Origin of the sequence: Microtetraspora malaysiensis, assembly GCF_001528665.1 — a bacterium.
Taxonomy (GTDB): domain Bacteria; phylum Actinomycetota; class Actinomycetes; order Streptosporangiales; family Streptosporangiaceae; genus Microtetraspora_A; species Microtetraspora_A malaysiensis.
In genome coordinates this window covers 114,355-168,978 of record NZ_BBYJ01000006.1, presented here as the reverse complement: position 1 = coordinate 168,978, position 54,624 = coordinate 114,355, and the positions used below count along the sequence as shown (strand labels likewise).

General features: G+C 70.8%; 58 protein-coding genes and 1 pseudogene (2 of these 59 cut by a window edge). 31 read left to right on the top strand and 28 right to left on the bottom strand.

Going from position 1 to position 54,624, the window contains the following annotated elements; genetic code table 11:
* The 5 genes in view from AWQ71_RS06205 to AWQ71_RS06185 are tightly spaced (at most 52 nt apart) and all read left to right on the top strand, a layout consistent with a single transcriptional unit that may run on beyond the window.
* A protein-coding gene (locus AWQ71_RS06205; RefSeq protein ID WP_067128068.1) for an ABC transporter ATP-binding protein crosses the window boundary here: on the top strand, nt 1–656 show its 3' end. The gene continues 988 nt to the left of window position 1, outside the view; the window shows 656 of its 1,644 coding nt (coding positions 989–1,644); the start codon falls outside the window, past its left edge; the stop codon is at nt 654–656.
* Nucleotides 653–1,831, top strand: a complete 1,179-nt coding sequence (locus tag AWQ71_RS06200) for an ABC transporter permease (protein ID WP_218001686.1) — start codon at nt 653–655, stop codon at nt 1,829–1,831. The genes AWQ71_RS06205 and AWQ71_RS06200 overlap by 4 nt, the downstream gene beginning before the upstream one ends.
* On the top strand, nt 1,828–2,742 hold the full coding sequence (locus AWQ71_RS06195) for an ABC transporter permease (protein WP_067128065.1): 915 nt from the start codon (nt 1,828–1,830) through the stop codon (nt 2,740–2,742). The genes AWQ71_RS06200 and AWQ71_RS06195 overlap by 4 nt, the downstream gene beginning before the upstream one ends.
* Before the next feature lie 52 nt (nt 2,743–2,794).
* Nucleotides 2,795–3,247 (top strand): VOC family protein, encoded by a 453-nt coding sequence (locus tag AWQ71_RS06190; RefSeq protein ID WP_067128062.1) that lies wholly within the window; start codon nt 2,795–2,797, stop codon nt 3,245–3,247.
* On the top strand, nt 3,229–3,648 hold the full coding sequence (locus AWQ71_RS06185) for an ester cyclase (protein WP_245658136.1): 420 nt from the start codon (nt 3,229–3,231) through the stop codon (nt 3,646–3,648). Before AWQ71_RS06190 ends, AWQ71_RS06185 begins: the two co-directional genes overlap by 19 nt.
* A gap of 106 nt (nt 3,649–3,754) precedes the next feature.
* On the opposite strand, the gene AWQ71_RS06180 is transcribed toward AWQ71_RS06185, so the two are convergent.
* From AWQ71_RS06180 to AWQ71_RS06175, 3 genes are all read right to left on the bottom strand, one after another.
* A complete protein-coding gene (locus AWQ71_RS06180) occupies nt 3,755–4,831 on the bottom strand; it encodes a TauD/TfdA family dioxygenase (protein ID WP_067128059.1) in 1,077 nt (358 codons plus the stop codon).
* 156 nt (nt 4,832–4,987) lie between these two features.
* Nucleotides 4,988–5,116, bottom strand: coding sequence for a hypothetical protein (locus AWQ71_RS44295; RefSeq protein ID WP_281195495.1), 129 nt, complete (start codon nt 5,114–5,116; stop codon nt 4,988–4,990).
* A 288-nt stretch (nt 5,117–5,404) separates the two neighbouring features.
* Nucleotides 5,405–5,611, bottom strand: coding sequence for a hypothetical protein (locus tag AWQ71_RS06175; protein WP_067128056.1), 207 nt, complete (start codon nt 5,609–5,611; stop codon nt 5,405–5,407).
* Nucleotides 5,612–5,864: 253 nt separating this feature from the next.
* Between AWQ71_RS06175 and AWQ71_RS06170 the strand changes: the two genes are divergently transcribed.
* Together AWQ71_RS06170 and AWQ71_RS39905 are read left to right on the top strand one after the other, a co-directional pair.
* A complete protein-coding gene (locus AWQ71_RS06170; protein ID WP_157570212.1) occupies nt 5,865–7,040 on the top strand; it encodes a bifunctional adenosylcobinamide kinase/adenosylcobinamide-phosphate guanylyltransferase in 1,176 nt (391 codons plus the stop codon).
* Between the two features lie 118 nt (nt 7,041–7,158).
* Nucleotides 7,159–8,118, top strand: a complete 960-nt coding sequence (locus tag AWQ71_RS39905; protein ID WP_245658135.1) for an adenosylcobinamide-GDP ribazoletransferase — start codon at nt 7,159–7,161, stop codon at nt 8,116–8,118.
* Between the two features lie 48 nt (nt 8,119–8,166).
* Here the strand turns inward: AWQ71_RS39905 and AWQ71_RS06160 are convergent, their stop codons facing one another.
* The 3 genes from AWQ71_RS06160 to AWQ71_RS06150 are packed head-to-tail and all read right to left on the bottom strand — an operon-like array spanning nt 8,167 to nt 10,469.
* Entirely contained in the window at nt 8,167–9,117 is a 951-nt protein-coding gene (locus AWQ71_RS06160; RefSeq protein WP_067128053.1) for a CPBP family intramembrane glutamic endopeptidase, read from the bottom strand.
* 12 nt (nt 9,118–9,129) lie between these two features.
* Entirely contained in the window at nt 9,130–10,125 is a 996-nt protein-coding gene (locus tag AWQ71_RS06155) for a DUF1648 domain-containing protein (RefSeq protein ID WP_084258623.1), read from the bottom strand.
* On the bottom strand, nt 10,122–10,469 hold the full coding sequence (locus tag AWQ71_RS06150) for a GntR family transcriptional regulator (RefSeq protein WP_067128050.1): 348 nt from the start codon (nt 10,467–10,469) through the stop codon (nt 10,122–10,124). Before AWQ71_RS06150 ends, AWQ71_RS06155 begins: the two co-directional genes overlap by 4 nt.
* A gap of 92 nt (nt 10,470–10,561) precedes the next feature.
* On the opposite strand from AWQ71_RS06150, the gene AWQ71_RS06145 reads away from it, so the two are divergent.
* The 9 genes from AWQ71_RS06145 to AWQ71_RS06105 all read left to right on the top strand — a co-directional run bounded on the left by AWQ71_RS06145 (nt 10,562) and on the right by AWQ71_RS06105 (nt 20,014).
* Nucleotides 10,562–12,091, top strand: a complete 1,530-nt coding sequence (locus AWQ71_RS06145) for a leucyl aminopeptidase (protein WP_067128047.1) — start codon at nt 10,562–10,564, stop codon at nt 12,089–12,091.
* 90 nt (nt 12,092–12,181) lie between these two features.
* Complete coding sequence (gene lpdA / locus AWQ71_RS06140) at nt 12,182–13,561, top strand: dihydrolipoyl dehydrogenase (RefSeq protein WP_067128045.1); 1,380 nt, start codon at nt 12,182–12,184, stop codon at nt 13,559–13,561.
* Between the two features lie 33 nt (nt 13,562–13,594).
* Nucleotides 13,595–15,010 carry a 2-oxoglutarate dehydrogenase, E2 component, dihydrolipoamide succinyltransferase gene (sucB, locus tag AWQ71_RS06135; protein ID WP_067128042.1) on the top strand — a complete coding sequence of 472 codons (1,416 nt, stop codon included), beginning with the start codon at nt 13,595–13,597 and terminating at the stop codon, nt 15,008–15,010.
* A gap of 81 nt (nt 15,011–15,091) precedes the next feature.
* Nucleotides 15,092–15,985, top strand: coding sequence for a TIGR01777 family oxidoreductase (locus tag AWQ71_RS06130; protein ID WP_067128039.1), 894 nt, complete (start codon nt 15,092–15,094; stop codon nt 15,983–15,985).
* A gap of 32 nt (nt 15,986–16,017) precedes the next feature.
* Entirely contained in the window at nt 16,018–16,767 is a 750-nt protein-coding gene (locus AWQ71_RS06125; RefSeq protein WP_067128036.1) for a Type 1 glutamine amidotransferase-like domain-containing protein, read from the top strand.
* Nucleotides 16,768–16,819: 52 nt separating this feature from the next.
* Nucleotides 16,820–17,473 carry a lipoyl(octanoyl) transferase LipB gene (gene lipB, locus AWQ71_RS06120; protein WP_067128033.1) on the top strand — a complete coding sequence of 218 codons (654 nt, stop codon included), beginning with the start codon at nt 16,820–16,822 and terminating at the stop codon, nt 17,471–17,473.
* 35 nt (nt 17,474–17,508) lie between these two features.
* Complete coding sequence (gene lipA, locus AWQ71_RS06115) at nt 17,509–18,438, top strand: lipoyl synthase (RefSeq protein WP_067128030.1); 930 nt, start codon at nt 17,509–17,511, stop codon at nt 18,436–18,438.
* A gap of 95 nt (nt 18,439–18,533) precedes the next feature.
* Complete coding sequence (locus tag AWQ71_RS06110; RefSeq protein ID WP_067128027.1) at nt 18,534–19,208, top strand: DUF4191 domain-containing protein; 675 nt, start codon at nt 18,534–18,536, stop codon at nt 19,206–19,208.
* Nucleotides 19,209–19,225: 17 nt separating this feature from the next.
* Nucleotides 19,226–20,014 (top strand): class I SAM-dependent methyltransferase, encoded by a 789-nt coding sequence (locus AWQ71_RS06105; RefSeq protein WP_067128023.1) that lies wholly within the window; start codon nt 19,226–19,228, stop codon nt 20,012–20,014.
* Here the strand turns inward: AWQ71_RS06105 and AWQ71_RS06100 are convergent.
* The 3 genes from AWQ71_RS06100 to AWQ71_RS06090 form a co-directional block, all read right to left on the bottom strand.
* Entirely contained in the window at nt 19,995–20,939 is a 945-nt protein-coding gene (locus tag AWQ71_RS06100) for a glycoside hydrolase family 113 protein (RefSeq protein ID WP_067128020.1), read from the bottom strand. The two genes, AWQ71_RS06105 and AWQ71_RS06100, sit on opposite strands and share 20 nt — an antisense overlap.
* Entirely contained in the window at nt 20,936–21,718 is a 783-nt protein-coding gene (locus tag AWQ71_RS43190; protein WP_067128017.1) for a TetR family transcriptional regulator, read from the bottom strand. The genes AWQ71_RS06100 and AWQ71_RS43190 overlap by 4 nt, the downstream gene beginning before the upstream one ends.
* A gap of 73 nt (nt 21,719–21,791) precedes the next feature.
* Complete coding sequence (locus tag AWQ71_RS06090; protein WP_067128014.1) at nt 21,792–22,253, bottom strand: RDD family protein; 462 nt, start codon at nt 22,251–22,253, stop codon at nt 21,792–21,794.
* A gap of 104 nt (nt 22,254–22,357) precedes the next feature.
* Here AWQ71_RS06090 and AWQ71_RS06085 point away from each other — a divergent pair, with 104 nt between their 5' ends.
* Together AWQ71_RS06085 and glnA are read left to right on the top strand one after the other, a co-directional pair.
* Nucleotides 22,358–22,723: a hypothetical protein gene (locus tag AWQ71_RS06085; RefSeq protein WP_067128011.1), complete on the top strand. Its 366-nt coding sequence runs from the start codon at nt 22,358–22,360 to the stop codon at nt 22,721–22,723.
* 438 nt (nt 22,724–23,161) lie between these two features.
* Entirely contained in the window at nt 23,162–24,586 is a 1,425-nt protein-coding gene (gene glnA, locus AWQ71_RS06080; RefSeq protein ID WP_067128008.1) for a type I glutamate--ammonia ligase, read from the top strand.
* 588 nt (nt 24,587–25,174) lie between these two features.
* Here the strand turns inward: glnA and AWQ71_RS06075 are convergent.
* From AWQ71_RS06075 to AWQ71_RS06060, 4 genes are all read right to left on the bottom strand, one after another.
* Nucleotides 25,175–25,570: an OsmC family protein gene (locus tag AWQ71_RS06075; RefSeq protein WP_067128005.1), complete on the bottom strand. Its 396-nt coding sequence runs from the start codon at nt 25,568–25,570 to the stop codon at nt 25,175–25,177.
* 73 nt (nt 25,571–25,643) lie between these two features.
* On the bottom strand, nt 25,644–25,886 hold the full coding sequence (locus tag AWQ71_RS06070; RefSeq protein ID WP_067128002.1) for a tyrosine-type recombinase/integrase: 243 nt from the start codon (nt 25,884–25,886) through the stop codon (nt 25,644–25,646).
* Nucleotides 25,887–26,237: 351 nt separating this feature from the next.
* Nucleotides 26,238–27,023: a hypothetical protein gene (locus AWQ71_RS42990; RefSeq protein WP_067128000.1), complete on the bottom strand. Its 786-nt coding sequence runs from the start codon at nt 27,021–27,023 to the stop codon at nt 26,238–26,240.
* 276 nt (nt 27,024–27,299) lie between these two features.
* Complete coding sequence (locus AWQ71_RS06060; protein ID WP_067127997.1) at nt 27,300–27,932, bottom strand: hypothetical protein; 633 nt, start codon at nt 27,930–27,932, stop codon at nt 27,300–27,302.
* A gap of 158 nt (nt 27,933–28,090) precedes the next feature.
* Between AWQ71_RS06060 and AWQ71_RS06055 the strand changes: the two genes are divergently transcribed.
* The 4 genes from AWQ71_RS06055 to AWQ71_RS44915 all read left to right on the top strand — a co-directional run bounded on the left by AWQ71_RS06055 (nt 28,091) and on the right by AWQ71_RS44915 (nt 31,324).
* Nucleotides 28,091–29,368, top strand: coding sequence for a hypothetical protein (locus tag AWQ71_RS06055; RefSeq protein WP_157570211.1), 1,278 nt, complete (start codon nt 28,091–28,093; stop codon nt 29,366–29,368).
* A complete protein-coding gene (locus tag AWQ71_RS42985) occupies nt 29,313–29,825 on the top strand; it encodes a sensor histidine kinase (RefSeq protein WP_067127991.1) in 513 nt (170 codons plus the stop codon). The genes AWQ71_RS06055 and AWQ71_RS42985 overlap by 56 nt, the downstream gene beginning before the upstream one ends.
* A gap of 169 nt (nt 29,826–29,994) precedes the next feature.
* A complete protein-coding gene (locus AWQ71_RS41405) occupies nt 29,995–30,558 on the top strand; it encodes a hypothetical protein (protein WP_157570210.1) in 564 nt (187 codons plus the stop codon).
* 367 nt (nt 30,559–30,925) lie between these two features.
* The gene (locus AWQ71_RS44915) at nt 30,926–31,324 is read left to right on the top strand and encodes an alpha-amylase inhibitor (protein WP_500778562.1); all 399 of its coding nucleotides are present in this window, start codon (nt 30,926–30,928) and stop codon (nt 31,322–31,324) included.
* 560 nt (nt 31,325–31,884) lie between these two features.
* On the opposite strand, the gene AWQ71_RS06045 is transcribed toward AWQ71_RS44915, so the two are convergent.
* On the bottom strand, nt 31,885–32,367 hold the full coding sequence (locus AWQ71_RS06045) for a GNAT family N-acetyltransferase (protein ID WP_084258622.1): 483 nt from the start codon (nt 32,365–32,367) through the stop codon (nt 31,885–31,887).
* 249 nt (nt 32,368–32,616) lie between these two features.
* On the opposite strand from AWQ71_RS06045, the gene AWQ71_RS06040 reads away from it, so the two are divergent.
* From AWQ71_RS06040 to AWQ71_RS06030, 3 genes are all read left to right on the top strand, one after another.
* Complete coding sequence (locus AWQ71_RS06040) at nt 32,617–33,102, top strand: DnaJ family domain-containing protein (protein ID WP_067127985.1); 486 nt, start codon at nt 32,617–32,619, stop codon at nt 33,100–33,102.
* Between the two features lie 159 nt (nt 33,103–33,261).
* Nucleotides 33,262–33,912: a pyridoxamine 5'-phosphate oxidase family protein gene (locus tag AWQ71_RS06035; protein WP_067128893.1), complete on the top strand. Its 651-nt coding sequence runs from the start codon at nt 33,262–33,264 to the stop codon at nt 33,910–33,912.
* Nucleotides 33,913–34,131: 219 nt separating this feature from the next.
* Entirely contained in the window at nt 34,132–34,635 is a 504-nt protein-coding gene (locus AWQ71_RS06030) for a DinB family protein (protein WP_067127982.1), read from the top strand.
* Between the two features lie 55 nt (nt 34,636–34,690).
* Here the strand turns inward: AWQ71_RS06030 and AWQ71_RS06025 are convergent, their stop codons facing one another.
* Nucleotides 34,691–36,100 (bottom strand): MFS transporter, encoded by a 1,410-nt coding sequence (locus AWQ71_RS06025; RefSeq protein ID WP_067127979.1) that lies wholly within the window; start codon nt 36,098–36,100, stop codon nt 34,691–34,693.
* Between the two features lie 81 nt (nt 36,101–36,181).
* Between AWQ71_RS06025 and AWQ71_RS06020 the strand changes: the two genes are divergently transcribed.
* Nucleotides 36,182–37,036 (top strand): helix-turn-helix domain-containing protein, encoded by an 855-nt coding sequence (locus AWQ71_RS06020; RefSeq protein WP_084258620.1) that lies wholly within the window; start codon nt 36,182–36,184, stop codon nt 37,034–37,036.
* A gap of 34 nt (nt 37,037–37,070) precedes the next feature.
* On the opposite strand, the gene phnE is transcribed toward AWQ71_RS06020, so the two are convergent.
* The 4 genes from phnE to AWQ71_RS06000 form a co-directional block, all read right to left on the bottom strand.
* Nucleotides 37,071–37,964 (bottom strand): phosphonate ABC transporter, permease protein PhnE, encoded by an 894-nt coding sequence (gene phnE, locus AWQ71_RS06015; RefSeq protein ID WP_084258619.1) that lies wholly within the window; start codon nt 37,962–37,964, stop codon nt 37,071–37,073.
* Entirely contained in the window at nt 37,961–38,782 is an 822-nt protein-coding gene (locus AWQ71_RS06010; protein WP_084258618.1) for a phosphonate ABC transporter ATP-binding protein, read from the bottom strand. The genes phnE and AWQ71_RS06010 overlap by 4 nt, the downstream gene beginning before the upstream one ends.
* Complete coding sequence (locus tag AWQ71_RS06005) at nt 38,779–39,708, bottom strand: phosphate/phosphite/phosphonate ABC transporter substrate-binding protein (RefSeq protein WP_067127976.1); 930 nt, start codon at nt 39,706–39,708, stop codon at nt 38,779–38,781. Before AWQ71_RS06005 ends, AWQ71_RS06010 begins: the two co-directional genes overlap by 4 nt.
* 132 nt (nt 39,709–39,840) lie before the next feature.
* Entirely contained in the window at nt 39,841–40,977 is a 1,137-nt protein-coding gene (locus tag AWQ71_RS06000; RefSeq protein WP_067127973.1) for a TIGR03364 family FAD-dependent oxidoreductase, read from the bottom strand.
* Between the two features lie 154 nt (nt 40,978–41,131).
* On the opposite strand from AWQ71_RS06000, the gene AWQ71_RS05995 reads away from it, so the two are divergent.
* Nucleotides 41,132–41,923 carry a GntR family transcriptional regulator gene (locus tag AWQ71_RS05995; protein ID WP_067127968.1) on the top strand — a complete coding sequence of 264 codons (792 nt, stop codon included), beginning with the start codon at nt 41,132–41,134 and terminating at the stop codon, nt 41,921–41,923.
* On the top strand, nt 41,920–42,654 hold the full coding sequence (locus AWQ71_RS05990) for a phosphonatase-like hydrolase (protein WP_218001685.1): 735 nt from the start codon (nt 41,920–41,922) through the stop codon (nt 42,652–42,654). Before AWQ71_RS05995 ends, AWQ71_RS05990 begins: the two co-directional genes overlap by 4 nt.
* Nucleotides 42,655–42,674: 20 nt before the next feature.
* On the opposite strand, the gene AWQ71_RS05985 is transcribed toward AWQ71_RS05990, so the two are convergent.
* The 4 genes and pseudogenes from AWQ71_RS05985 to AWQ71_RS05975 form a co-directional block, all read right to left on the bottom strand.
* Complete coding sequence (locus AWQ71_RS05985) at nt 42,675–43,835, bottom strand: hypothetical protein (RefSeq protein WP_067127965.1); 1,161 nt, start codon at nt 43,833–43,835, stop codon at nt 42,675–42,677.
* Nucleotides 43,836–43,977: 142 nt separating this feature from the next.
* Nucleotides 43,978–46,980, bottom strand: a complete 3,003-nt coding sequence (locus tag AWQ71_RS05980) for a bifunctional [glutamine synthetase] adenylyltransferase/[glutamine synthetase]-adenylyl-L-tyrosine phosphorylase (RefSeq protein ID WP_067128878.1) — start codon at nt 46,978–46,980, stop codon at nt 43,978–43,980.
* 249 nt (nt 46,981–47,229) lie between these two features.
* The gene (locus AWQ71_RS41400) at nt 47,230–47,385 is read right to left on the bottom strand and encodes a hypothetical protein (RefSeq protein WP_157570209.1); all 156 of its coding nucleotides are present in this window, start codon (nt 47,383–47,385) and stop codon (nt 47,230–47,232) included.
* Between the two features lie 30 nt (nt 47,386–47,415).
* Nucleotides 47,416–47,616, bottom strand: a pseudogene (locus tag AWQ71_RS05975) (DUF4287 domain-containing protein); the annotation flags it as partial.
* On the opposite strand from AWQ71_RS05975, the gene AWQ71_RS05970 reads away from it, so the two are divergent.
* Nucleotides 47,597–48,004: a TetR-like C-terminal domain-containing protein gene (locus AWQ71_RS05970; RefSeq protein WP_281195475.1), complete on the top strand. Its 408-nt coding sequence runs from the start codon at nt 47,597–47,599 to the stop codon at nt 48,002–48,004. The pseudogene AWQ71_RS05975 and the gene AWQ71_RS05970 overlap by 20 nt on opposite strands.
* Before the next feature lie 97 nt (nt 48,005–48,101).
* On the opposite strand, the gene AWQ71_RS05965 is transcribed toward AWQ71_RS05970, so the two are convergent.
* A complete protein-coding gene (locus tag AWQ71_RS05965; protein WP_067128875.1) occupies nt 48,102–48,812 on the bottom strand; it encodes a type 1 glutamine amidotransferase in 711 nt (236 codons plus the stop codon).
* A gap of 119 nt (nt 48,813–48,931) precedes the next feature.
* On the opposite strand from AWQ71_RS05965, the gene AWQ71_RS05960 reads away from it, so the two are divergent.
* Nucleotides 48,932–49,792 (top strand): alpha/beta hydrolase, encoded by an 861-nt coding sequence (locus AWQ71_RS05960; protein WP_067127957.1) that lies wholly within the window; start codon nt 48,932–48,934, stop codon nt 49,790–49,792.
* 258 nt (nt 49,793–50,050) lie between these two features.
* Here AWQ71_RS05960 and AWQ71_RS05955 read toward each other — a convergent pair whose 3' ends face one another.
* Complete coding sequence (locus tag AWQ71_RS05955) at nt 50,051–50,965, bottom strand: NUDIX hydrolase (protein WP_067127954.1); 915 nt, start codon at nt 50,963–50,965, stop codon at nt 50,051–50,053.
* A 182-nt stretch (nt 50,966–51,147) separates the two neighbouring features.
* Between AWQ71_RS05955 and AWQ71_RS05950 the strand changes: the two genes are divergently transcribed.
* Complete coding sequence (locus tag AWQ71_RS05950; RefSeq protein ID WP_067127951.1) at nt 51,148–52,440, top strand: UDP-glucose dehydrogenase family protein; 1,293 nt, start codon at nt 51,148–51,150, stop codon at nt 52,438–52,440.
* 48 nt (nt 52,441–52,488) lie between these two features.
* Here AWQ71_RS05950 and AWQ71_RS05945 read toward each other — a convergent pair whose 3' ends face one another.
* The 3 genes in view from AWQ71_RS05945 to AWQ71_RS05935 are tightly spaced (at most 17 nt apart) and all read right to left on the bottom strand, a layout consistent with a single transcriptional unit that may run on beyond the window.
* Nucleotides 52,489–52,836, bottom strand: a complete 348-nt coding sequence (locus AWQ71_RS05945; protein WP_067127948.1) for a MazG-like family protein — start codon at nt 52,834–52,836, stop codon at nt 52,489–52,491.
* Nucleotides 52,833–53,669 carry a class I SAM-dependent methyltransferase gene (locus AWQ71_RS05940; protein ID WP_067127945.1) on the bottom strand — a complete coding sequence of 279 codons (837 nt, stop codon included), beginning with the start codon at nt 53,667–53,669 and terminating at the stop codon, nt 52,833–52,835. The genes AWQ71_RS05945 and AWQ71_RS05940 overlap by 4 nt, the downstream gene beginning before the upstream one ends.
* Before the next feature lie 17 nt (nt 53,670–53,686).
* Nucleotides 53,687–54,624, bottom strand: the 3' portion of a protein-coding gene (locus AWQ71_RS05935; RefSeq protein WP_067128873.1) for a hypothetical protein. 340 nt of this gene lie beyond the right edge of the window; only the last 938 of its 1,278 coding nucleotides appear in the window; its start codon lies off the right edge, out of view; its stop codon occupies nt 53,687–53,689.

The window sequence follows — 54,624 nt, the reverse complement described above, 5'->3', positions numbered from 1 at the left end:
GCGAGATCGTCGGCCTGTACGGCGTCGAGGGCAACGGCCAGTCCACGCTCGGCGACCTGCTCTCCGGCCTGATCCTCCCCTCCTCCGGCGCGGTCGAGCTGGCCGGGCGGCCGGTGGAGCTGGAGCGCCCGGGGGCGCTGCACCGGGCCGGGCTCGGCATCATCCCCGAGGACCGGCACAGCTCCGGCGTCGTCCTGGACATGAGCGTCGCCGAGAACCTGGTGATGAAGTCCATCGGCGACGTCAGCGGGCGCGGCTTCGTCAGCCGCCGGAAGATGCACGCCGTCGCCCGCCGCCTGGCGGCCGAGTTCAACATCGTCGCCCCGTCCCTGGACGCCCCGGTACGGAGTCTCTCCGGCGGCAACCAGCAGCGCGTCGTCCTCGCCCGCGAGCTGTCGGCCGGGCCCGGCGTGCTCGTCGCCGCGCAGCCCACCCACGGGCTCGACGTCGGCGCGATCGAGGACATGTACCGGCGGCTCCGGGACGCGGCGTCAGGAGGCGTGGCGGTGTTGCTGATATCCACCGAACTGGAGGAGGTCATGGCTCTGGCGTCCCGCATCGCGGTCATCTGCTCGGGCCGGATCACCGGCGTCCTGCCCGCCGCCGAGGCCACCGCCGAACGGCTCGGCATGCTGGTGGGAGGGGTGGCCGCGTGACCGCCCCCTCTACCGGCGCCCCGCCGGGGACCGGCCGCCGCCTGCTCGGCCTGCTGACCCCGCGCCCGTACGGCTGGCCGACCCCGGTGGCCACCGCGGTCGGCGTGGTGGTGGCGCTGGCCCTCTCCTCGGCCCTCATCACGCTCACCGGCGGCTCGCCGTCGGCGTCCGTCCAGGCCCTCTTCCAGGGCAGCATGGCCGACTGGACGGCGTGGAGTTCGACGCTGCTCTACGCGGCGCCGCTGCTGCTCGTCGCGGTCGGCGCGTGTGTCAGCGCCCGCTCCGGGTCGTTCAACATCGGCCAGGAGGGCCAGGTGCTCATCGGCGCGCTCGCCGCCGCCTGGGTCGGCCTGCGCCTCGCGATCAACGGACCCGTGCTGATCGTGATCATGCTGCTGGCCGCCGCGCTGGCGGCGGGCGCGTGGGCCGGTCTCAGCTCGCTGATGCACCGGCTGCGCGGGGTCAACGTCGTCGTCAGCACCATGCTGATGACGTTCGTCGCCCAGCAGGTCGTCGCGTACGCGGTGAACATGCCGTGGCTGCTGCAGGAGTCCCGGGTCGGCAACGCGCCGGTCTCCCCGCAGTCGAACCCGCTGCCGCCGTCCGGCCTGCTGGGCTCGTTCGGCGAGTATCCCGGCCTGCAGATCAACGGCGGCCTGATCCTCGCGGTGGCCGCCGCCGTGGTCATCGCGGTGGCCATCACGCGCACTCCCTGGGGCTTCCGGCTGACGATGCTCGGCCGCAACCCCCTCGCCGCCAAGCACGCGGGCGTACGCGTCAACGCGTTGGGCGGCGCGGCCCTGGCGATCTCCGGCGCGCTGGCCGGCCTGGCCGGGGCGGTGCTGCTGGCCAGCCCGGTCGGCGTCAACCGGCTCCAGCCGGGCATGGCCATGAACATCGGCTGGGACGGCCTGCTGGTCGCCCTGGTCGCGCGCAACCGGCCGCTGGCCGCCATGCCGGTCGCGCTGCTGTTCGGCGTACTGCGCTCCGGAGGCGGCTTCCTGGCCGCGACCGGGGTGCCGTCGTTCCTGGTCGACGTGGTCAAGGCGCTGCTGGTGCTCGCCTTCGTCGCGCCGCCCGTGGTCGTCGCCCTGGCCAGGCGGCGCCGTTCCGGAGGCCGCACGGCGGGAGCCCGCCAGGAAGCCGCGCCCGTCGCAGAGGAGGCCATCGCGTGAGCGCAGCCGACAACATCTCGACGATCCTGTCCAGCGGGATCAGGCTCACCGTGCCGCTGGCGTTCGCCGCGTGCGGCGAGTACCTGGCCGAGCGGGCCGGGACGATGAACATCTCCCTTGAGGCGATGATGCTCGGCGCGGCCTTCGGCTCGGTGGCCACCGCCTCGGCGACCGGCAGCGCCACCGCCGGCCTGGTGGCGGGCGTGCTGATCGGCCTGCTGATCGGGCTCGTGCACGGCAACCTGGCCCACCGCCTGGAGGTCAACACGTTCGTGGTCGGCCTGGTGCTCAACGCCCTCGTGCTCGGCCTGACCAGCTACCTGATCACGATCAGCTCCTTCGACTCCCACCAGGTGTCGCAGGTGAGCGTCCCCTGGCTGCGGGACATCCCCCTGATCGGCCACCCGCTGTTCGTCGAACGCTGGCCGGTCTATCTGCTGCTCCTCGTCGTCCCGCTGACCTGGTGGCTGGTGGAGCGCAGCAGGTGGGGCCTCGAACTGCGGGCCGTCGGCGAGCAGCCGCAGGCGGCCGACGTCACCGGCATCCGCGTCAACCTGCGCCGCCGCCAGGCGCTGCTGTGGTGCGGGGCGCTGGCCGGGCTCGGCGGCGCCTACCTGGCGGTGGGCGAGGTCGGCTCGTTCAACCAGAACATGACGGCCGGGCGCGGGTACATCGTCATCGCGGCGGTGATCTTCGGCGCGTGGCGGCTGGGCCGCACCCTGCTCGGCTGCGTGCTGTTCGGGCTCGCCGACGCCATGCGCCTGGCGCTGCCGGCGCTGGGCCTGACCATGAACTCGCAGCTCCTGGTGGTCGCGCCGTACCTGCTGGCGCTGGTCGCGATGCTGGTCTTCACGACCAGGAACCGCGAACCGAAGTCTCTCGGGCAGCCCTTCGTACGGGGCTCGACCTGACCTGATCCACACGTCCATCCCTTGATTGATCACTCGAAATCGGAGGAGAACCATGAGCGGTCTGACCCAGGCACGCTGGACGCACGTCGCGCTGCCGACCGGCGACCTCGACAAGGCCATCGACTTCTACACCTCGCTGACGCCGCTGGTCGTCGTGGAGCGCTTCCGGGACGACGCCGGCGAGAGCGCCTGGCTGTCCAACGACAAGCAGGTCGAGACGCCGATGGTGCTGGTGCTGGTCTCGTTCAACAAGGACAAGGGCGGGCAGCTCGGCCTGCTCACGCCGTTCGCGCACATCGGCATCGAGGTGCCCGAGCGCGGTGACGTGGACGCCATCGCCGAGCGGGCGCGCGAGCTGGGCTGCCTGCACTGGGAGCCCCGGGACATGCCCGACCCGGTCGGCTACATCTGCGCCCTGAAGGACCCGGACGGCAACGTCATCGAGATCTCGCACAACCAGCAGGTGTTCGACACGGTGCGCAAGCTGTGGGCGAACCCCTCCTGAGCGCCGAGCTCACCCGGGCCGCGGTCGCGCGGTACGTCGACGCGCTCAACGCGCACGACGCCGACGCGATCGCGGCCTGCGTGAGTCCGGACTTCGTCAACGAGCACACCTCCCCGCTCGGCCGGAGCGTCACCGGGCGGGACGGCTACCGGGCCAACCTCACCGGCTTCCTGGCCGACTTCGCCGACCTTCACTACGCGATCGAGGACCTGATCGTGGAGGACGGCCGCGCCGCGCTCGCCTACCGCATGTCGTTCCGGCTGCTCTCCGCGGGGGGAAAGCCGGTCGAGGTGCGCGGCGTGTTCCGCTTCCGGGTCGGCGCGCACAGCCTGATCACGCACCGTACGGACTACTGGGACAGCGGCGAGGTGCGGCGCCAGCTCGCCGACCCGGCGCCGTAACAGACGAACGGGTACCGGCGAACGGGTACCCGCGAACGGACGATGCCCTGGGGACCGGATCCCCAGGGCATCGTCGTGTTCCGGCGTCAGGCCGTGCCGTTCGAGGTCAGTTGCCCCAGTCCTGGTTCGGGACGACCGCCGCGGCGATGCGGAAGGCGCCGCCCTCGACCGGCTTCTGCTCCTCGGCGCCGCGCTCCTTGACGACGTTCTTGCCGAAGCCGTCCACGAGCGGGCGGCCCACGTCGCGCTTGAGCCACAGGCGGAGCAGATGGCGGCGGCGCTCGGGCTCCGGCCAGTCCACGTACCCGGTGCGCGAGTGCAGGGCGGCGTAGTTCAGCAGCCACTGCACGTCGCCCGGCTGGAAGTTCATGTCCAGCGCGAGCCCCTGCTCCTGGCTGATCTCGTCGTAGAGGTGCAGCAGCTCGACCTGGGCCTCGGTCAGCGGGGGCACGCCGTCGTACTTCTGCGCCGAGAAGATCATCGAGCTGCCCGCGTACGTGCTGAAGATGCCGTCCACGTAGCTGCAGATCGGCGACACGTAGGTGTCGGCGGGCGCGTCCGGGTCCTGGCCGCGCCAGTCCCAGTGCCAGGGCTCGAACAGCAGCGGGGCGAGCTCGGGCCGCCGGCGCAGGATCTCGTTGTAGATCGCGGTGCCGCTCACCAGGCTGCTGGCGCCGCCCTCCTTCGACGCGCGCAGGCACATCAGCGCCACGACGTCGGAGCTGTCGGAGTGGAACGGCAGCCGGTCGCGCACCCGCGACGGCAGCGCGCCGGGGTCGTCCAGCGTCTTGTTCGACGTGGCGATGACGTGGTCGAGCACGTCGCCGAGCTGGTTCTGCTCCATCGGCGTGCCGAGGTGCAGGCCCATCACGAAGAAGATCGCGCCGGCGAGGGCGTCGCCGTACTCCTCCGTGCGCAGGCCGCGCACCAGTACGAAGCCGCGCCCGGCGTCCATCTGCCGGGCGCACTCGTCGATCAGGCCGCGGGCGGCGTCCAGCGGGTAGTCGTCGGCGACCACGGTGCGCAGGTCGGGGTCGTCGGCGACGAACCTGCGGCCGACCTCCTCCAGCTCCGCGCGCTCGGCGTCGCCGAGAACGTAGATCCATTCGGTGGAGCCGGCCAGCTCGTCGCCGCGCCATGCGGAGGGACCGGAGATCGGGGACAGGGAGACTTCTGTGGTCATGATGATGCACTCCGAGTACTTGGGGGTCGCGTCTCAGAAGGCGATGACAGCTCGGAAGGGCCGTCACGGCCGGGATGCGAAGGTCCGGACAGGCGAGGACGGCGGACGACGCCGCGGGACCGCCCGATGCGGCGCCGCTCACCTCCGATGGAGGGGTCAGAAAGGAGTCTGCGGAGCTCCCGCGGCGGTGCCGGGGCGCATGCCCTTCCGCGGCGGGCTCACTCTCATCGGGTCCTCCCAGCCGGACAGGGTCGCCGCGAAGCCGGGTACGGCTACGTGGATCATGGCGCTCTCCTGCGGTGGTCGACTTTCCGCCACGCTAAACCGGCACAGATAGTTCCGTCAATAGAGACATCATCTCGCTATCCGTTATGCCAGCCGGGTCGGCCCACCGGTGGGCCTCACCGAGGGCCGCCCTGACTGATCACCTCAGCGGCGAGCGGACGCGGCCGCCGACCGAGCACCCCCGCGACGGGCGGGCGGCGCGGTCGGCGTTCCACCCGGGCCCCGTCGATCCGCCCGGCCCGGCCGCCCGCACGTCGCTGTGGGCGGCACGCCGATGTGGACGGCGCGTCACTCCGCGCGCAGCGACATCCCGCTGTACTCGACCCGGTCCTCGTCGAGCAGGGACACCTGCTCGACACCGGACTCCAGCAGCTCGCGCCAGTTCTCCCCGAGCCAGGACTCGGCGTCGGCCTGGCTGGTGAAGATCTCCCTCGGCAGCTCCCGGCTGGTCACCTCTCCGCCGTTCGCGTCCTCGTACCGCCATCGCCACGTCATGACTCACGCTCCCCTTCCGGTGCGGCCGACGCCCGCCCGGCCGCGATCCGGCGGTCCGCGACTCCGAGCAGGTCCCGCCGACCATACAACCGCCCGGAGCGCCGGTCTTTCCAGTACGCCCCGAGCCTCCGATCGAATGCCGGGCCCGGAAGGCCCGGCATCGGACGGGAACACGCGCCACGGAAAGATGACGTCCCGAGAACCGGGCCGCGTGCGGAACCGGTGGACGGGATCGCGCGGCGGGAGGGGCGGAATGCGGATCGTTCTGGAGGGCACAGCCGGACCCGAGGGGTGGCCCTCCCCCGGCTGCGGATGCGCCTCCTGCGGGCGGGCGGCCACCCTGCGCCGCCCGCTGTCGATCGTCGTCGACGGCCGGACGCGGCTCGCGCCCGGCGGCGCCCCCGCCGCCGGAGACCCGCTTTCGTGGCCGGAGGGCCACCTGGTGGCGCGCACCCTGGACGGCCTCGCGGTGACCGGTCCCGATGGGGGGCGGCTGCTCCACGCCGGGTCCGGCCTGACCGCGACCGCCTCTCCGCCGCCGGAATCCCACGAGGAGGAGCCGCCGCCGAGGCCGTACGACGTCGTGCTCATCGACCCGCTCGACCGTCCCGAGCGTCTCGGCGGCCTGCGGCGGCGCGGTCTGGTGACGCCCCGGACCCGCGTCGTCGCCGTCGGTCTCGACCATCGGGTCCCCTCGGAGGGAGAGCTGGCCCGCAGGCTCGCGTTCTGGGGAGTGGAGGCCGTGCCCGACGGCACCGTGGTGGACACGCGGGACCGGCCGCTCCCCACGCGTATGGCGCCGCGGCGCACGCTGCTGCTCGGCGGCACCCGCTCCGGCAAGTCCGAGGAGGCCGAGCTGCGCCTCGCGGCGGAGCCTCATGTCACTTATGTCGCGACCGGCCCATCCGGCGGCGACGATCCCTCCTGGCTCGCCCGTGTGCAGGCGCATCGCGACCGCCGGGCGGCGCACTGGGGCACGGTGGAGACGACCGACCTCGCCGAGCTGCTCCGTACGTCCTCGGGGACCCTGCTCATCGACGGTCTCGGCACCTGGATCGCCGCCGTCTTCGACGAATGCGGCGCCTGGCCCGGGTACGGGCAGGACGACACGCACATGCGGAGCGCCGTACCGGAGGAGACCGAGCAGAAGACGGACCTCTCCGCGCCCGACACCGGCCGGGCCGTGGCGGGGCCGTCACCGCTCGACCGGGTGGCCCTGCGATGCGACGAGCTGGCCGAGGCGTGGCGAGCGACGACGGCGGCCCGGGTGGTGGCCGTGAGCGACGAAGTGGGGCTCGGCGTGATCCCGGCCACCGCGAGCGGCCGCCTCTTCCGGGACACGCTCGGCCGCCTGAACCAGCGCCTCGCCCGCGAGTCCGAGGACGTCGCCCTGGTCGTGGCCGGTCGCGTGCTCTCCCTCCCCGTCTGAGCCCCGCCCCGGCCCGCCCGCCTGCGGTCCCGCGGGCCAGGCGGCCGAACGGCCCGGGTTCCCGCGCGGGCCGGGGCGGGATGTACCGGGCTCCGGCCCGCGGCTACGATCACGGTCTGTGCCGGGAACGCCAGAGCGAGAGACCGCCGGGGCCGCGGAGGCGTGGCTGTTCACGCTGGGAACGCTGACCGTCTTCCCCGTCCGCGCCTTCGAGGTGAACCGCCGGATCGCCGGGCGCGGGATGGTCCTCGCGCCGTTCGCCGGGGTGCTCCTCGGGGCGACCGCCGCCGCGGTGTCGGGCGCGGCGATCTGGCTGAGCGGCTCCGCGCTGCTCGCCTCGGTGCTGGCGGTCGGAACGCTCGCCTGGCTCACCCGGTGCCTGCATCTCGACGGCCTCGCGGACCTGGCAGACGGCCTGGGCAGCGGAAAGCCCGCCGGTCAGGCACTGGACATCATGAAGCGTTCCGACATCGGGCCGTTCGGCGTGGTCACGCTCGTGTTCACGCTGCTCGCCCAGGTGGCCGCGCTGACCCGGCTGGAAGGCCTCGGACCGCCCGCGCTGATCGCGGCCTGCGCGGCGGGGCGGCTCGCGATCACCTGGTCGTGCCGGGACGGGGTCCCGGCGGCCCGTCCCGGAGGCTTGGGCGCCTTCGTCGCGGGCACCGTGCGGCGTGGTCCCGCCCTCGCCGTGACGGCCGCCGTGCTCATCTGCGCGGCCGTCCTGCTGCCCGCGCTCGGGTCGGCGCTCCAGCCTCACCTCACCGTCCCGCCGAGTCCAGGCGTCAGTGCGGTGCATCCACCGGATGACCAACCGGCCGAGGCCCCGTACTCGTACGAGAGTTACTCCTACGACATCGCCCCCTATGCCGTGTCACCGGTGGACGAGACACCGTTGCGGTCGTCGGTCTGGTGGGGTCCGATGACGTTCCCTCTGAGCGTGCTGGCCGGTCTCGGCGCCGCGGCGCTGCTGCGGCGGCGGGCGGTGCGCAGGCTCGGCGGGATCACCGGGGACGTGCTCGGCGCACTGGTCGAGTGCGCGACCACCACGACGCTGCTGGTCTGCGCTTTCCTCCTTTGAGGCCCACGGCAGCCGCCCCCGGGCCGCCCTGCCCCCGTACGCGCCGGGTCAGCCGGAGACCGGCGACCCGGCGTCCCCGGCGGCCTGCCCGCGCGACCGGTACGGCGAGCGCAGGACGGCCACGACGACGGCGAGAACGGCCCAGCCGACGACACCGGTGGCGCCCGCGAGCGCGAGGTTGGGCGGGTAGGCCGCGTCGCCGACGAGCAGGATCAGTCCGGCCGAGGCGTTGAAGGCGCCGTGTCCCACCACCGCGGGCCACACGCTGCCGGTGCGCAGACGCACCCAGCCGAAGATCGCGCCGAGCAGGACGCAGGCGCCCACGAACATCAGCGCGGCCCAGGGCCCGAGATCCGGGTAGTTGTACCCGAGCAGTGTCAGCGGCGCGTGCCAGAGCCCCCAGATCACGCCGGAGACGAGCATGGCGCGCCACACGATCCGGGTCGGCCGCGGCGCGGCGTCGAGGGCGGCTCCGCCGAGGAGCCGCGGCAGGAGGTACCCGCGCCACCCCCACTCCTCGCCGAGCGACGGGATCGCGTTCAGCAGCGGCGCGACGACGACCGCCGAGACGAGCTGGGCCACGGCCAGCGTCTCGGGCGGGAGCGGCGCCCCGCCGGCCGCCTCCAGCCCGGCCCGGAAGAGGCTGAGCCCGCCGAGGTCGAGGCGGACCGCGCCGACCAGGGCGCTCACGGCCAGCGCGGCCAGCACGACCAGCGGCGTCCCCACCCAGGTCGCGGCGAGGACCTTGAAGGTCCGGCCGCGGGCCGGTCCCAATCCCAGGCCGGTACGGCCGGCCCACTCGCGGAACGGCGTCCCGCGACGGCAGATCAGCCACACGGCGAGCACACCGAGGGAGGGGGTGAACATCATCGCGGTCGCGACGGGCATCAGGGCCGGCGTGGCGAGGCCGGATCCGCCCAGCCACAGCGGCAGCGCCACCAGCCACGCGCCTCCGAAGGCAACGGCGAGGAACACGGCGAGATCGTTGACACGGCGCATCGGACGGACTCCTCAGTGCTTCTCGGAGACGAGAGCGTTGATCAGTGCGGCGCCCCGGGTGGCGTCGTCGACGCTGATCCCGAGCTCCCCGCCGGAGGTGTAGCGGACGACGAGGCACTCCCCACCGCGGATCATGATCGTGTTCCGGCCGGGCAGCCCCCGGTATCCCCAGCCGCCCACGTCGGCCGGGTGGCGCTCCTCCGTCCAGGCCCGGTCGAGGCTGCCGATCGGCACCGACCTCGACGGCCACCGCAGCGGGCCGTACGACACGGTGAAGGCTTCGGGGCTCACCTTCACCCTGATCGAGGTGAGCCAGAGACCGGCCAGCCCGGCGATCGCGAACACCGCCGCCCCGATCCACAGCTCGGGCGGGAGGCCGAGGAACGCGCAGACGCCGAGCGACGCGGCGGCGGCGAGGGCCACGAGGGCCACGCCCGCGCCCACGGGAGAGGCCGCGGCGGAGACCCACACGGGCCGCTCCCCCTGGTTGAGCACGAGGGCCTCCGGAGCGGATCCGGCCGCGACCGGCCGCTCGTCGGGACCGGGACGGCCCGCCAGCCAGCCGAGCCCGCCGACCGCGAACGCCGCGACGATCACGACGACGGCCTGCCAGCCGAGCGACGCCGCGTCCTCCCAGCGCCGCCGGTCCAGGTTGGCGGCGACGGTGGTGGCCTGCAGGCCGATCAGGAGTGCGCCGGTCCAGCCGAGCGGGGCGGTGGTCCACCGGCGCGCCGCCCGCCTCATCGCGACGCGTCCGGCGGCCGCCGCACCCAGGACCACGCCCGCGACGAGAACCCACAGCAGTGCGGCGAGGGCGAACACGGCGAACGGCATCGAACCGTTGGGCTCTCCGGACGGCCCCCAGTGTGTGGCCAGCGGGTCGGGCAGGCGGCTCTCGAACATGAGCGGCACGGCGACCAGCACGGCGGCGACGAGAACGGCCCACGCGCCGGTCGCCAGGAGGAACCGCCGGCGGAAGGCCGCGTCGCGTGCGGACGAGTCGTTCATGACATTTCCTTGATCAGTTCGATGACGTCGTGGGGGCCGTAGCCGTACCGGCCGGCCTCGTCGAGCAGGTCGCGCGCCAGGGACCTGAGCGCCTCGCGGGGGTCGGGCCGGCGCAGGACCGAGACGCCCCGGCCGCGACGGAACTCCAGCAGCCCCTCGTCCCTCAGGTCGCGCAGCGACCGCAGGACCGTGTTGGCGTTGACGCCCAGGGCGTCGGCGAGATCGCGCGCCGGGGGCAACCGGTCACCCGGCGCGACGTCGCCCTGGACGACCGCGCGCCGGATGGCGTCGGCGACCTGCTCGTGGAGCGGCCGCGGATCGTTAAGATCAAGCTTCAACAACATGGTGCTAGCGACATTAGCACCAAATTCCACCGAATGGTGCCGTCGCCATCAGCACCATTCGCTCCCATCATTGGTAGGACGAACCCTCGTTTATGCGTACGCTCAAAGCAGAGCTAGCATCGGCTCACGTGACCACAGTGCGCGTTCTCGCATCTGACACGGTCTCCATCGAGACCGGTGCTCTCGTAGTCGGCTTCCATGCCTCGCCCGGCGGCCCACAGGTCGCCCCAGGCGCCGACGACCTCGACTCGACCCTGGGAGCGTCCCTCGCCACGGCGCTCGGCGCGGTCGGGTTCACCGGAAAATCCGAGGAGATCGCCAAGATCCCCAGTCTCGGCGCCGTTCCCGCGCCGCTCATCCTCGCCGTCGGCCTCGGCGACCGCCCCGAAGGCGGATATGACCTGGAGTCGCTCCGCCGCGCGGCCGGCGCCGCCGCCCGCGCCCTCGCCGGCACGGCCTCCGCCGCCTTCACCCTCCCCGCCTCGACCGCCGAGCAGGTGGAAGCCGTCACGCTCGGCGCGCTGCTCGGCGCCTACGATTTCACCCGCTATCGCACGGGCGAGCGCAAGGATCCGGTAGCCGAGATCTCCGTGCTGTCCGGCGCCGAGGGCGCGGACGCCGCCGCCGAGCGGGCGTCCACCGTCGCCGACGCGGTCGCCCTGGTGCGCGACCTCGTCAACATGCCGCCGTCGGACCTGTGGCCGGCCAAGTTCGCCGACATCGCCGAAGACGTCGCCACCAAGGCGGGCCTGACCGTCGAGGTGCTCGACGAGACCGCGCTCAAGGAGGGCGGATTCGGCGGCATCACCGGCGTCGGCCAGGGCTCGGTCAACCCGCCCCGGCTGGTCCGTCTCGCCCACACCCACCCGGATGCCGCGCGCACCATCGCCTTCGTGGGCAAGGGCATCACCTTCGACTCCGGCGGCCTGTCGCTCAAGCCCGCCAACTCGATGGACTGGATGAAGTCCGACATGGGCGGCGCGGGCGCCGTCCTGGGCGCGCTGATCACCATCGCCAGGCTCGGCGTCCCGATCAACGCCGTCGGCTACCTGTGCCTCGCCGAGAACATGCCGTCCGGCACCGCGATGCGCCCCTCCGACGTGCTGCACACCTTCAGCGGCAAGACCGTCGAGGTGCTCAACACCGACGCCGAGGGCCGGCTCGTACTGGTCGACGGCATCGCCCGCGCCGCGCAGGACAACCCCGACCTGATCGTCGACGTCGCCACCCTCACCGGCGCGCAGATCGTCTCGCTCGGATGGCGCACCAGCGGCGTGATGGCGAACGACGACGCGCTCCGCGACGAGGTCGTCGAGGTCTCCGTCGCCCAGGGCGAGGGCGCGTGGGGCATGCCGCTCCCCGCCGAGCTGCGCAAGGGTCTCGACTCACCTGTCGCCGACATCGCCAACCTCAACCCCGACCGGTGGGGCGGGATGCTCGCGGCGGGCATCTTCCTGCGCGAGTTCGTCCCGGACGGCGTCCGCTGGGCGCACATCGACATGGCCGGCCCCGCCTTCAACAAGATGGAGCCGTACGGTTACACGCCGAAGGGCGGAACCGGCGCGACCACCCGCACGCTGGTCGCCCTGGCCGAGCGCTACGCGCTGCGCGCCGCCGACTGACCCACGAACCACGCGGACAAGTGAAAAGATGCTGTCGGTCCGTCCGGCGGCGTGGCAATCAACTGTGGCAATCCAACGAGGAGCATTTCTGTGGCAGACGGCAGCGGCCCCTATGACATCGTCGTCCTAGGCGGCGGCAGCGGCGGATACGCCTGCGCCCTGCGGGCGGCCGAGCTCGGCATGAACGTCGTCCTGATCGAGAAGGACAAGGTCGGCGGCACCTGCCTGCACCGCGGCTGCATCCCCACCAAGGCCCTTCTGCACGCGGCCGAGCTGGCGGACCAGACTCGCGAGAGCGAGGCCTTCGGCGTCCGCGCACGGCTCGACGGCATCGACGTCCCGGCGGTGCACGCGTACAAGGACAAGGTGATCAGCGGGCTCTACAAGGGTCTCGCGGGCCTCATCAAGAGCAAGAAGATCACCATTGTCGAGGGCGAGGGACGGCTGGCCGGTCCGGGCCGCGTCGTCGTGGGCGACCAGGTCATCGAGGGCCGCAACGTCGTCCTGGCCACCGGATCGGTGCCCAAGTCGCTGCCCGGCCTGGAGATCGACGGCGACAAGGTCATCTCCAGCGACCACGCCCTGGTCCTCGACCGCGTCCCCAGCTCGGTGGTCATCCTGGGCGGCGGCGTGATCGGCGTGGAGTTCGCCAGCGTGTGGCGGTCGTTCGGCGCCGAGGTCACCATCGTCGAGGGGCTCCCCCACCTGCTGCCCCTCGAGGACGAGTCCAACTCCAAGCTCCTGGAGCGCGCCTTCCGCCGCCGCGGCATCAAGTACGAGCTGGGCGTCCGGTTCGAGAGCGTCAAGACCACCGACACCGGTGTCGTCGTCACCCTGGAGAACGGCAAGACCCTCGACGCCGAGCTGATGCTCGTCGCCGTGGGCCGCGGCCCGGTCTCCGCCGGGCTCGGCTTCGAGGACGCGGGCGTCACCGTCGACCGCGGCTACGTCAAGGTCGACGAGTACTACCGGACCGGCGTTCCCGGCGTGTACGCGGTGGGCGACCTGATCCCGACCCTCCAGCTCGCGCACGTCGGCTTCGCCGAGGGCATCCTCGTCGCGGAGCACATCGCCGGGCTGAACCCGGTCCCGATCGACTACGACGGTGTGCCGCGCATCACCTACTCCGAGCCCGAGGTGGCATCGGTGGGCATCAGCACCGCCGTGGCGCGCGAGCGCGGCCACGACGTGGTGGAGCTGAGCTACAACCTCGCCGGAAACGGCAAGAGCAAGATCCTGCAGACCCAGGGCGAGGTCAAGGTCGTCGCCGAGCGCGACGGCCGGGTCCTGGGCGTGCACATGGTGGGCAGCCGCGTCGGCGAGCTCGTCGCCGAGGCCCAGCTGATCTACAACTGGGAGGCCACGCCCGGTGACGTCGCTCAGCTGATCCACCCGCACCCGACCCAGTCCGAGGCCCTCGGCGAGGCGATGCTGGCCCTGGCCGGCAAGCCGCTTCACGTGCACAACTAAGGCCCTCACAGAAAAACGCGAGAGAAGAGAACCATGCCGGTCTCCGTATCCATGCCCCAGCTCGGAGAGAGCGTTACCGAGGGCACCGTCACCCGTTGGCTGAAGAAGGAAGGCGAGCGCGTCGAAGCCGACGAGCCGCTGCTCGAGGTGTCGACCGACAAGGTCGACACCGAGATCCCGTCGCCGTCCGCGGGTTACCTGACCAAGATCCTCGTCGCCGAGGACGAGACGGTCGAGGTCGGCGCCGAGCTCGCCGTCATCGACGAGAGCGCCGGCGCCGCGGCTCCGGCCGCGCCCGCCGTCGAGGCACCCGCCCCGGCCCCGGCTCCCGAGCCTGTTCCGGCCCCCGCGCCGGCCCCGCCGATCTCCTCGATCCCGCAGCCCGCCCCGGCCCCGGCTCCGGCGCCCGCTCCGGTGGCTCCGCCCGCTCCGGTGGCTCCGCCCGCTCCGGTGGTCCCCGCGGCCGAGGTCGCCCCGGCCGGCGAGACCCCGTACGTCACGCCGCTGGTCCGCAAGCTCGCCACCGAGCACGGTGTGGACCTCGACGCGCTGGCCGGCACCGGCGTCGGTGGCCGCATCCGCAAGCAGGACGTCATCGAGGCCGCCCGCGTCCAGCGCGAGCAGGCCGCGGCCCAGGTCGCCGCTCCGGCCGCTCCGGCGGCTCCCGCCGCGGTGGCTCCGGCCGCCCCGGCCGCCGCGCCGGAGCAGGTCCAGGTGGACACCACGCTGCGTGGCACCACCGAGAAGATGTCCCGCCTGCGGCAGACGATGTCCAAGCGCCTGGTCGAGTCGCTGCAGACCGCGGCCCAGCTCACCACGGTGGTCGAGGTCGACGTCACCAAGATCGCGCGGCTGCGCGCGCGGGCCAAGGACGAGTTCTTCCGCCGCGAGGGCGTCAAGCTGTCGTTCATGCCGTTCTTCGAGATGGCGGCGATCGAGGCCCTCAAGCAGCACCCCAAGCTCAACGCGACGATCAACAACGAGACCATGGAGGTCACGTACTTCGACGTCGAGCACCTGGGCATCGCGGTCGACACCGAGCGCGGCCTGATCGCGGCGACGATCAAGAACGCCGGTGACCTCAACCTGGCCGGCCTCGCCCGTAAGACGGCCGACCTCGCTGAGCGGACCCGCGCCAACAAGGTCACGCCGGACGAGATCACCGGGGCCACGTTCACGCTGACCAACACCGGCAGCCGCGGCGCCCTGTTCGACACGCCGATCCTCAACCAGCCGCAGGTCGGCATGCTGGGCACCGGCGCGGTCGTCAAGCGTCCGGTCGTGCTCGACACGCCCGAGGGCGAGGTCATCGCGGTCCGCTCGATGGTCTACCTCGCGCTGACCTACGACCACCGCCTGGTCGACGGCGCCGACGCCGCCCGCTTCCTCACGACGGTCAAGCGCCGTCTGGAGGAGGGCCGCTTCGAGAACCAGCTCGGGCTCGCCTGACGCGACCCACGCAGGAGGCCGTCCCGCGTACGCGCGGGGCGGCCTCCGCCGTTTCCGGGGCCGCCGCCTACCGTGGGGGTCATGACCATCGTTGTGACCGGCTCGTCGGGCTTCCTCGGCTCGGCCCTCGTCCAGGCCCTGCGCGCGGACGGCGCCCCGGTCCTGCGGCTCGTACGGCGCGAGCCCACGGCGGCGGACGAGGCGTTCTGGGACCCGGAGCGCCACCTGCTCGACCCCACCATCCTTGAGGGCGCGGAGGCGGTCATTCACCTCGCCGGAGCGGGCATCGCCGACCGCAGGTGGACGGATCCGTACAAGCAGGAGCTGGTCGACAGCCGCGTGATCGGCACGCACACGCTCGTCGAGGCGCTCGGCCTGCTCAAGAACAGGCCGCGGGTGCTGCTGTCCGGCTCGGCGGTCGGCTACTACGGCGACACCGGGTCACGCGAGGTGGACGAGTCCGCGCCTCCGGGAGGCGGGTTCCTCGCCGATCTGGTGCGGGAGTGGGAGGATGCGGCGGCCCCGGCCGAGCAGGAGGGCATCCGGCTCGTACGGCTCCGCACAGGCGTGGTGCTGAGCCGCCGCGGCGGGGCGCTGGCCAAGGTCCTGCCGCTCTTCAAGGTGGGCGCGGGCGCCGTCCTGGGCGGCGGCCGGCAGTACGTCCCGTGGATCTCGCTGCCCGACTGGCTGGACGCGGTGCGGTTCCTGCTGGCCAGTCCGGAGGTCTCCGGCCCGGTCAACCTCACCGCCCCCGAGCCCGTGACCAACGCCGAGTACACGAAGGCGATCGCGCGGGCGCTGCGCCGGCCGGTCATGCCCCTCGGCACGCCCGCGTTCGCGCTGCGCCTGGCGCTGGGCGAGTTCGCGGACGAGGGACTGCTGAAGGGGCAGCGTGCCGTCCCCCGCCGCCTGCAGGAGGCCGGCCACCGGTTCTCGCATCCCACACTCAAAGAAGCGCTGGCCGCCGTACTCTAGTGGCTTCCTGTTTCCGTTTTTGGGAGTGTCCGATGAGCCGCATGGGGCAGTCGCACATCGTCGCCATCGGTGGCGGATCTTTCCGGCAGACCGAGCGGTACGGCTTCATCGAGCCGACCGGGCTGCTGCGCTACGTCCTGGACCTGACCGGCCAGGACCGGCCCAGGCTGGGGCTTCTGGCCACCGCGACCGGGGACGACGCCGACTGGCTGCTGAAGATGTACGGGGCGTTCCGCGAGTGGGACGTCGAGGTCAGCCACCTGACAGTGTTCCCCATGCCGAACGTCGCCGAGCCGGGCGAGTGGATCCTGGAACAGGACGCGATCTACGTGAGCGGCGGCAGCGTGGCCAACCTGGCCGCGCTGTGGCGCCTGCACGGCCTGGACGAGGCGTTCGCCGAGGCATGGCGCTCCGGGATCGTGCTGTCCGGCCAGAGCGCGGGAGCGCTGTGCTGGCACGTGGGTGGCAACACCGATTCGTTCGGGCCGAAACTCCAGCCGTGGGCCGAGGGGCTGGGCTTCCTGCCGTACTCGTGCGGCGTCCACTACAACTCCGACTCGCAGCGCAGAGAGCTGCTGCACGCGTCGGTGGCGTCGGGCGAGCTGCCCGACGGGTACGCCGCCGACGAGGGCGTCGGGCTGCACTATGTGGGCACCGAGTTCATCCAGGCCGTGACGGTCGACCCCGGCGGCTACGCGTACCGGATCGAAAAGGACGGTGCAGGCGGTGTCAAGGAGTTCCGTATCGAGCCGCGGCTGCTCACCTCTACCCTGGACGGGTGAACGAGCCGAGCATGATCCCGAGGTTGACCGGGCGGGAAGCCGTGAGCGCCGCATGACCGGGCTCGCGGTCGTCCGGCTGGGCGTCGACGTTCCGTACGAGCAGGTGTGGGGCCTCCAGCGCCGGGCGCACCGGCGGCGGGCGGCGAACGAGATCTCCGACCTGTGCCTGATGTTGGAGCACGCCCCGGTCTACACGGCGGGCAGTCGCACCCAGCCGCACGAGCGGCTCTCCGACGGCACTCCCGTCATCGACGTGGACCGCGGGGGGAAACTCGCCTGGCACGGTCCCGGGCAGCTCGTGTGCTACCCCATCCTGCGGATCGCCGACGTCGCCGGGTACGTCCGGCTGCTTGAGGACGTGCTGATCCAGATCTGCGCGGACTTCGGGGTGGTCGCGCGGCGGATCGCGGGCCACGGCGGGGTGTGGGTCCCCGGAGACGCCGCGAGCGGCCTGCCCGACCGCCGGGTCGCCGCGATCGGCATCAGGGTGGCGGGCGGCGTCAGCATGCACGGATTCTCGCTCAACTGCGTCAACGACCTGAGTTGGTACAACCGCATCGTCGAGGGCGACACGGGGGTGACCTCCCTGTCCGCCGAGACCGGCCGCCGCATCACGGTGGACGAGGTCATGCCGCTCGCCGAGAAGCGCCTCGCCGAGGCGCTCGGCACCGAGCCGTACGACATGTACGAGGAGGACCTCGCCTGACGGCACATCCGACGTCTGGTAATAAGCTGGACGACGTGTCCGTTGCCCCTGATGGCCGTAAGCTCCTCCGCCTGGAGGTGCGCAACAGCCAGACCCCGATCGAGAAGAAGCCGCCGTGGATCAGGACCCGGTTGAAGACCGGGCCGGAGTACACCGAGCTTAAATCGCTGGTGCGGCGCGAGGGACTGCACACGGTCTGTGAGGAGGCCGGCTGTCCCAACATCTACGAGTGCTGGGAGGACCGGGAGGCCACCTTCCTCATTGGTGGCGACCAGTGCACCCGACGCTGCGATTTCTGCCAGATCGACACCGGCAAGCCCGCCGAGTACGACAAGGACGAGCCGCGCCGCGTGGCCGAGTCGGTCAAGCAGATGGGCCTGCGCTACGCCACCGTCACCGGTGTCGCCCGTGACGACCTGCCCGACGGCGGCGCCTGGCTGTACGCCGAGACCGCCCGCCAGATCCACGCGCAGCTCCCCGGCTGCGGTGTCGAGCTGCTGGTGCCCGACTTCAACGGGATCCAGGAGCAGCTCGAGGAGGTCTTCTCCGCCAAGCCCGAGGTGTTCGCGCACAACATCGAGACCGTCCCGCGGATCTTCAAGCGGATCCGCCCCGCGTTCCGCTACGAGCGCTCCCTCGGAGTGATCACCGCGGCCCGCGAGGCCGGGATGGTCACCAAGTCCAACCTCATCCTCGGCATGGGCGAGGAGCGCGAGGAGATCACCCAGGCGCTGCGCGACCTCCACGAGGCGGGCTGCGACCTGGTGACGATCACCCAGTACCTCCGCCCGAGCCCCCGCCACCACCCCGTGGAGCGCTGGGTGAAGCCCGAGGAGTTCATCGAGCTGCAGCAGGAAGCCGAAGAGATCGGCTTCGCCGGCGTCATGTCCGGGCCGCTCGTCCGCTCCTCCTACCGGGCCGGTCGCCTCTACCAGCAGGCGATCGCGGCACGGCAGGCGCTCTAGAAACACCGTCCCGACCCGCCCTACGGCTCCGCCGCGAGCCGTACGGGCGGGTCTCGTTTTCATTAATTCACCCTGGGATTTGTATCCTGCAGAGCATGGCGAAAGACCCTGCGACTCCGGGACGGCTCAAGCAGATCCGGATGGTCGCCCAGTTCGTTAAACAGGCCAACCCCAAGGGCATGCCGATCGTCTACGGATCGGCGCTGGGCACCCTCGCCGTCTTCGTCGTCCTCGGTGTCCTCTTCGGCTGGACCTGGTACGTCTTCGGTGTGCTGGCCGCCATCCTGGTGGGCCTGATCGTGTTCAGCCGGCTGGCGCAGCGCGCGCAGTTCAGCATGCTCCACGGCCAGCCCGGCGCGACGTACGCAATCCTCCAGGGCATGCGCGGCAACTGGTACGTCGAGGAGAAGCCGGTGGCGGTCAACCGCGAGCAGGACCTCGTGTTCCGCGTGGTCGGCCACCCCGGTGTGATTCTTGTCTCCGAGGGGCCGAGCAACCGCGTGCAGCGGATGCTGGTCGCGGAGAAGAAGCGGGTGCAGCGGGTCGCGATCGACGTCCCGGTGTACGACATCCAGTGCGGCGACGGCGAGGGCCAGGTGCCGCTGGCGAAGCTGCAGCGCCACCTGATGAAGCTCCCGCGCAACCTGAAGAAGCCGGTCGTCTCCGAGGTGAACAACCGGATGCGCGCGCTGACCCCGGCGATGCCGATGCCCAAGGGACCCATGCCGAAGAACGTCCGGATGCCGCGCGGCCCCAAGGGGCCCCGCTGAACCCCGGGGATCAGGACGTGAGCGTCGCGAAGCGCCCGGTCACCCGAGCGGAGACCTCCCGGGCCAACCGCGGCTGGTGGGACGGCGCGGCGGACGAGTACCAGGCCGAGCACGGCGGCTTCCTGCGCGACGACGGGTTCATCTGGTGCCCGGAGGGCCTGGACGAGGCGGACGCCCGGCTGCTCGGTGACGTGTCCGGCCGCCGCATCCTTGAGGTGGGCTGCGGCGCCGGGCAGTGCGGCCGGTGGCTGCTCAGGCAGGGCGCGACCGTCGCGGCCGTGGACCTGTCGCACCGGCAGCTCCAGCACTCCCGCCGCATCGACGACGCGACCGGCCTCTCACTGCCGGTCGCGCAGGCGGACGCGGAGGTCCTGCCGTTCCTGGCCGATTCCTTCGACCTGGTCTGCTCGGCGTTCGGGGCGCTGCCGTTCGTCGCGGACCCGGGCGCCGTGCTCGCCGAGGTGCGCCGGGTGCTGCGTCCCGGCGGCCGGTTCGTGTTCTCGGTCAGCCACCCGATCCGGTGGGCGTTCCCCGACGATCCCGGCCCGCGCGGGCTGACGGCGGACCGGTCCTACTTCGACCGCTCGCCGTACGTGGAGCTGGACGACGGCGGGGTGCCGTCCTATGTCGAGCACCACCGGACGCTGGGCGACTGGGTGGGCCTCATCGCCGGCGCCGGGTTCGTTCTGGCCGGGCTGGTCGAGCCGGAGTGGCCGGACGGCCACGAGGGCGTGTGGGGCGGCTGGAGCCCGCTGCGCGGCCGCCACTTCCCCGGCACCGCGATCTTCACCTGTCTGAATATCTAGCCGCCATGGCGTGGAAGACCTCCCGCGGCCGCCACCGCACCTCGTCGATCATGCTGACCACACCGTACGAACCGAGGTCGGCGTCCCCGCGCCGCTCGTAGCCGGCGAAGGTGAACCAGAACGCGCTGTCCACGCCTTCCGCCGCGAAGACGTCGAGCAGCTCGGTGAAGTACCGCACCTGCTCGGACTCGTCCGGCTCCAGGTCGTCCACCTGCTCGATCGCCCATGCCATGCCGCCTCGGTCACCGGCCCCCTTGTAGGGGCAGGTGCCGAACTCGGTGACCGCGACCGGCTTGCCGTGCCGGAGATGTCCGCGGATCTCCTCATGGAAGTTCGCCGCGTTGTAGGCGGCGCGGTAGGCGTCGACGCCGACGATGTCGAACGGCGTCCAGTCGATGAACTCCCAGGGCGCCGACGCGTAGGTCACCCGCCCGCCGAACCGGGCGCGGACGCCCTCCGCGGCCTCGGCCAGGAAGGCGTTCAGCCGGGCGAGGGTCGGCCCCATCGACATCCAGTCCTCCGCGGTGAAGGACCCGAGGGCGGTCAGCCGGTCGTAGAGCGTCTCCCCCGGCAGGAAACCGGGCGCGAAACCGCTGATCTCGCACCCCATGACGTAGACGACCTCGGCGCCCGCCGTACGCAGCCGCTCGGCGCGGGCGGCGCAGTCGGCGAAGAAGGGCCGCATCTCGTCGGTGGTCAGCTCGCAGGGGAACGGCGCGAACCAGACCTCCAGGCCCGCGTCGGCGGCGTGCTCGGCGGCCACGCTGAGCCGCTCCGGGTCCCCTCCGGACACGCGTACGGCGGTGCAGTGCAGCTCGTCCGCGATGACCCGCATCTCGCGCCGGACGACCTCGGGGTCGAAGTGCCGCCGGGAGGCGGCTCCGGGCAGGAAGCCGGTGTCGTAGTTGATGCCCACGGCTCTCATGTCGTTCCCTTCTCTCCGAGCCAGGCCAGCCCGTTCTCCAGCAGGTCGAAGGCGAGATCGACGTCGCCGCGCAGCAGCCGTCCGGCCTCGGCGGGCGGCATCCCGGCCGCGACGCGCTGGAAGAAGGTCTCCTGGAGTGTCAGGACGGCGGCGCTGATCTGCGCGGCCGCCAGTTCGGCCGCCAGTGCGGCGGGGTCGGCGCCGGGGGCTCTTGCCGGCTGCGGGTGATGTCCCGCGGCCCCCGGGGCCGCATCGCTCCGGGGGGAGGTCCCGTCACCGGCCGCGTCGCTCCGCGGAGGGGTCTCGTCGCCGGCCTCGCGCGGCGCGGACGATCCTTCGCCGGTCTCGCACGGCATGAGCGGTCGCCCGCCGGGCAGCAGGGCGCGGGCCAGGGCGCGCCGGCTGCCGTACTGGAGGCGGTTGACGGCGGCGGTGAGCGCGGGGCTGTCCACGATCACCTTCATCCGGGCGATCAGTTCGTCCGCCTCGCCGATCGGCGCGGCGGCGAAGGCCAGCAGGTACTCGCGCAGGGCGCGCAGCGGAGATCGGCCGGGCGGGCGGGCGATCACCACTCCGGCGAGGTCCTCCTCGACCGCGTGCAGGACGAGGGACTCCTTGGACGGGAAGTATTTGAACAGCGTCACCTTCGCGACGCCCGCCGCCTCGGCGATCTCGTTGACCGTGACCGCCTCGAACCCGCGCTCGGCGAACAACCGCATCGCCACGTCGCCGATCGCCTGCCGCGTGCGCCGCTTCTTGTCTTCTCTGAGACCGGCCATACCGGCACAATAAATGAACCGGGTTCAGAAGCAAACCCGGTTCATCTTTTTAATCTCGCGTCGGAAGACCCGCTCAGAGGCGGACGACGACCGTGTTGGAAGCCCGATCATGCAGGCCGCGGCGGTCCCGGTCCCAGATCAGCGCGGGTACGGCGAGGCAGAGCAGGAAGGTCCGGATCAGGACGGCCAGGAAGGGGGGCCGGCCGCCGTCGAGCGTGGCGACGCGCAGGCCGAACAGCCGCATGCCGAGCGTCATGCCGAGGGTGCCGACGAGGAGGACGTTCTCCACCGCGAACACGGCGAGGCCGACCCAGCCGACGTCCGGGTTCTGCACGCGGAAGATGCCCCCGGCGATGGCCCAGGTGCAGAGCAGCCAGTCGACGAAGACGGCGCCGACGCGGCGCCCCCACCCGGTGACGGAACCGCTGCCTTCGGCCGGAAAGCCGAGGCGCTCGCCCGGATAGCCGAGGTCGACGCCGGCCGACCGGACTCCCCCCATCCAGGTCTGGGTCCACCGGGGCTGCTGCTTGCTCATGACTCCACAGCGTATCCGCGCCTGTCACCGGTCTTCCGCTTGGAGGTCAAGACGACCATGATTAATCCCACCATCACCCGAAATTTCAGCTATTGGAGTGAACTTTGCGCTCGGCGGACCCTGACGACATCGACGCGCGCTTCGAGGCGCTGGTCGCGCAGTTCGGCGAGGACGAGATCAGGCGGATGGAGGCGGCGGCAGCGCGCCTCCCCCGCTCGGGGCGACGCCGTACACCGGTGATGATGCTGGCCATTCTGGGCGTGGTCGCTCTCGCGGGCGCGATCCTCAGCCTCCGGCCGGACCTGCTGGCCGGGGACACCGATCCGGCCCCGACGCCGCGCCCGCCCTCACCCGCGATCATGCGCCCGGCGAGGGAGGCGACCGATCCCCCGGTCACCGATCCGCCGGCCGACACGGGCACCCGGGACGCCTCGCCCGCGCCGGACACCGTGCCGTCGTCCCGCCCCTGAAACCACCGCGACACCTCCGCTCCCAGAAGTCTCGATGAGCCGAATTTCCGCAGGCGCATCATCACGCCGTGATATGCCGGGCCGATCGCAAAGATATTCGGTGAACGGGCAATTTCTGCACAGGAAATGCCGCCCCGGGCCCCGCCGCCCCCATGATGGAAAACGATCCGGCGCGTACGAGCGGTCGGGAACGGCACGCCCCATCGCATGGCGGCGCGCTCTGTCACGACCTGGTGGCGCCACGGGCGGATCCGGCCACGCATTGACGACCGAGACGCAAATACTGCCCTGACCTGCGCAAACGCATGATCGGCCGCCGGTTCGCGGTTACCGCCCGAGCACGTTCCCATTAACACGGGCGAAACAAGCGAGACATGGAGTGGAAACGGCCGGGACTTATTTTCGGGATGCTGGCCCATGCCCCTGGGAGGTTCAAGAGTGTTCAACTCTGCCGATGACGTCCTGAAGTTCATCCGGGACGAGGGCGTGCAGTTCGTCGACGTCAGGTTCACGGACCTGCCGGGGACGACGCACCACTTCACTTTCCCCGTCGAGAACTTCGGCCCCAATGTATTCACCGACGGCCTCATGTTCGACGGCTCGTCGATCCGCGGTTTCCAGGCCATTCACGAGTCGGACATGCTGCTGCTGCCCGACCCGTCCACCGCGGTGCTCGACCCGTTCCGCGTCCACAAGACGCTGAACATCAACTTCTTCGTGCACGACCCGCTGACGGGTGAGGCCTACAGCCGCGACCCGCGCAACGTCGCCCGCAAGGCCGAGGAGTACCTCAAGGGCACGGGCATCGCCGACACGGCCTACTTCGGCCCCGAGGCGGAGTTCTACATCTTCGACGACGTCCGCTTCGAGACCAAGGCGAACGCCGGTTACTACTTCATCGACTCGGTCGAGGGCGCCTGGAACACCGGCAAGGCCGCCGAGGGCGGGAACCTGGGCTACAAGCCCCGCTACAAGGGCGGCTACTTCCCCGTCCCGCCGATGGACCACTTCACCGACCTGCGCTCGCAGATGGTCCGCAACCTCATCGAGGCCGGCATCGAGACCGAGATGCAGCACCACGAGGTGGGCACCGCCGGCCAGGCCGAGATCGACTTCAAGTTCGGCACGCTGCTCAAGACCGCCGACAACCTGATGCTGTACAAGTACATCATCAAGAGCACGGCGCTCCAGCACGGGCACACCGTCACGTTCATGCCCAAACCGCTCTTTGGCGACAACGGCTCCGGCATGCACTGCCACCAGTCGCTGTGGAAGGACGGCGAGCCGCTCTTCTACGACGAGGTCGGCTACGCGGGCCTGTCCGACATCGCCCGCTACTACATCGGCGGCCTCCTCAAGCACGCCCCGTCGCTGCTCGCGTTCACCAACCCGACGGTGAACTCCTACCACCGCCTGGTCCCGGGCTACGAGGCCCCGGTCAACCTGGTGTACTCGCAGCGCAACCGGTCGGCGTGCGTGCGCATCCCGATCACCGGCTCGAACCCCAAGGCCAAGCGCCTGGAGTTCCGCGTGCCGGACCCGTCCTGCAACCCGTACTTCGCCTTCGCGGCGCAGTTGATGGCGGGGATCGACGGCATCCGCAACAAGATCGAGCCGCCGGAGCCGATCGACAAGGACCTCTACGAGCTTCCTCCGGAGGAGGCCCGCCAGGTCCCGCAGGTGCCGGGCTCGCTGCCGGAGGTGCTCGACGCCCTCGAGGCCGACCACGACTACCTGCTCGAAGGCGGCGTCTTCACGTCCGACCTGATCCAGACCTGGATCGCCTACAAGCGGGAGAGCGAGATCGACCCGATCCGCCTCCGTCCGCACCCGCACGAGTTCGAGCTCTACTACGACTGCTGACCGGTTGCCGCGCGGTGACCTGCATGTTCATCGCGCGGTTCCCGCATGGTTCTGCCTCAGTTCCGTTCACAGCTTCGACCCGTTCACGGGACCATGGCCGGATCTTCTTACGGCTGGGAGTTGGAGGTTTGACCGAGCCAGCACGGCAAGATCAGTAGCCTATTCCCAAGCTGACAGCGCGGGTTCGATTCCCGTCAGCCGCTCCAAGCCCGAAGGCCCAGGTCAGGACAGAGATCCAGACCCGGACCTTGATTGTTTCTGAGGTTGTTCGATCTTCACGAGCCCATTACGCGGAGCGGGTCGTGATCGTTCCGATCGGCCGGGGCGCACGCGATCGGCCGCTTCCTGACGAGGTTGGGCCCGCCGACCGGGAACGCACATGATCTGCCGCGGCATCTGTCGGCTTCAGGTCCCACGAGACGATCGAACAGGTCATCACTGTCGCCGCGAAAGCCGTGCACCACTTCGACGAACTCGCCGCGAACGAACCCGGGCACCGAGCCGCAGTCACGGATCTGCCGCCGATCGCGTCCTCATGCCGCCGAAGCGGTGCGGAAGTCCTCGTCGGTTGTGTTCCTGGATGGTCTGTTAGCTGATCCTCTGCACGGTGGCACCCCGTCGGATAGCGCGGGGGATCTCGGCGACGGAGTCCACGATGTCGATCAGGTGGGCGATGCTCTCGGCTGGAGCGGTGGAACTGACATCGACGGTGTAGGTGATCCCGGTTGACCGCCAGCTCTCGGTATCGAAGCCGCCGGCTGCGGAAACACGCACGCCCAGGAGTTCGATTCCCAGTGCGGCGGCCTCCCGGTAAAGGTCGTTGAGGACGCATCCCGCGGCCGCGAGGTGAAGGAGATGTCCTCCGGTGAAGTCCGCCCTGACGCTCACGCCCTCGGGCGTCCACCGATGAGGGAAATGTACCGCGTGCTCATCCGTCACCTTCAGCGATCCTGCGCTCACGATCACGTTGAAACGATCACCCATGATTCGGCTCCCGGCACCTCGGGCGTACGGACGTGAGGACAAGAGCCGTCCTACACGTCGCCGCCGCCAACCGTCAACACAGCTCCGTTCCAGCAACGAGCGCAGCATCGATGGCAGCCCGCGTCGACTCGTCGGAGTCGGGCCACAAATGGCTGTAGGTGTCGAGGGTCGTCTTGGCGCTCGCATGCCGTAGGCGGGCCTGGACGACCTTGACGTCCGCGCCCGAGGCGATCAGGAGCGACGCGAGGTAGTGCCGCAAGCCGTGGAATCGAAAGCCCGCGGGAAGGTCCTGCACCTTGCTGGGGGCTTTCCGCATTGCACGCTCAAGTTTCCATGGGCCGACCTGTGCGCGTTGTCATCGGTCAAGTGCGTCTCACCGCTGTAGTCGGCCTGGACATGGGCCGAGAGTTCCAGCGCCGGCGATGTAGAGGCGAAGCCCTGTTCCGTGTCTGTTCCGCCGGAACACGAAAGATCTCCGAAACTGCTGGCAACTGCTGGAACCTGAAATCCCAGCTCAAAGCCAGTTTTGGAGATCGGCCGTAGGTCAGAGAAGTACCGCTAGAAGAACCCGACCGACAGTCGCGATTCCTGGCAGCTATCGGGGGCGGGGGGAGAGTGGTGCGTACGAACCGGACACCTCCGTCATCGGCTGGCGTCGCGGGTTCTCTCAAGCGACGATCGCGATGACCGCGGAGGCGTAGCCGACGGCCTCCAGGGCCGCATCCACCGTTCCGGCGAGGTTGAGCGTGACGTTGTTCTTGCAGCTCGCGGTGTAGCTGGAGGACGCGCGCCAAGCCGTGGGGAGGGATGGGATGGTGCCCGACTTGCTCCAGTTGTGGTCGCGGGACCCGGACTCGAACGTCCCGTGGAGTCGCCCGGAGGTTTCGAATACGAAGGCCGAGCCCGACGACAGGCGGACGACGCAGACACCGGAGACGTTGTAGCTGGTGGCACCCGAGTCGTGCATGTGTCCGGACCACTGGTAGGTCCCGTTGTCATACAGGGTCAGCGATGTCCAGCCTCCCACCGGGACCCCTCCGCTGAAGGTGACGTTGCGGTTGACAGCTATCGGCGAAGGCAAGCTGGACGACGAGGCCAGACGGCTGGCCGCGGCGGCGTTGTCGGCTTGTGCCTGGCTACGGGCCGCGGGAGTGACGCAGACATCGTCCCCGGTGAAGGCCTCGCGCCACACGTATCCCTGGATGCAGGTGTGCGGTCCGTACGCGCCGTTGGTCCAGCGGGAGGCTTTGACGCTGTTGTCCTGGGCGGCCTGAGTACGGACGGCGGGGGTGACGCAGACGTGGTCGGAAGGGCGTGCCTCGCGCCAGACGTAGCCCTGAACGCAGGTGTCGGGACCGTAGACGGCGGCGGATGCAGGCGTGGCGACGACGGCGGGGAGGACGGCGAGGCCGGCGATCGCGGTGGTGGCCAGGCCGAGTGCGGTGCGCTTCATGGTGATCTCCTGAGTGCGATTACTTCCCGGCATCACCCTTGCCTTCCGGGGCTTGTGTGCCCAGTGAAAGGCCGCCCGCCTGTATGTTCCTTGATCGCGGCATGCGAACCGCTTTGCAATCAGCCCGTGAGGGCGGCAACTCCTCCAGACCAATCCCTCAACGGCGCCCCGAACAACGTCGGTGGCGCGAGTGGGTGAGTACGCCGATCAGTCGTTCCGGGCGGGTGGCCCCCGCCCGGAACGATCAAGGCGACAGCTTGGCCGTGTACGGCCGGGTCAGGCACCGGCGAGCTGAGCCTCGCGGGCCCGGGAACGGCGGGCGGTGACAAGCGACGCGGCGATCAGCCACAACGGCAGCAGCAGGTAGACGACCATCGCCGCCGGGCCGAGGGCACCGACCACGCCCAGCACGACAGTGGTGATCGCGAACCATTTCGGCAGGGTCGCGGTGCGCAGGCCGCCGAGGCCGAGGCCCCAGAACGCGGCCACCAGGCCGACCAGGGCGGGCAGCCAGCCGACCAGGGCGAGCTGGCCGATCGTGGCGGTAGCGGCGGCGTCATGGACCTCGGCCGCGTTGGTCAGTGCGATCTGCACGATCCCGAGCCCGCCGACGCCCGCGGCCGCCACGAGGAACCCGCCGTGCGCGACCGACGAGTAGGTCGGCTCGCCGGCCTCACCCGAGCGCAGGGATGTGCGCGCTGCGGCGGCGAAGAAAACCAGCATGAGCGCGCCGGCGAGCAGAGCGAAACCTGCGATGGAGTTCTGGACGGCCGCGTCGCCGATGACGGTGACGGCCTTGGTGTCGGCCGGGTCGTCGGGCGTCTTCGCAATGAACATTTGCCCGGCCCAAAGGATGCCGGCCAGGCCGCCGGTCCAAGGCAGGAACTTCTCGAACGCAGAGAGCCGCATGACCGGCTCCTTCCTGTGTGTGCTGCCGGTGGCCCTCACCGGCGTACCGAGCCTCGGCCGCCCGCCGGTCCCGCCGCACGATTCAGATGTCCTGAAGGGTTCGGGAACTGTTCCCGGGCATGCTGACACCGGGTCGATCACTCCCACAGAATGGCGGTGTGCAGCAGGCATTGGTCGCTCTCGCCGCCGCCGTACCCGTTTGCATCGGCGTGCTGGTGCTGCGCCGCCGCCCGCGCCACCCGGGGGGCTGGCTGCTGGTCGCGCACGGGGTGCTCTTCTTCGTCCTGCTGACCTTCGACGAGCTGAGCACCTCCCGGACGGGCCTCATCGTCGACCAGCTGACCATGGGTGCCTGGGTCGGGCTGTTCCTGTGCCTGGTCATCATCGCCTACCTGCTGCCTGACGGGCGCACGGCGAATCGGCTCTGGCGCTGGTGGGTACGCGTCGGGCTGTTCGGTGTCCTGGTATTCGTCGTCGGGGCGGCCGGTGATCGGCAGGGGTTCGCCGATGCCCACGCCGGGGCCGCGCTGCCTGTGCCCTGGCTGCCGGAGCCGGTCTCCGGGCTGCTCGGTGTGGTTGGGCTTCTGTTCGTGGCGCTGCTCATTACCGGCAGTTTCTTCGCCGTCTGGTGGCGGCTGCGCCGGGCGTACGGAGATGAGCGGCTGCAGCTGCTGTGGCTGGTGTGGGGAGCGCTCACCGTCCCGGTGACGCTGCTGGCGGGCTGGGTGAACTACTTCCTGCTGGATGAAGGGCCATTGTTCCCGGCAGCGTTGGGGCTCATCGCGGTCGGCCTGCCGGTCACCGTCGGCGTCGCGATCCTGCGGCACCGGTTGTTCGACATCCGGCTCGTGCTGTCGCGCACGCTGACTTACCTGCTGCTCGTCGTCGCCGTGGTGGCCGTGTATGCGTTGTTGCTGTTCGCTACCGACTGGCTCATCGGTAACGACACCGTGGGCGGGCTGCTGGCGGTGGGCGTGGTCGCTGTGGCCGTGCATCCGGCGTACTCGTTCTTGCGGCTGCGGATCGAACGCTGGGTCTACGGATTGCGCTCCGACCCGCGCGCGGCGATCCGCCTGCTGGCCGACCGCACGGAGGCGGCCGACCCGGACGGACTGGTCGAGGCGGTGACCGACGCGGTGGCCTCGGCCCTACAGGTCGGTCGGGTCTGGGTGGAGGCATCCGGAGCCGAGCAGGACACCGCCCTGCGAACGCCGATGATCCACCGGAATGAGCAACGCGCTGATCGCGGAGATCCGCGACGAGGTCAAGGCCTCCATTGCGGAGGTACGGCGGCTCGTCGACGACCTGCGGCCACCGGCGATCGACGAGGTGGGCCTGTTGCACGCGATCCGGCAGCGCGCTGTCTCCCTGTCCGGTGCAGTGACGTTCGAGGTGACCGGCCCCGAGGGGCTCCCGGCGCTGCCCGCCGCGGTTGAGGTCGCCGCCTTCCGGATCGCGTCCGAGGCGATGACGAACGTCGCCCGGCATTCCGGCGCCACCCGCTGTCGCGTCGCTGTCGAGGTGGGCGGATCATTCGAGCTGACCGTGGCCGACAACGGCTGCGGGACGGACCGGACCACCACCCGGGGCATCGGCTGGACCTCGATGCGCGAGCGGGCGGCCGAGCTCGGCGGAAGCTGCACGATCAGCAGCCGGCCCGAAGGCCGCTTGGTCGTCCGCGCGGTCTTGCCCTTGAGCGACAACGATGGCGGGCCCTTCGCGGAGTGGCTGTGGCCGCGGCTGGGCATGTCGTATCCCAGCGCCCTGGGCTGGGCTGTGGAAATCGAAAACGCGGCCGAGAAGTCCGGCACTTCGGGGATGGAGCTCTTCTTCACCCTCCTGGACGAATTCCGCGCCGAACGCGATCAGCCGCAGGATCCTGCAGCGAAGTAGCTCTCCTGCCCGTCAGGACTGTGGCCGAGCCGACCGTGGGACCCCAGCCATCAGATCAAGCCCGGCCGCGCAGGCGGGTAGCTCTGGAGAAGGGTTGCGCCGACTGGGCGGCGTAGGGCAAACCATTGTGGAAGGATCCCGACTTTTCACGAATAGAAGGGTTCGTGGGATGACGCATCCGCCGCGCTCCTATCTGCCGGTAATCCTGTTGGCGGCACTGGCGTTGCCTGTCATGACATCTGGCTGCTCGGCGGTCGGCCGGCTTACGGGCTTGGACTGCATAAACGATCCAACCGGTTCAATGGCTGAGCGCGCCCAAAATGAATCCATTTTGGATAAGATGCCGCCTGGCGCTCACGACGCTTCGGATGTGATTCCCACGCTGGCGTGCACTGACGCCAACGGAATCGGTGAGGTCGAGCGTCTCATCAAATTCGATGGAACGCCTTTCGACGTCGCCTCCTACTATGCCTCCGAAGCGAAGCTGTCAGGATGGCGCATGACGAAGGATGGCACTCGGGAACTGAAGAGAAAAGTGGGGACAACCGAGTATTGGCCGTCCGACACCTGCTACTCCAAAGATCTCGGCGGGTTCGTTGCCGATCTTTTAGTGGCCTTTGATTATTGGTCAAGCGATGCAGCGAGCAACCTCTCGCCACCACGATATTGGCTCCAGATATCATTTTCCCCGACTGGGGGAAATTGCAAGAACGGGGTCGATATTGATTATTGATTTTTGCTCACCGAGATCGACTCGGACATCAGGGATTCGCCTGATAGGAACAGGCACGCTCGTACAGATACACGGATGAATGTCAGGAGTCCCAAAAAAGAGCGCGGACTTCGAAGAATGGGTCTCACCACAAGTGATTCACACCGGGAAAGCTCCACGTCAACCTGACTGCCGCGAAACGAACAGGAGTTCTGCGAATGGGAAAGCGAACTCGCTCGCGGCGCGAAGTCCTTTGCAGCTGAGAGCCGATAACCACGGCGCGGGGCGGAGGGCGCTACCAGCAGATTGGCTTCGCACGTGACTCGCTCGCCGACGCGGCGGACGCGTTCGAAGCCGTCCAGACGACCCTGACGTGCAGATTGACGGAATGTTGCGCGATCTATGGCGGTACGCAGTGCTGTCATGTACTATTGCCAAAATCGCAAAGGATCTTCGAATCGGAGCGGATTCAATGGTGCGAGCGAGCTTCAAGGCGTGGGCCGCGGCCTCTGGTGCCGCACTCCTGCTGATTGCTGGAGCAGGCAGCGCAAATGCGGAGACCACTGGCGCTACGGCGTGGGCGACATGTGTGAAGAAGGTAGACGGGGGCAGGCAGATAACGGGCGAACCCTGGGTCAAGGTAAAGAGCGGGTGCGCTTGGACGTACAAGGTCAAGGTCGTGTGGAACTACGGGCCTGACGGCAAGTGTGTCAATCTCGCGCCGGGCGAGACGACGAGAAGCGTGTCCATCCCCACCGCTTCGTACCAGGGCGTTGCATACTGCTGAAGCCGCCGAGCCGGGTAACAATGTTAAGCCGCGGCTCACCGCGCATCGACCTTCGGCCTGATCAGGGCACGCCCAGATATGGGGACAGTGCAAGAATGGGCCGCAGAATCCCGTAGGGAAAAGAGCCCTCTAGGTGCCTGGCCTAGGGTGGCTCTTTTTCTTTTCCGACTCAGGGAAACCCATACCGCCGGTGTCCCGCCACGGGCCAATCTGCGTGCGCTCTACCGGACCGACGGCGCGCGATCGAGGACGGGGTCTTACAGGAGGCGCTGCACCGTCCACCGGGCGAGGCCGTCATGGGTGCTGGACATCACCGCGTGCGGAAGGCAGCGTCGACGACTACGTCGACCACCTGGTGTGGCTGGTCGGCCTGACGCTGTCCGATCCCACGCACTTCACCCGCTTGTACACGACTCAAAGGAGGCGCTCGGCGTACTGGCGATCGAGATCGAGCGCGTCTGAGAAAAACTAGAACGCCTCGGCCTCTGCGGTCTGGAAAGTTGGGGGCGTCGTACTGTGCCTGCCGCCGCCTATCTCCGGCTCTCAGGCGCCGTCCACGTTCACAGCAGTTGCTCCAGGGAACGCTTCGTCGGCAGGAAGCCGGAGGCTTCGTAAAACGAGCGCGCATCATCGTTGAAATCCCAGACCTCGGTGACGAGGCGGCGGCAGCCGGCCGCTCTTCCCGCCTCTCGAACGGCATCGAGCAGGGCGGTCGCGGCTCCGCGCCGTGTCGCCTCCGGCGCCACGGCGAGCTGGTTCAGGACGATGAACGATTCGGGCCGCAGGAACGCGCTGGGGGCACGCTGCTGGAGCGCCGCGGTCGCGTATCCGACGCATCCGCTCCCCGCGAGCTCGGCGACGAAGCCCCAGACGGACTCGCGACCGAGCTGCTCTCTGTAGATCGTCGCCAGCTCCTCCGGCGGCGGCTGCTCGTTGTAGATGTCCGGCCGATGCCGCGTGTGCAGATCGTGCACGTGGCGGTTCATCTCAGCGAGTAGGGCGGCGTCCTCGGGAAATGCTCGACGCACGGTCAGGGCTGACATCGGGTGGCTCCGCTCGCGATGGTGACAACGGGTGTGACTCTAGATCAAGACAGAACGAAGAACAGCGGATCGATCCCAGCGAACTACCGCCGCGGCCCGATCTCGCCACGTCCCCCGAGTGCCGGGCGGACGGTGGTGAAGTCGGCGATGGGCGGTGGGGGCGCCCGCGCGCCACAGGTATGACGAACGGAGCCCCGTTCCCTCTCGTGGTTATGCTCCGTATGACCGCCTGTGACGGGAGGCGTATCCATGACAGAGCGGAAACCGCCCGGCGTCAGCTTCGAGAGCTGGATCGACCGGCAGATACGCGAGGGCACCGAGCGCGGCCTGTTCGACAACCTGCCCGGCGCGGGCAAGCCCCTTCCCGACCAGGGCAAGCCGTACGACGAGATGTGGTGGGTGAAGCAGAAGCTCCGCGAGGAGAACCTGTCCATGCCGCTGCCCGGCACGCTCGCCCTGCGGAAGGAGGCCGAGGAGGCCCTCGCCGCGGCGCAGGGGGCGAGGTCGGAGGCCGAGGTCCGGAAGATCGTCGCGGACATCAACGAGAAGATCGCTGAGGGGATGAGGAAGGCGATGTCGGGGCCGCCGCTCAACCTGACGCCCTTCGACGTGGAGAAGGTCGTGCGTGAGTGGCGCGCGCATCAGCCCGCCGGGACGCCGCCGCCCGCTCCCCCGGCGCAACCCCGCCCCAAGCGGGATGGCTCCTGGTTCAGGCGGTGGCGCAGGTCGTCCTGACCCCGCCCCGAGATCAGGCTCTGCTCACCCGAAACCTGGGCGATCCGGCCTGGCCGTACGGCGGCGATCAGCGCGTCAGGCGATGCCCGCCCCCCAAGAAGGCGAATGCCGCGAAGTATGCTCAACGACGTTGATCAACGCCTGACGACGGGAGCGATCATGGAGAGCAGCGAATTCGTGGAGGTCACCTCGGAGGCCGAGCTCCGCGAGTTGCTGGGGGCACCGATGCCGAGGGCGATCACCAAGGAGCGCGTGCGGCTGCACGAGCGCGACCGGGAGTGGCTGGCGGTCTCTCCGTTCTGTCTGGTCGCCACAGCCGACGCGGACGGGGCCTGCGACGTCTCCCCGAAGGGCGACCCCGCCGGGTTCACGCTCGTCCTGGACGACACCACGATCGCGATCCCCGAACGGCCCGGCAACCGCAGGGCGGACGGCTTCCTCAACGTGCTGTCCAACCCGCACGTCGGCCTCATCTACCTCGTCCCGGGCCGGAACGAGACGCTCCGCATCAACGGCAGGGCCCGCCTGGTCCGCGAGGCGCCGTTCTTCGACCGGATGGTCGTCAAGGGGCACCGGCCGAGTTTCGCCCTCGTCGTCGAGATCGAGCAGATCTTCTTCCACTGCGCCAAGGCGTTCCTCCGCTCCGAGCTGTGGAAGCCGGAGACGTGGAACCCCGACGCCCTGCCGTCGCACGCGCGCATCGTGAAGAGCCTCCAGCCCACGGAGGAGACGCTGGAGGAGCTGGAGCGCTACTACGGACCCGAGTACGCCACCCGCCTCTACCAGTCCGCCCGCCCTGCCACCAAGTGATCGCCGGGCCCGGCCTCCGCGTTCCGCGAAGCGCCCCGCAACGGCGCCATTCGTAATCTCAGCCGGGGGATGCGGGGCGGGAGACCGCCCCGGCCGTCCCCGCCCAGGGCCGCTGCGCGCGCCCTCTGTACGGGCCACGCCGTTCCAGGCCGGGGGCGTGGCCGGGCGGCCGAATAAACGATTGGACACCCCGGTCGCGGCACCTGAAGGATGCGGGCCATGACACGCACCGACTTTCCCTCGTCCTTCGACGAACGCACCATGCTGACGACCTTCCTCGACTACGCGCGTGCCACTGTGCACGCGAAATGTGAGGGGCTCTCGGACGAGGACGCCGGCAAGGCCCCCCTCCCCGGGTCGCCGCTCATGACGATCTCCGGCCTGGTCAGCCATCTGCACTGGGTTGAGTACTCCTGGATGCAGGTCGTGTTCCTCGGCGAGGAGGACCACGGACCGTGGACGGAGGAGGACCCCGACCGCGAGATGCGGATCGGCCCCGACATCCCCCTGGCAACGCTGCTGGCCGACTACGAGGCCCAGTGCGACCGCTACCGGAAGCTGGTGGCGTCCCTCGATCTCGGCACCCTCGCGAAGCGCAAGGTCCGGAGCGGCAAGGATGTGGAGCTGCGCTGGATCATCATGCATCTGATCGAGGAGACCGCCCGCCACAACGGGCACATCGACATCCTCCGGGAGATGGCCGACGGCGTCACCGGCGACTGACGCCGCCGCACCACACCGATCACGCTGCCGGGATGGTCCGCCGCGGCGGAGAGCCCTACTCCTCCGCGGCCGTCAGGCCGGTCAATGCCGGTTTCCTGTGTTCACGGATGAACGCGAGCACGGCCACCGAGCCGGTCGCGGCGACCGCGGCGGCGACGAAGAGAGCCGAGCGCAGGCTGTCGACCGTGGCGGCGCGGAGCGCCTCACCGGTCAGGCCGGCAGTGTCGTGGCCGGCCACAGCCACCAGGACGGCCAGGCCCGCGCCGGCGCCCGCTTGCAGGACGGTGGAGGAGAGGCCCGAGACCGCACCCTGCTCGTGCGGGGCCACGCCGGTCGAGGCCACGATGAACATGGTGGCGAACGACAGGCCCGCGCCCAGGCCGAAGCCGACGACCCCGGCCAGCAGACCGAGATGGGACCCGCTGACGGACAGGCTCGCCGCCAGCACCGCCGTACCGGCCGCACCCACGACCAGGCTGAGCACCAGCGTGCGGTACGTCCCGAGGCGCGGGATCAGCCGCTCGGCGGCCAGGTTGCCCACCGTGATCGCCAGGGTCGGCCCGAGGAAGGCCAGGCCCGACCGCAGGGCGTCGTAGCCGAGCACGTCCTGGAAGTGCAGCGTGAGGAAGTACGGCACGCACTGCAAGGTCAGGCCGTACAGCAGGATGGCGCCGGCGCCGACGCTCGTGTGCCGGTTGGCCAGCAGCCGCAGCGGCAACAGCGGGTTGCGGCTGCGCGCCTCGATCGCGAAGAACCCGGCGAGCGACGCGGCGCCCGCCGCGAGGGCCCCGAGGACGCCCGGGGAGGCCCAGCCCCAGTCGGCACCGTGCGCGATGGCGAGCACGAGCACCGTGATCCCCACGGTGCCGGTGAGCGCGCCGGGCAGGTCGAGCCCGCCCGGCCTCCGCGCGCCGTCCGGCGTCAGCACGGTGAACGCGGCGGCGGCGCCGACCACGGTCAGCGGCACGTTCACGAAGAAGACCGCCTCCCAGCCGAAGGCACTGGTGAGCACGCCGCCGAGCAGCGCGCCCAGGCTGAGTCCGGCGGCGCCGCACACGGCCCACACGGTCATCGCCCGGTTGCGCGCGGGCCCCTCGTCGAACATGGTGACGACCAGCGAGAGGGTCGCGGGCATCAGCACCGCGCCGCCGATCCCCTGCAGCGCCCGTGCGCAGATCAGGAGCCCCGGGGAGGTGGCCAGCCCGCCGAGCAGCGAGGCCACGCCGTACAGCAGCATGCCGCAGACGAACATCCGCCGCCTGCCCACCAGATCGGACAACCGGCCGCCGAGCAGCAGGAAGCCGCCGAAGGGCACCGCGTACGCGCTGACCACCCATTGCAGCGCGTTCGGAGAGAAGCCCACGTCACGCGCGATCCACGGCAGCGCGACGTAGACGACGGTGAAGTCCAGGGCGGTGATCAGGCTGCCCAGGCCGAGAAGGACAAGAGGGAACGCGTATCGCATGCCGGACAGCCTGGTGGCGCCCCCGGAGGCCGGCCAGCCCCGCGTTTTGACTACTCAAAGATTGCCTATGCTGGGGCGGACATGGATCGCGCGGTTGAGTTGAACGAGTTCCTCAAGTCCCGCCGGGCGCGGCTGCGGCCGGACGACGTCGGCCTGCCGCATCGGGGCAACGGAACGCGGCGGGTACGCGGGCTGCGCCGTGAGGAGCTGGCGCTGCTCGCCGGGGTGAGCGTGACCCACTACACGCGGCTGGAGCAGGGCCGCGGTCAGAACGTCTCGGCCGAGGTGCTGGACGCCATCGCCGGGGCGCTGCGGCTCTCCGGAGACGAGCGGGCATACCTGCACGCGCTGGCCCGCCCGGCGCGCGGGAGTCATGATGTCGCGTCGGCCCCGCTCAGGCCGGGGCTGCGGCGGCTGCTGGACTCCCTGGTGCTGACGCCGGCCCTCGTCCTCGGGCGGCACGCCAACGTGGTCGGCTGGAACGCGCCGGCCGCCGCGGTCTTCGCCGACTTCGCCGCGCTACCCGAAGAGCGCAGGACCATCGGCCACCTGATCTTTCTGGACGAGGAGATCCGGCGCATGCACGGCGAGGGCTGGACGCGGCTGGCCCGGGAGCACGTCGCCCAGCTCCGGGTCCTGGCCGTACGTCACCCGAAGAGCCCGCAGATCATGGCGCAGGTGGACGCGATCTGCAGGGAGAGTCCGGAGTTCCGCCGCCTGTGGCATGAGCACCACGTGGCCGTCGCGACGTACCGGGACTATGTGCTCGACCACCCCGTCGTGGGCGAGCTGCGGCTGTCCGCCGAGCTGGTCGCCCTGCCCGGCGATCCGGAACTGCAGGGGATGGACCTGTTCGCCGCCGAACCCGGTTCGGAGTCGGAGGACAAGCTGCGGCGCCTGGTCGCCACGACCACGCGCCGGCCGTCCCCGCGCTAGCTCTCTCCACGCGAAGCCGGGGTCCGCGCGGCCCTCACATCGCGATGCGGCGGCGTACGGCGGCGGAGAGCAGGTCCACGCCGATGACGAGCACGAGCACGATCAGCAGGTGCGTGGCCATCTGGTCGAACCGGAAGAGCTTGATCGACTGGTTGACCAGGAAGCCGATCCCTCCGGCGCCGACGAGCCCGAGCACCAGCGACGAGCGCACGTTGACGTCGAACCGGTAGAGCAGCAGCCCGATGAACTGCGGCACGACCGCGGGCAGGATCGCGTGCGCCACGACCTGGACGCCGCCCGCGCCGTTGGTGCGCAGCGCGTCGCGGGGGCCGAGGTCGATCTCCTCCATCGCCTCCGACCACAGCTTGCCCATCACGCCGGTGTTGTGGAAGATCAGCGCGAGGACGCCGGCGAACGGTCCCAGCCCGACGGCGGTCACAAAGATCAGCGCGAACACGACGTCCGGCACCGCCCGCAGGAACGACAGCAGCGACCGGGCCGCCTGGTAGACCCACCGGTTCGGCGTGGTGGTCCGGGCGCCGAGCACGGCGAGGACGAGCGCGAACGGCACCGAGAACGTGGTGCCGAGCAAGCCGATGTAGAGCGTGACGAGCGCCGCCCGGATCCCGGACCCCAGCACCGGCCAGGACAGGTCCGGAGGGATCGCCTCGCCGACGAAGTCGGCCATCCCGTGCCAGCCCCGGACGAGCTCGGCCGGGGAGAAGCCGGTCCCCTGCCAGGCCAGGACGTGGAGCGCGACGAGCACGGTGACGACGGCCGCTCCGAGCGCCGAGGGCGAGCGGCGGCGGGACGGCGGGGCCGGCACCGCTCCTCTCCGCCCGTCCGGGTCGCCCGCCGTCTCCGCGACGGCGACCAGGCCGCTCCCCCTGCCCGGCGTGCGGTGGTCGCGGGGTGTGTCCCAGGTCATGACGCCCCCTCCCCGGCGGCGTAGAGGTCATCGAGATCGCGGTCCGAGAGGTGCGCGGGCGCGGTGTCGAACGCGAGCCGGCCGCGCGCGAGCCCCACCACCCGGTCCGCGTAGCGCCGCGCCAGCTCCGGCTGGTGCAGCACGGCCGCGACGGCGAGGCCCTGGCCGCGGGCCAGGTCGGACAGCAGCTCCAGGACCTGCGTGGCGGCGGCCGGGTCGAGGGCGGCTACGGGTTCGTCCGCGAGCACGACGTCGGCGCGCTGGCACAGCGCGCGGGCGATCGCGACGCGTTGCTGCTGCCCGCCGGAGAGCCGGCCCACCGTGTCACCCGCCCGGTCGGCGAGGCCGACGCGGTGCAGGCACTCCATCGCCTCGTCGCGCAGCTCGCGGGGGAACAGCGCGGAAACGAGCGAGTGCCGCAACGGCAGCCGCCCGAGCGCCCCGGCACAGACGTTGTCGAGCACGGTCCGGCGCTGGACCAGGTGGATCTTCTGGAAGATCATCGCGGCTCTGCTGCGCCGCCGGGCGAGTTCCCGCCCGGACAGCCCGACGATCTCCTCACCGTGGAGCCGGATCGACCCGCCGTCGGGCTGCTCCAGCCCGACCACGCAACGCAGCGCGGTGGACTTGCCCGAGCCGTTCGCCCCCAGCAGCACGACCAGCCCGCTCGCGGGGATCCGCAGGTCGAGCCCGGCCAGCACGGTACGGCCCGGGAAGGACTTGCGCAGCCCGGTGATGGACAGCGACGGCACGGCCTCGGGGGACGGCCTGTCGGCGACGGCGGTGCCGCCCGCTGAACGTCCCGGCGACACGCTCATACGTCCTTCTCGCTCAGGCCGAGCGCGGCGGCCAGCTCGAACAACGGCCGGTAGGTGTCCTGGGTGACCTCGGCGAGCGGGCCGGGCGGGTCCACGTCCAGGAAGGCGCCGACCTTGGCGACGTCGCCGGGGTCGAGGCCGAGCAGCGCGTCCTTCAGGACGGTGCGGAAGGCCGGGTCGAGCGTGCCCGCCACGGTGATCGGGTCGTTCGGGATCGGGTCGGACGTCCAGACCTTCCGGTAGCGGGAGGGGTCGAACGTGCCGGCGGCCTGCGCGACGGCGAGCTGCTGGCTGTTGATCTCGGCCGCGTCCACCTTGCCCTTGGTCAGCGCGAGCAGGGCCTCGGGGTGCCCTCCGGCATAGTCGATCTTCACGTCCGCCTCCGCGACGCCGGCGGTCTTCAGGGCGTAGCGCGGCAGCGCGTCGCCGGAGGTCGATCCGGTGCTGCTGAGGGCGAGCGTGCGGCCCTTCAGATCAGCGATGGACGTGATCGGCGAGTCCTTGGGCACCCAGATCCCGGCGGTGTACGTGGTCAGCCGGCCGGAGGCGTCGGCGAAGGAGACCAGGGCCTGCGCCCCGGCCTTCTGGCTGGCGAAGACGTAGCCGAGCGGGCCGAACTGCGCGATGTCGAGCTTCCCGTTGCGCATGGCGAGCACCTCGGCCGAGTAGTCGTCCACGACCTGCAGCTCGACCGGGCAGTTCAGCTTCTTCTCCAGCGCCGAGGCGAGGACCTCGTACGCGGGCTTGAGCTTGGCCGGGTCCTCGTACGGCTCGATGCCGAACCGGACCTTGCCCTCCGGGCAGGTGGCCGAGGCGGAGCCGGCGGCTCCGGTGGCCGTGCCCGTGTCTGTGCCGCCGCAGGCGGCGAGGGCGAGACAGAGGGATGAGACCGCCGTGACGAACGCGATGGACCGCTTGGCGCGCATCCGATTCTCCTTCAGCTTTCGACGAGTACGCGGTGGGGGTGACCGGCCCGGATCAGACGGGCCGGTCGGATGAGAGGGCCTCGGCCGGAGCCGGCCGAGCCGGGTGATCTGGAAGGGGGTCTGGAGGGAGATTTAGGCGAGCAGGTCGTCGAGGACGCGCGGGGCGAGTCCGAGCGCGGTCGTCATGCCGACGCCGGAGGTGACCGCGACCGCCCGAACGCCGGGAAGGGGGGCCTCGACGAGGAAGTCGCGGTCGGGCGAGGCGGCGTAGACGCCGCGCCACCGCTCGACCACCCGCAGCGGTCCGGTCCCGAGGAGCCGGGCCGCCTGGGCGAGCACCGCCTCGTCGAGGACCTCGGCGTTGAACGGGTCGAGCGTGCGGCCGTACACGTGCGTGTCACCGAGGGTGAGGTCGCCGTCCGGCCGCTGGGTGAGCATCAGGTTCAGCCCGGCGGCGACCAGGTCGGGGTGCTCGGCCTCCAGCCGCGCGCGTACGGCGGACAGGGACGGGCAGCCCCCGAAGCCCCGGTAGCGCAGCAGCGAGAAGCCGCTGAAGACGGCCGGATCGACGGCGCGGTCCCACGGCGCGCGCACCCGCAGCATCTGCAGGGTGCAGCGCTCCACCTTCGCCTCGTCGGCGAGATCGGGGAAGTGCCGGTCCAGGTCGTGGCCGGCGGCCAGCACGACCGCGGTGGCCGCCACATCGCCCCGGGCGGTGCGGACCAGCCCCGGCTCGATCGTCAGCGCCGCGGTCCCCCACAGGAAGCGCACGCCCTGAGCCGCCAGCCAGGACGCGAGGGCGTGGACGGCCTCGCGGGGATCGACCCGGATGTCCAGCGGCAGCCATGCCCCTCCGACGGCGTCCGGGCCGACCGGAACGCGGGCCTCGACGTCGGCGCGATCGAGCAGCCGCACCTGGTCGCCGCGCCGGTCGCGGAACTCCTCGAGCACGGCGCGCTCGTCGTCGGCGCGGGCGACCACCACGGTGCCGGACTCGCGCGCCCAGAAACCGGCCTCCTTCGCCAGCCGGATCCACGCGGCGCGGGCGTCCAGGGCGTATTCGAGCGCCGGGCCGTCCTGGGCCGTGACACATCCGTGGCCGAAGTTCCGCACCGAGGCTCCGACCGCGTGTTCGTCCCGTTCGACGACCACGACGGACAGGCCACGGCGTACGGCGTCCACGGCGTGGGCGAGGCCGACGATCCCCGCGCCGACGATGACGATGTCGGCGCGTTCCCGTGGCCTCGCAAGCAGCGGTGCACTTGTCATGACAAGTAAGGTGGCCGACTTCTCCGACGCTCGTCAACACGCCCAAGCGAGTTGTCGCACCTTGTTCGCCTTCTATTAACCTCGCAGGTCAGAGGGGTTAGCGAGAGATCGGATCCCCTTGCGTCGGCGGCGTCGAGATGTATAGTCAACTGCCGTGGAGCAGGCAATTCACGAGCGCATCGCCGACGACCTACGGCGCCGCATCGTCGGCGGCGAGCTCTCCGTCGGCGCGGCGCTGCCATCGGAGTCCCAACTGTGCGAGCAGTGGTCGGTCTCGCGCGGTCCCGTACGGCAGGCGTTGAGCGCGCTGCGCGCCGAGGGGCTCGTCGGCGGCGGCCGCGGACGCCCGCCGGTCGTGCGCACGGGCCAGGTGTCGCAGCCGTTCGAGACGTTCCTGTCGTTCTCGCTGTGGGCGCGCGGCCTCGGCCGTACGCCCGGCCAGCGCACGGTGGAGATCGCGCGGCGGCCCGCGCGGCCCGAGGTGGCCGACGCGTTGGCCATCGACGAGGGCGACCCGGTCGTCGAGCTGCTGCGGCTGCGGCTGCTGGACGGCCGGCCGACGATGGTGGAGCGCACCGCCTTCGTCGAGCCGGTGGGCCGTCTGCTCTTCGACTTCGACACCGACTCGGGGTCGGTCTACGCCTACCTCGCGGAGCGCGGGGTCGATCTTTCCGTCGCCCGGCACGTCTTCGACGCGGTCGCCGCCGACGAGACGGACGCCTCGCTCCTCGACGTCCCGCCGGGCGCGCCGCTGCTGCGCGAGCGCCGGAGGGCCGGCAGCGCGGCGGGCGAGCCGTACGAGTACTCCGACGACCGTTACCGGCCGGACGTCGTCACCTTCACCATCGAGAACGCCCAGCGGGCCCGCCCCTCGGTCGGCCGCACCTGGCGGCCGGGCCGTGACGACGACATGCGACCCGCACCTGCTGAGGAGGAACCGTCTTGACGATCGAACTCGTGGTCCTGGACATGGCCGGCACGACCGTGGAAGAACACGGCGCCGTGTACCAGGCGCTGGCCGAGGCCGTCACCGCCGCCGGGGGCCGCCCCACCGAGGCCGACATCCAGCGCTGGATGGGCGCGAGCAAGCGCGAGGCGATCACGCGCCTGCTCGCCGAGAGCACCGGGCACGACCCGGACGAGGCGACGGTGGACGCCGCCTTCGCCGACTTCCGCGCCCGGCTGGACAAGGCGTACCGCGACCGGCCGCCCACTCCCCTGCCCGGCGTCCCGGAGGCTTTGGCCCGCATCCGCGCGGCCGGTGTCAAGGTGGCGCTGACGACCGGATTCGACCGCGAGGTCACCACCGCGCTGCTCGCCACCCTCGGCTGGCGGGTCGCGCCCGGCGCGGCCCCACTGGATGGCGCAGTGGATGGCGCGGTGGACGTCGCGGACGGCGTGGTGATCGACGCGTCGGTCTGCGTGGACGACGTGCCCACCGGCCGTCCCGCCCCCTACATGATCTTCCGGGCGATGGAGGCGACGGGTGTCTGGGATGTCGCGCGGGTCGCCGTGGCGGGCGACACCGTACGCGACCTCCAGGCCGGGACGAACGCGGGGGCCCGCCTCGTCGTCGGCGTGCTGACGGGGAAGCTGGACGCCGTCGGCCTGGGCGCGGAGCGGCACACCCACCTGCTGCCCGGCGTGGCCGACCTGCCCGAGCTGCTCGCGCTGTAGGCCCTCCGCCGGCGGTGGGACTACTTGTCCGGCGTCGAGACGCGTGAGCGGATGCCGGTGATCCGGCGGAAGACGTCCCACCAGAACGGGGCGCCGAACAGCAGCGCGAACAGGGTGATCAGGAAGCCGGGCCAGTGGGACGGGGACGCCACCCGGCTCCACCAGTCGCCGCCCTGCCACGACCAGGACGGCCCGGCGGCCGCGGCGCCCATCTCGACCGTCACCGGCGCGTGCGTGAAGATCTGTGCGAACGCCGGGGTGCTGAGCACGTCGGTCACGCAGGAGTAGGTGTCCTCCGCGGACGCGCACCGTTCCTTCAGCGGAGCCAGCGCCTCCGCGCCCGACTGGGCGAACGCCGCGACCGAGCTGCGGTAGGCGCTGTCGTTCAGCAGCGACTTGCCGTACTCCAGGGAGTCCATGCCGAAGAGCGCCGTGACGAGCAGGCTGAGCACGGCGATCACCCAGCGGACGTACCTCCGGTACAGCATGGTGAGCCGCTGCATCTCGCCGTCGAACCAGTCCGCGACCCCGTTGCGGAACGCCTCGATGTCGTGGGACGCACGGTCCCAGACGGCCTTGAGCGGCCGGTAGAGCGGGCTCCTGAGCGTGTCCAGCTCGCGCATCAGCCGCTCGACGCCGCCCATGTCGGTGGCGATCTCCATCAGCGCGACGGCGAACCGGGCCGGGGGGATCTGCGCGATATTGGTCCGGCCGCGCGCCGAGTGGTCGATCTCCTGCAGCCGCTCGTGCAGGAGGTCGGCCAGCGACTTGCCCCCCTCCGGCCGGCCGGCGAGCGGCGGGCTCTGCACGGGCGCGGGCCGCGCGCTGAACGCCGGTCGCGGGTCCCGCCCGAACGGCAGCTTCGCGAACACGCCGAGCACGGTCGCGGGCAGCCGGGACCGGCCCTCTCCGGACGGCGGGAGCAGGTCGGCCAACCGGGCCCACAGCCAGCGCCCCACGCCCTTCAACCGGTCGAGCACCCCCGTCAGGACCCGCAGTGCCACCGGGACCCGCCGCGCGACCTCCGCGCCGTCGAGGGTGTCGCGCAGGTACGCCCACAGGAACTTGCTGCGGATGCCGAGCAGCCGGACGATGCCCTCGTTGACGCCGCTGACCAGCAACGACAGCAGCAGGAAGGCGAGCACCAGGCCGAGGGCGAAATCGGTGTAGTACGAGATCACAGGATCACCGCGAATCTACGCGCGGCCCCGTCCAGCGGATCGGGGCTCACCGGGGGACGTCGATCGCACTGTTGATACACCGGGACGCCGGGCCGCGGCAACGGAATCGGGGGAACGGCCGCGACCTCGACAGGGGGCGGTGTCAGTCCTCGTAGAAGAGGCGCTCCACGACCGTCCTGGCCCGGCGGGTGACCCGGCGGTAGTCCTCGATGAAGTCCTCGGAGCCGTCCGGCGGGTAGCCGAGCGCCCGCGCGATCAGCGACCGCTCCTTGACCGCCGTGGGGATCGTGTCCCCGGCCCGGCCCCTGACCAGCATCACGGCGTCCCTGATCCGCGAGGCGAACCGCCACGCCTGGTCGAGCACGGCCTCGTCCTCGGCCGCCAGCAGGCCCTCGTCGACCGCGGCGCGCAGCGCGCCGAGCGTCCGGGTCGTGCGCAGCGCCGGTACGGCTCCCGCGTGGCGGAGCTGGATGAGCTGCGCCACCCACTCCACGTCCGAGAGCCCGCCCCGGCCCAGCTTTGTGTGCAGGGCGGGATCGGCGCCGCGCGGCAGCCGTTCGGCCTCCATGCGTGCCTTGAGCTTGCGGATCTCCCGTACGGCGTCGCCCGGGATGCCGTCGGCGGGATGGCGCACCGGGTCGATCATGGCGATGAACTCGGCTCCGAGCTCGGCGTCCCCCGCGCAGAACCGGGCGCGCAGCAACGCCTGCGCCTCCCAGTGGGACGACCAGCGGGCGTAGTACGCCGCATAGGACGCGATCGTGCGGACCAGCGGCCCCTGCCTGCCCTCGGGCCGCAGCCCGGCGTCCACCGGCAGCGGCGGATCGGGGGCCTGGAGCGCGAGCAGCCGGCGCAGCTCCTCGGCGACGGCGTGCGCGGCGTCGGTGGCGTCCCGGTCGGCCGCGCCCGGCAGCGGGGCGTGCACGAACATCACGTCGGCGTCGCTCGCGTACGAGCTCTCCAGGCCGCCCAGCCGGCCCATCGCGATCACGGCGATCCGGGTCGGCATCGGCCCGCGCCGCTCGGCGCTCACCTTGTTGACCGCCGCGTCGAGCGCGGCCTGGATGGTCACGTCGTTGAGCGCGGAGAGCGCCTGCCCCACGCCCTCGATGTCGATCAGCCCGGCCAGGTCGGCGCACGCCGTACGCAGCAGTTCGCGGCGGCGCAGCGCGCGGACGGCGGCGACGGCGGTCTCGGCGTCCCCGCCGTGCCGGCCGACCGCCGCGGCGGCCTCGGCCGTGAGCGCGGCGGCCGGCCGTACGGCGAGGGCGGCGTCGGAGCCGAGGATCGCGACGGCCTCCGGCGCGTGCAGCAGCAACCCGGTGACGTAGCGGCTGGTCCCGAGCAGGTGGGCGAGCCGTTCGGCGACCGCGGTCTCGTCCCGGAGCAGCCGCAGATACCACGGCGTGGCCCCGAGCTTGTCGCTGATCTGCCGGAACCCGAGGAGCCCGGCGTCCGGGTCGGGCGCGTCGGCGAACCAGCCGAGCATGACGGGCAGCAGCGTGCGCTGGATCGCGGCGCGGCGGGACACCCCGCTGGTGAGGGCGGCGATGTGCCGCAGCGCACCCTCGGCGTCGGTGTATCCGAGCGCCTCCAGCCGAGCTCTCGCGGCGGCCGCGGACAGCCGGGTCTCGGTCTCGGGCAGCCGCGCGACGGCCTGCAGCAGCGGCCGGTAGAAGAGCTTCTCGTGCAGCCGCCGCGCCTCCAGCGCGTGCCGCCGCCACGTCCTGGTGAACTGGCCGACAGGGTCGCTCGTCATGCCGAGTGCCCGCCCGAGCCTGCGCAGGTCGGCGGTCTCCGACGGCACGACGTGCGTACGGCGCAGCCGGTGCAGCTGGATCAGGTGCTCGACCCGGCGCAGGAACGTGTACGCCTCGGCGAGCGACTTGGCGTCGTCCCGGCCGACGTACCCTCCCCTGGACAGGGCGGCGAGCGCGGACAGCGTCGCGCGGCGGCGCAGCAGCGGATCGCCGCGCCCGTGGACGAGCTGGAGGAGCTGGACGGCGAACTCGATGTCGCGCAGCCCGCCCGGCCCGAGCTTGATCTGGCGTTCGGCGTCGCCGGCCCTGACCTGGGCCTCCACGCGGCGGCGCATCGCCTGCACGTCCTCGACGAAGTTCTCCCTGGCCGCGGCCTGCCAGACCAGCTCGTTGACGGCGGCGACGTATTCCTGGCCGAGCTCCAGGTCGCCGGCCACCGGCCGGGCCTTGAGCAGCGCCTGGAACTCCCAGGTCTTGGCCCAGCGCCGGTAGTACGCGAGGTGGCTGTCGAGCGTGCGGACCAGCGGGCCCAGCCTGCCTTCGGGGCGCAGTCCCGCGTCGACCTCCCACAGCGCGCCCTCGGGGGTGCTCTCGGAGCAGGCCCGCATCATCGCCTGGGCCAGCCGGGTCCCGGCCTGCAGCGCCTTGGTCTCGTCGGCGCCGTCCCTCGGCTCGGCCACGAAGACCACGTCGACGTCGGAGATGTAGTTGAGCTCCCTCGCGCCGCATTTGCCCATGCCGATGACGGCGAGCCGTACGTCGCCCGCGTCCGGGACCTCGGTGCGGGCGATCTCCAGGGCGGCGTCGAGCGCGGCCGCGGCGAGGTCGGACAGCTCGGCGGTGGTGTCGGCGAAGGCCGATTCGCCCATCAGGTCGCGGGCCGCGAGGTGGAGCAGCCGTCCCCGGTAAGCCACCCGGAGGGCGTCCAGCGCGGCCCGGCGGTCCTGCGGGAACGCGGTGACGGCGGTGATCAGCTCTTCGCGCAGCTCACGCTCGGTCGGCCGACCGGCCCTTCCCGGCCCGGCGGCCCCGGCCTCGGAACCGGTCGCGGGTGGCCCGGCCCTGTCGTCCCCGGGCCGCTCCAGAAGCCGCAGGTGCTCCGGATGCCGGACGACGTGGTCGCCGAGCGCGGCGCTCAGGCCGAGAACGCGCAGCAGCCGCGCGCGCAGGGCGGGATTCGCGCGGAACGCCCCGAGCACACTCGGGTCGCGTTCGACCAGGCGGGCCAGCGAGGCGAGCGCGAGGTCGGGGTCGGCGGTCGCGAGGAGGTCGTCGAGCAGCTCGACGTCGCCGACCGCCTCCGGGCCGAGTTGGTCCAGCAGCCGCTCCGCCCTGGCTCCGTCGGTGAATCCGAGCCTGGCCAGGCGCCCCGCCGTGGTCTGCATCCGGGAGTCGGCGTTCACCGTGCCTTCTTCCAGCTCGACGTCGATCACATCGGCCATCGTGGACAGGCCTTCGCAGCAACGGTACACACGACGGGAGAGGCTCCCCCGCGGAGATCGACTCCGGCGCGCCGCGGGGTTCCCGCCGGCCGCCGGCGCCGGTGCCGTTGTTCGGATCGACGAGAGCCGGGCACGCTGTGCGCCCGGCTCCTATCGGTGTGACCGCGGCGGATCGCTGAGTCGTCCCGCGGTTCAGGCGGGTGTGTAGACGGCGTTGATGACGCCGGAGGGGAAGGTGGTCGTCGCGGTGACGGCGAGCGGCACCCGCGGCCAGGTCTCGGGCGCTTCGTCGACGACGCCGTCGAGCGAGATGAAGCCGGTGTAGACCGGGTCACGGGTGGTGGTCATGACGATGCGCTCCCTTTCCGGGGCATCGGGTCATCGGTTTGGGTTGGTGGCGGCGCCGTCGAGCCAGAGCATGTCGCTGGCGTCGGCGTGGGTGCCGGTGGTTCCGACGTGCTTGCCGCTGATCTGCGGACCCTTGGTGATCACGTGCACGAGCGCCATGCCGTGCCCGCGCCCGAGGTCGTAGTCCTGCTTCAGCCAGTCGAGGATCGGCGTGGCCTTGGCGGTCTCATCGGAGGCCGCAGACACGGCCGGCCATCCCGACACCGGCAACCTCGTCGAGGATGTGCTCGCGCAGCTCAAGGCCGTGATCGCGCTGCTCACGCCCCATCAGACTTCGGCGCTCACGGGCATCATCGCCGAAGCGCTCCGCGACGATGACCTTGCGGCCAACCTGCGTGAGCAACTGATCATGCCGAACATCGGGCTCTTCGACGAGCGGATGCGCTCCGCCCAGCGCCACGGCGAGATCCCCGAAGGCGCCGACCTGAACCTCCTCAACGACCTTCTGCACGGCACTCTCTACCACCGCCTCGTCTTCCATCTCGACATGCCCGACGATGACGAACTCCGCGAACGCATCCAAGTTGTCATCGTCGGCCTCAATGCCCGGGCTCACTGATCCGCCGCTTCGAGGGCGGCGATTCGGACCGGAGCCATCTGGATCTGCACCCTGACTGGCGGGAAGATCCCGGAGATTCGGGCTGCCAGCGACCGCGTCAGCGGTGGTCGCGGACGACCGCGGCGAACGCCTCCGCCAGGGGACGCCACGCGGCCCGGAGCCCGTCCTCCGCCTCCTTCACCTCGCGGTCCAGCTCCGCCACGTCGTGATCAGGCGGATTGCCCTCGGCGGTCCAGCTCGCGAAGATCTCCGGGGTCGCCTCCGGGTGGAACTGCACCGCCCACGCGGAGTCGCCGAGCCGGTACGCCTGGTTGGGATAGCGCGACCCGGTCGCCAGGCGCACCGCGCCCGGCGGCAACTCGGTCATCGCGTCGTAGTGGTACTGCACCGCACGCGGTTCCGGTACCGCCGCCGCGACGGGGCCGAACAGGCGGTCGCCGTCCGCCTCGGGCAGCAGTTCGATCGAGGTGAGGCCGATCTCCAGGCCGTCGGCGCCGCGCGCGACGGTGCCGCCGCAGGCGATGGTCATGAGCTGCGCGCCCAGGCAGATGCCGAGCGTCGGAACGCCGCTCTCCACCGCTTCGGCGATGAGCGCGCGGGCGTCCGGCAGCCAGGCGCAGCCGTCGTCGTCCCACGCCGAGGGCGATCCGCCGAGCACGAGGAGCCCGGCTCCGGGGTCGGAGGGCACCGCCTCTCCCCTGTGCGGCCGGACGATCTCGTACTCGATCCCCGCGTCCTCCAGCCAGCCCGCGAAGAACCCCAGGCCCGCGCCGACCTCATGCTCCACCACGACGACACGCTCGCTCATGCCGACGAGCATAAAGGGGGAGTAATTACACGTCTGTCACTGGACGTACCTTTTGCGGCGCCGCTGGCGTACAGTGCCGGGCAACAGCACGGAAAGATCGTTCATCCCGGGAGGAACCGATGCGGCTCGACGAGGTCACGGTACCGGGCGGCAGGCTGCGGATCGCGACGTTCGGCACCGGCCCGCGCCTGATCATCGCGGCCCACGGCATCACCGCCTCCCTCATGGCCTGGCGGGCGGTGGGCGAGGCGCTCCCCGAGGGGTGGTCGCTGGTCGCCGTCGACCTGCGCGGGCGCGGCCACAGCGCCGACGTACCCGGCCCGTACGGGCTGCCCCGGCACGCCGAGGACCTCGACCTCGTCGCCGACCACGTCGGCGCGGACGAGACGTCCGTCCTCACCGGCCACTCCATGGGCGCGTACATCGCGGCGCTGCACGGCGCGCGGCGCGCGTACGCCAAGATCGTCCTGCTGGACGGCGGGCTCCCGCTGCCGATGCCGCCGGGCGCCGACCCGGACGCGGTGCTGGAGGCCACGCTCGGCCCGGCGATCGCGCGGCTGAGCCAGACCTACGCCGGCGTGGACGACTACGTCAGCTTCTTCCAGGCGCACCCGGCGTTCGCCGGGCACTGGTCCCCCGTGGTGGACGAGTACGTGCGCTACGACGCGACCGGCCCGGCCGACGCCGTCCGCTCCCGGGCCCAGGAGGACGCGGTACGCCAGGACGGCCGCTGGCTGCTGACCGGGGCCGAGGAGATCGGCCGGGCGCTGGAGGGCGCCAAGTCCCCGCTCAGCCTGCTGCGGGCGCCGCGCGGCCTCCTCAACCAGGAGGTCGGCATGCAGCCCGACGACCTGGCCGCGCAGTGGAAGGCACGGCTCCCCAGACTGCGGGACGAGGTCGTCGAGGACTGCAACCACTACACGATCATCTTCGACGAGCGCTGCGTCCGCACGGTCGTCGATCGGCTGACCGCCGACTGACCGCGGCGGGACCGTCGCGCGCGGGATCGATCCCTACGAGAACGCCCGGGAGTCGCGCCTACGGCTACGGTGAGCCGCAAGGTAGGCGTTGATCCTGTGGTTTACCCGGGGTTTCCGGGCCGTGGATGGTGGAGCGTCCGACGCTGTACTCGGCGGCCAGGTATGCGAGGGACACCTCGCCCTCGGCGTAGCGGTAGAGGGGAACGCGAAAGTGCCCGCTTCTCCGGGGTTGGAGAAGCGGGCACTTTGTCATCTAGGTCAGACTTCCGGGTCGGTGATAGTGAAGAGAGTCGGGCGACCTCGGCGCAGGCCGAGGAACCCTGCTCGTAGACGCTCCGTCCGGGCAGGGCCGAGGAGCGCCTCAGCTTCGTCGGGATAAACCCAGCGGTGCTCATCGATCTCTGGATCATGCGCGATGATCCGAGTCGTGGTCGAATCGACGACCCCGAGGTCGAAAAGCATGATCTGAGTGGGATGGTCCCAACCAGGGCTCGGGTGCTCGAAAGAAATCGCGAGCAGAGGCCCCACGGGAAGACGCAGCCCCGTCTCCTCATGCAGTTCGCGGCCCGCGGCGTCCTGGGGAGTCTCATGAGCGTCGACTTGGCCACCGGGGAGCTGGAAGGTGCGGCTTCGGCCTGGGCGCACGATCAGGATCCGGCCGCTCTGATCCCGAACGAGAGCGTTGGCGCCGACGTGCCAGCGTGGCAGGCTGTGCTGCCACTCATCGGCGTCCAGTTGCGGCTTCGACGGAGCGATGCGGCGAATCAGGTCGAGGGCTTCCTTCCTGACCGCCGGCAAGGCATCATCGTGCCGCCAGGTGTAGTCGTCGTGTCCAGCCGACAGGACTACGTCGGGACCTGAGTCGGCGTACGCCGTGAACACGAACTGCCGGGCGACGCCTCGAGCGGTGCCATAGTCGCAGTGGCCCGCGTATCCGTCGAGGTCAACGTCCAGTCCGGTTTCCTCTTGGAGTCCGCGTTTGGCCGCGTGCTCGGGAGGTTCGCCGCCTTCGACCGTCGTGCTCGGTAGCTCCCATAAGCCGGGAACAGCCGTGCCCGGTGCTTGGCGTAACAAGAGGATCCGTCCCTTGATGTCGAAGGCGGCGACTCCGGCGACAAGGTGTGTGATGCCGTCTCGGGCCGCCTCCTTCGCGAGCAGGGCGACGTCCGTCATGAGTCCTCCAGGCAGCGTCCCGTCAGCAACGCAAGGGGCAGCTTAGGCCGCGCTGGTCCTGCAGATCGGCCTGTTGCCAATCTCAGGAACGACCGCATTCCTCCTGATGCGCGCGTTATGGTTGAGCACTCTTCGCAGGCTTTGGGCACGACCTCCCCGAGTCGGTTCGAGAATGGATGGCCATGGTTGGCAAGCCGCGTCAGGTTGCTGTGTTCGGTGCCGGCTACATCGGTCTGGTGACCGGTGCCTGCCTCGCCGAACTCGGCCACCAGGTAGTGGTGCGCGACATCAACCCAGCGAAGATCGCAGTGCTGCGATCCGGGGACGTGCCGATCTACGAGCCGGGGCTGGGCGACCTGATCACCCGGAACAAGGAACGCCTGACCTTCACAGAAGACCTTCAGGAGACCCTGGCCGAGGCCGAGATCGCGTACGTGTGCGTGGACACGCCGCCATCAGCATCCGGTGACGCTGATCTGTCTCGGGTCTGGTCAGTCGTCAAGTCCCTGGAGGGCGCATCCCACCTGCGGGCGGTGGTGATGAAGACCACCGTGCCCGTGGGCACCGGCAGCCGCGTTCGCGCGGTGCTCGACGCCGCTGGCCTCGAACACATCGGATACGCCTCAAACCCCGAGTTCACGGCCGAAGGCACGGCCGTCAACGACTTCCTGCACCCGGACCGAATCGTCGTCGGCGCGTCCGACGAGGCGACCGCCCGCCTGATCGCAGGGCTGCACCACGGCGTAGATGGACCAGTCGCCGAGATGGATGTGCGGTCAGCCGAGATGGTGAAGCTCGCCTCGAACGCCCTGCTCGCCACAAAGATCAGCTTCATCAACGAGATCGCGACCCTGTGCGAGAAGACCGGCGCCGACATCGAGCACGTCGCTCGCGCGGTCGGCCTCGACCACCGCCTCGGCCACCACTTCCTGCGTCCTGGTATCGGCTGGGGCGGCTCCTGCTTCCCCAAGGACTCCGAGGCGCTGCGGCAGTTGGCCAGCAACACCGGCTATCACCTGCAACTGCTTTCGGCAGTGATCGAGGTCAACAACCTGCAGAAGCGTCGAGCGATCCAAAGGCTCACCGATGTACTCGGCACGCTGGCCGGCATGAGGGTGGCGTTGCTCGGGCTGACGTTCAAACCAGGCACCGACGACATGCGGGAGGCGCCGAGCACGGTGTTGGCCTCCCGCCTGCTCGCGGAAGGTGCCGGGGTGCGCTGCTGGGATCCGATGGCTCGTCCGGCCGAGACGGAGCCTTGGACGTGGACGAGCCGCCACGCGACCCCGGAGTTGGCAGTGGACGGGGCGGACGCGGCAATCGTGGTGACCGAGTGGCCGCAGCTCAAGGAGGTCAACTGGGCGCAGGCCGCCACGACGATGCGGCGGCCGGTGCTCTTCGACGGCCGGAATCTGCTGGAGCCCGCCGAGATGCGCGCGCTCGGCTTCACCTACATCAGCGTCGGCCGGCCATGACGTTGGTTTGGACGGCCTGTGTCCTGGCCGCCCGAACCAGCCTCGTGTTCAGATGAGGTCTGCTCGCCGGGCAACGACCTCGATGTGCTGTGCGAGGAGGCTGAGCAGGTCAGGCGGGTGCGGATCGTCTGCGTGCAGGTGGGCCAACGCTGCCAGGGCCGTCATCGCGACGTCCAGGAGCTCGTACTCGACGTCCTGCTGCGTGGCCGATCGGCCCTTGCGTGGGTTCTGGCCGGTCATCCCGACGAGTTTCTCGATCACCTCGCCGGCCTCCTCGGCGACCTTGGCCACCCTGCCCCACAGCAGTGCCTCGCGGTCTCGTCCCTGGTTGTCAGGGGAGTTGTCGATCCAGGCGGAGACTTCGCGGATGAGCGTGTTGGTCCGGTCGGAGTTCACCGCTCCTCCTTCCCTGCGGGGGCTTTGTCGGCGATGACCAGTATGTGGGAGGAGAGGCCGAGGACGCTGGGCTCGGACTCCAGGCGTCGGATCGCCGCCACGACCTGCTCTCTGCTCACGCTGTCGCGCATGCGGTCGGCCAGGTCGGGGAGCAGCTTGGCCGGCCCCTCAACGGCGAAAAGCGCCCGTACGGCGAGGCCCGCGGCGACAGCCTCCGAGGCAAGCTCGTGCGGGTCATGGAAGTAGGCGGTAGTCCACAACCGTTCGAAGTCGCGCCCTGGATTGCGGTGCTGCCCGGTGGCGATGTGCTGCTGCACGGTCTCCTCGGCGCCGGGCACGTTCAAGATGCCCTTGGAGAGCATCTCCCAGATGGTGTAGTAGCGGGACGCCCCGGCCGCGACCACCATGCCGTCTGGCCGCAGCACGCGGCGCGCTTCCGACCACGCCTGGTGCCGGTCGGCGACCGTGGTGAGGTGGTAGAGCGGGCCAAGGAGGAGGACCGCGTCGGCGGAGGCGTCGGCCTGGGAGAGGTCACGGGCGTCGCCCAGCCTGGCACTCGCCAGGCGGTGCTCGGCCAGATCAGAGCTGGCCTGAGCCTGCTCGACGTGCAACGGGACAGGGTCGATGAGGTGCACCTGGTAGCCGAGGGCGGCGAGGGTGAGCGCGTACAGGCCAGGCCCGCCGCCGACGTCGAGGATGGTCGCCGGGGGCGGAGGCAGGAAGCGCTGGAGGACGTCCATGGTGCGGTGGTACTCGATCGAGCGGCGGGCGTCCTTGAGCCGCTCCTGCTCCAGGCCCCGGTTGTAGAAGTCGATGATGTCGGTATCGATCATCGGTTCGCCTTTCCCGCTCAGGCTGCGGTGTCGAGGGCTGTGAGGGTGTTGAGGTAGGCGCGCTGGAATGCGGCTCGGCTCACCCGGTCTGCGGCGGTCATGATGGGGCCGCCGCTGCGGTCGATGATGGAGGCGACAGCACCGCCGATGGACGGGCTGCTGCCGATGTAGCTGACGAGCTTGAACTGCATGACCAAGTAGAGGCCGTCGCCCGGCTGGTCTACGGTCTGCGGGGCGAAGAACGCGATGTTGTAGCTCAGGCCGCCGAGGGTGAGACAGCGGTTCGCGATCCAAGGCCGGTCCGCCAGCAGCCGCATCTCCCGGTCCGTCACATCCCGCAGGACATGGCGCAGACGCAGCAGGTCGGACCGGGAAGCAGCAGACAGCCACGGCAGCGCGCCGATGTTGCGCTCCACCTCCGCGGGCGGCAGCAGATGGGGACGGGTCCATGGTGCCGGGGCGTCGCGGGAGCCGGTGAAGGCGGTGAGCAGCGCCTGATAGCCGGCGGTGCCGGTGGCGTGGAGTGATCGCAGCAGGGCTCGACACTGCGCGGTGGTGACGAATTGCCAGCCAGGCAGCCGGAGCTTCAGCCCGATGGGCAGGCCCCAAGCCGCGTCCCGCCGCAGATCTGGTTCGAGTAGGTCGCATCCTGCGGGCAGCGGTGTGCCGCGCAGAGCGTCGAGCATGACGCGGTGGGCAAGGTGGGCGGCAGGGTCGACGAGAGAACGGCGCGTGGCGGTGTCGGAGATCTCGACGAGGCGGACCGGCTGGACCGTCGCACGGACGTCGGCGGTCCAGCAGTTGAGGTGGAGGTGGAGGCGTTTGTCCCACCACTGCCCGTTGTCGCGGTCCCTCGTGGGGTCATGGTTCCATGCGATGCCGAGCTGGCTGCCCGCGAGGCCGAAGGCGCGCTGCACCGCGGCGTCGGCGGTGAAGTCGGCGAAGCCGCGGGCGG

Excerpts from the sequence above, each read along its gene's own strand:
- AWQ71_RS06150 (WP_067128050.1), bottom strand. The coding sequence starts at position 10,469 with ATGTTGTTGAAGCTTGATCTTAACGATCCGCGGCCGCTCCACGAGCAG.
- AWQ71_RS05940 (WP_067127945.1), bottom strand. The coding sequence starts at position 53,669 with ATGATCGATACCGACATCATCGACTTCTACAACCGGGGCCTGGAGCAG.
- AWQ71_RS06125 (WP_067128036.1), top strand. The coding sequence starts at position 16,018 with ATGAGCCGCATGGGGCAGTCGCACATCGTCGCCATCGGTGGCGGATCT.
- AWQ71_RS06060 (WP_067127997.1), bottom strand. The coding sequence starts at position 27,932 with ATGCGGCTCTCTGCGTTCGAGAAGTTCCTGCCTTGGACCGGCGGCCTG.
- AWQ71_RS06155 (WP_084258623.1), bottom strand. The coding sequence starts at position 10,125 with ATGAACGACTCGTCCGCACGCGACGCGGCCTTCCGCCGGCGGTTCCTC.
- AWQ71_RS06005 (WP_067127976.1), bottom strand. The coding sequence starts at position 39,708 with ATGCGCGCCAAGCGGTCCATCGCGTTCGTCACGGCGGTCTCATCCCTC.
- AWQ71_RS06075 (WP_067128005.1), bottom strand. The coding sequence starts at position 25,570 with ATGGGTGATCGTTTCAACGTGATCGTGAGCGCAGGATCGCTGAAGGTG.
- AWQ71_RS05950 (WP_067127951.1), top strand. The coding sequence starts at position 51,148 with ATGGTTGGCAAGCCGCGTCAGGTTGCTGTGTTCGGTGCCGGCTACATC.
- AWQ71_RS44915 (WP_500778562.1), top strand. The coding sequence starts at position 30,926 with ATGTTGCGCGATCTATGGCGGTACGCAGTGCTGTCATGTACTATTGCC.
- sucB (WP_067128042.1), top strand. The coding sequence starts at position 13,595 with ATGCCGGTCTCCGTATCCATGCCCCAGCTCGGAGAGAGCGTTACCGAG.
- AWQ71_RS06010 (WP_084258618.1), bottom strand. The coding sequence starts at position 38,782 with ATGAGCGTGTCGCCGGGACGTTCAGCGGGCGGCACCGCCGTCGCCGAC.
- AWQ71_RS06100 (WP_067128020.1), bottom strand. The coding sequence starts at position 20,939 with ATGAGAGCCGTGGGCATCAACTACGACACCGGCTTCCTGCCCGGAGCC.
- AWQ71_RS05965 (WP_067128875.1), bottom strand. The coding sequence starts at position 48,812 with ATGAGCGAGCGTGTCGTCGTGGTGGAGCATGAGGTCGGCGCGGGCCTG.
- AWQ71_RS05980 (WP_067128878.1), bottom strand. The coding sequence starts at position 46,980 with ATGCAGACCACGGCGGGGCGCCTGGCCAGGCTCGGATTCACCGACGGA.
- AWQ71_RS05955 (WP_067127954.1), bottom strand. The coding sequence starts at position 50,965 with ATGACGGACGTCGCCCTGCTCGCGAAGGAGGCGGCCCGAGACGGCATC.
- AWQ71_RS06190 (WP_067128062.1), top strand. The coding sequence starts at position 2,795 with ATGAGCGGTCTGACCCAGGCACGCTGGACGCACGTCGCGCTGCCGACC.
- AWQ71_RS06020 (WP_084258620.1), top strand. The coding sequence starts at position 36,182 with ATGGATCGCGCGGTTGAGTTGAACGAGTTCCTCAAGTCCCGCCGGGCG.
- AWQ71_RS06025 (WP_067127979.1), bottom strand. The coding sequence starts at position 36,100 with ATGCGATACGCGTTCCCTCTTGTCCTTCTCGGCCTGGGCAGCCTGATC.
- AWQ71_RS06160 (WP_067128053.1), bottom strand. The coding sequence starts at position 9,117 with ATGCGCCGTGTCAACGATCTCGCCGTGTTCCTCGCCGTTGCCTTCGGA.
- AWQ71_RS06110 (WP_067128027.1), top strand. The coding sequence starts at position 18,534 with ATGGCGAAAGACCCTGCGACTCCGGGACGGCTCAAGCAGATCCGGATG.
- AWQ71_RS06175 (WP_067128056.1), bottom strand. The coding sequence starts at position 5,611 with ATGACGTGGCGATGGCGGTACGAGGACGCGAACGGCGGAGAGGTGACC.
- AWQ71_RS06090 (WP_067128014.1), bottom strand. The coding sequence starts at position 22,253 with ATGAGCAAGCAGCAGCCCCGGTGGACCCAGACCTGGATGGGGGGAGTC.
- phnE (WP_084258619.1), bottom strand. The coding sequence starts at position 37,964 with ATGACCTGGGACACACCCCGCGACCACCGCACGCCGGGCAGGGGGAGC.
- AWQ71_RS41405 (WP_157570210.1), top strand. The coding sequence starts at position 29,995 with ATGACGCATCCGCCGCGCTCCTATCTGCCGGTAATCCTGTTGGCGGCA.
- AWQ71_RS06070 (WP_067128002.1), bottom strand. The coding sequence starts at position 25,886 with ATGCGGAAAGCCCCCAGCAAGGTGCAGGACCTTCCCGCGGGCTTTCGA.
- AWQ71_RS06145 (WP_067128047.1), top strand. The coding sequence starts at position 10,562 with ATGCGTACGCTCAAAGCAGAGCTAGCATCGGCTCACGTGACCACAGTG.
- lipB (WP_067128033.1), top strand. The coding sequence starts at position 16,820 with ATGACCGGGCTCGCGGTCGTCCGGCTGGGCGTCGACGTTCCGTACGAG.
- AWQ71_RS06000 (WP_067127973.1), bottom strand. The coding sequence starts at position 40,977 with ATGACAAGTGCACCGCTGCTTGCGAGGCCACGGGAACGCGCCGACATC.
- AWQ71_RS06040 (WP_067127985.1), top strand. The coding sequence starts at position 32,617 with ATGACAGAGCGGAAACCGCCCGGCGTCAGCTTCGAGAGCTGGATCGAC.
- AWQ71_RS06180 (WP_067128059.1), bottom strand. The coding sequence starts at position 4,831 with ATGACCACAGAAGTCTCCCTGTCCCCGATCTCCGGTCCCTCCGCATGG.
- AWQ71_RS06030 (WP_067127982.1), top strand. The coding sequence starts at position 34,132 with ATGACACGCACCGACTTTCCCTCGTCCTTCGACGAACGCACCATGCTG.
- AWQ71_RS06035 (WP_067128893.1), top strand. The coding sequence starts at position 33,262 with ATGGAGAGCAGCGAATTCGTGGAGGTCACCTCGGAGGCCGAGCTCCGC.
- AWQ71_RS42990 (WP_067128000.1), bottom strand. The coding sequence starts at position 27,023 with ATGAAGCGCACCGCACTCGGCCTGGCCACCACCGCGATCGCCGGCCTC.
- AWQ71_RS41400 (WP_157570209.1), bottom strand. The coding sequence starts at position 47,385 with ATGACCACCACCCGTGACCCGGTCTACACCGGCTTCATCTCGCTCGAC.
- AWQ71_RS05960 (WP_067127957.1), top strand. The coding sequence starts at position 48,932 with ATGCGGCTCGACGAGGTCACGGTACCGGGCGGCAGGCTGCGGATCGCG.
- AWQ71_RS06130 (WP_067128039.1), top strand. The coding sequence starts at position 15,092 with ATGACCATCGTTGTGACCGGCTCGTCGGGCTTCCTCGGCTCGGCCCTC.
- AWQ71_RS06045 (WP_084258622.1), bottom strand. The coding sequence starts at position 32,367 with ATGTCAGCCCTGACCGTGCGTCGAGCATTTCCCGAGGACGCCGCCCTA.
- AWQ71_RS44295 (WP_281195495.1), bottom strand. The coding sequence starts at position 5,116 with ATGATCCACGTAGCCGTACCCGGCTTCGCGGCGACCCTGTCCGGCTGG.
- AWQ71_RS06170 (WP_157570212.1), top strand. The coding sequence starts at position 5,865 with ATGCGGATCGTTCTGGAGGGCACAGCCGGACCCGAGGGGTGGCCCTCC.
- AWQ71_RS43190 (WP_067128017.1), bottom strand. The coding sequence starts at position 21,718 with ATGGCCGGTCTCAGAGAAGACAAGAAGCGGCGCACGCGGCAGGCGATC.